The organism is Bacteroides fragilis (genome assembly GCF_019583405.1).
GTDB lineage: Bacteria > Bacteroidota > Bacteroidia > Bacteroidales > Bacteroidaceae > Bacteroides > Bacteroides fragilis_B.
In genome coordinates this window covers 115,344-173,014 of sequence record NZ_SZUU01000003.1, presented here as the reverse complement: position 1 = coordinate 173,014, position 57,671 = coordinate 115,344, and the positions used below count along the sequence as shown (strand labels likewise).

At 43.3% G+C, this 57,671-nt stretch carries 49 protein-coding genes and 1 pseudogene (2 of these 50 cut by a window edge); 33 read left to right on the top strand and 17 right to left on the bottom strand.

The features are described from left to right. The 3 genes in view from FDF36_RS08020 to FDF36_RS08010 are tightly spaced (at most 27 nt apart) and all read left to right on the top strand, a layout consistent with a single transcriptional unit that may run on beyond the window. On the top strand, nucleotides 1-11 hold the end of the coding sequence (locus FDF36_RS08020) for a DUF5063 domain-containing protein (RefSeq protein WP_220390980.1). It extends 625 nt beyond the left edge of the window; only the last 11 of its 636 coding nucleotides appear in the window; the start codon falls outside the window, past its left edge; the stop codon is at nucleotides 9-11. Nucleotides 12-17: 6 nt separating this feature from the next. Beyond that, nucleotides 18-665, top strand: coding sequence for a 3'-5' exonuclease (locus FDF36_RS08015; protein ID WP_220390979.1), 648 nt, complete (start codon nucleotides 18-20; stop codon nucleotides 663-665). Nucleotides 666-692: 27 nt separating this feature from the next. Further along, the gene (locus FDF36_RS08010) at nucleotides 693-1,871 is read left to right on the top strand and encodes a class I SAM-dependent rRNA methyltransferase (RefSeq protein ID WP_220390978.1); all 1,179 of its coding nucleotides are present in this window, start codon (nucleotides 693-695) and stop codon (nucleotides 1,869-1,871) included. Nucleotides 1,872-2,260: 389 nt separating this feature from the next. On the opposite strand, the pseudogene FDF36_RS08005 reads toward FDF36_RS08010, so the two are convergent. Continuing rightward, nucleotides 2,261-3,418 (bottom strand): annotated as a pseudogene (locus tag FDF36_RS08005) (6-bladed beta-propeller). A gap of 1,272 nt (nucleotides 3,419-4,690) precedes the next feature. Here FDF36_RS08005 and FDF36_RS08000 point away from each other — a divergent pair. From FDF36_RS08000 to FDF36_RS07910, 19 genes are all read left to right on the top strand, one after another. After that, a complete protein-coding gene (locus tag FDF36_RS08000) occupies nucleotides 4,691-5,950 on the top strand; it encodes a nucleoside permease (protein ID WP_220390977.1) in 1,260 nt (419 codons plus the stop codon). A gap of 2 nt (nucleotides 5,951-5,952) precedes the next feature. Then, nucleotides 5,953-6,522 carry a bifunctional nuclease family protein gene (locus tag FDF36_RS07995; protein ID WP_005785364.1) on the top strand — a complete coding sequence of 190 codons (570 nt, stop codon included), beginning with the start codon at nucleotides 5,953-5,955 and terminating at the stop codon, nucleotides 6,520-6,522. A gap of 5 nt (nucleotides 6,523-6,527) precedes the next feature. Continuing rightward, entirely contained in the window at nucleotides 6,528-7,217 is a 690-nt protein-coding gene (locus FDF36_RS07990; RefSeq protein ID WP_220390976.1) for a 16S rRNA (uracil(1498)-N(3))-methyltransferase, read from the top strand. A gap of 27 nt (nucleotides 7,218-7,244) precedes the next feature. Then, the gene (locus tag FDF36_RS07985) at nucleotides 7,245-8,798 is read left to right on the top strand and encodes a DUF4836 family protein (protein WP_220390975.1); all 1,554 of its coding nucleotides are present in this window, start codon (nucleotides 7,245-7,247) and stop codon (nucleotides 8,796-8,798) included. A gap of 12 nt (nucleotides 8,799-8,810) precedes the next feature. Beyond that, nucleotides 8,811-9,455 carry an ATP-binding cassette domain-containing protein gene (locus FDF36_RS07980; RefSeq protein ID WP_220390974.1) on the top strand — a complete coding sequence of 215 codons (645 nt, stop codon included), beginning with the start codon at nucleotides 8,811-8,813 and terminating at the stop codon, nucleotides 9,453-9,455. Next, nucleotides 9,452-10,657 carry an ABC transporter permease gene (locus tag FDF36_RS07975; RefSeq protein ID WP_220390973.1) on the top strand — a complete coding sequence of 402 codons (1,206 nt, stop codon included), beginning with the start codon at nucleotides 9,452-9,454 and terminating at the stop codon, nucleotides 10,655-10,657. The genes FDF36_RS07980 and FDF36_RS07975 overlap by 4 nt, the downstream gene beginning before the upstream one ends. 219 nt (nucleotides 10,658-10,876) lie before the next feature. Further along, complete coding sequence (gene miaA, locus FDF36_RS07970; protein WP_220391247.1) at nucleotides 10,877-11,797, top strand: tRNA (adenosine(37)-N6)-dimethylallyltransferase MiaA; 921 nt, start codon at nucleotides 10,877-10,879, stop codon at nucleotides 11,795-11,797. A gap of 290 nt (nucleotides 11,798-12,087) precedes the next feature. Next, nucleotides 12,088-13,014 (top strand): diacylglycerol/lipid kinase family protein, encoded by a 927-nt coding sequence (locus FDF36_RS07965; RefSeq protein ID WP_005785352.1) that lies wholly within the window; start codon nucleotides 12,088-12,090, stop codon nucleotides 13,012-13,014. 15 nt (nucleotides 13,015-13,029) lie between these two features. Beyond that, complete coding sequence (gene kdsA / locus FDF36_RS07960; RefSeq protein WP_220390972.1) at nucleotides 13,030-13,833, top strand: 3-deoxy-8-phosphooctulonate synthase; 804 nt, start codon at nucleotides 13,030-13,032, stop codon at nucleotides 13,831-13,833. A 148-nt stretch (nucleotides 13,834-13,981) separates the two neighbouring features. Beyond that, on the top strand, nucleotides 13,982-16,801 hold the full coding sequence (locus tag FDF36_RS07955; RefSeq protein WP_220390971.1) for a M16 family metallopeptidase: 2,820 nt from the start codon (nucleotides 13,982-13,984) through the stop codon (nucleotides 16,799-16,801). A gap of 158 nt (nucleotides 16,802-16,959) precedes the next feature. Then, nucleotides 16,960-18,441, top strand: coding sequence for a DUF5687 family protein (locus FDF36_RS07950; RefSeq protein ID WP_220390970.1), 1,482 nt, complete (start codon nucleotides 16,960-16,962; stop codon nucleotides 18,439-18,441). A gap of 30 nt (nucleotides 18,442-18,471) precedes the next feature. After that, the gene (locus FDF36_RS07945) at nucleotides 18,472-19,176 is read left to right on the top strand and encodes an ABC transporter ATP-binding protein (RefSeq protein WP_005775753.1); all 705 of its coding nucleotides are present in this window, start codon (nucleotides 18,472-18,474) and stop codon (nucleotides 19,174-19,176) included. Nucleotides 19,177-19,183: 7 nt separating this feature from the next. Next, nucleotides 19,184-19,699, top strand: a complete 516-nt coding sequence (locus tag FDF36_RS07940) for a C40 family peptidase (protein WP_005810046.1) — start codon at nucleotides 19,184-19,186, stop codon at nucleotides 19,697-19,699. 46 nt (nucleotides 19,700-19,745) lie between these two features. Beyond that, nucleotides 19,746-20,414, top strand: a complete 669-nt coding sequence (locus tag FDF36_RS07935) for an HAD family hydrolase (protein WP_220390969.1) — start codon at nucleotides 19,746-19,748, stop codon at nucleotides 20,412-20,414. Nucleotides 20,415-21,216: 802 nt separating this feature from the next. After that, nucleotides 21,217-21,534, top strand: a complete 318-nt coding sequence (gene rplU / locus FDF36_RS07930; RefSeq protein ID WP_005775748.1) for a 50S ribosomal protein L21 — start codon at nucleotides 21,217-21,219, stop codon at nucleotides 21,532-21,534. Between the two features lie 23 nt (nucleotides 21,535-21,557). Further along, nucleotides 21,558-21,827: a 50S ribosomal protein L27 gene (gene rpmA / locus FDF36_RS07925; RefSeq protein ID WP_005775747.1), complete on the top strand. Its 270-nt coding sequence runs from the start codon at nucleotides 21,558-21,560 to the stop codon at nucleotides 21,825-21,827. 156 nt (nucleotides 21,828-21,983) lie between these two features. Further along, a complete protein-coding gene (gene serS, locus FDF36_RS07920; RefSeq protein ID WP_005775744.1) occupies nucleotides 21,984-23,258 on the top strand; it encodes a serine--tRNA ligase in 1,275 nt (424 codons plus the stop codon). A 92-nt stretch (nucleotides 23,259-23,350) separates the two neighbouring features. Beyond that, nucleotides 23,351-24,562 carry a glucose/galactose MFS transporter gene (gene gluP, locus FDF36_RS07915; RefSeq protein WP_005775743.1) on the top strand — a complete coding sequence of 404 codons (1,212 nt, stop codon included), beginning with the start codon at nucleotides 23,351-23,353 and terminating at the stop codon, nucleotides 24,560-24,562. Nucleotides 24,563-24,703: 141 nt separating this feature from the next. Next, a complete protein-coding gene (locus tag FDF36_RS07910; RefSeq protein ID WP_022012386.1) occupies nucleotides 24,704-26,992 on the top strand; it encodes a bifunctional dihydroorotate dehydrogenase B NAD binding subunit/NADPH-dependent glutamate synthase in 2,289 nt (762 codons plus the stop codon). Between the two features lie 183 nt (nucleotides 26,993-27,175). On the opposite strand, the gene panD is transcribed toward FDF36_RS07910, so the two are convergent. Both panD and panC read right to left on the bottom strand, forming a co-directional pair. Beyond that, nucleotides 27,176-27,529, bottom strand: coding sequence for an aspartate 1-decarboxylase (gene panD, locus FDF36_RS07905; protein WP_005775741.1), 354 nt, complete (start codon nucleotides 27,527-27,529; stop codon nucleotides 27,176-27,178). A 21-nt stretch (nucleotides 27,530-27,550) separates the two neighbouring features. Beyond that, nucleotides 27,551-28,399: a pantoate--beta-alanine ligase gene (gene panC / locus FDF36_RS07900; protein ID WP_220390968.1), complete on the bottom strand. Its 849-nt coding sequence runs from the start codon at nucleotides 28,397-28,399 to the stop codon at nucleotides 27,551-27,553. 246 nt (nucleotides 28,400-28,645) lie between these two features. Here panC and FDF36_RS07895 point away from each other — a divergent pair, with 246 nt between their 5' ends. Continuing rightward, nucleotides 28,646-29,470, top strand: a complete 825-nt coding sequence (locus FDF36_RS07895) for a glycogen/starch synthase (protein WP_220390967.1) — start codon at nucleotides 28,646-28,648, stop codon at nucleotides 29,468-29,470. Nucleotides 29,471-29,492: 22 nt separating this feature from the next. Continuing rightward, nucleotides 29,493-31,010 (top strand): BamH family beta-barrel-assembly machinery protein, encoded by a 1,518-nt coding sequence (bamH, locus tag FDF36_RS07890; RefSeq protein ID WP_220390966.1) that lies wholly within the window; start codon nucleotides 29,493-29,495, stop codon nucleotides 31,008-31,010. Nucleotides 31,011-31,391: 381 nt separating this feature from the next. On the opposite strand, the gene FDF36_RS07885 is transcribed toward bamH, so the two are convergent. Genes FDF36_RS07885 through FDF36_RS07875 form a run of 3 tightly spaced genes read right to left on the bottom strand, consistent with a single transcriptional unit; the run spans nucleotide 31,392 to nucleotide 36,022 of the window. Next, nucleotides 31,392-32,780: a glycoside hydrolase family 57 protein gene (locus FDF36_RS07885; protein WP_220390965.1), complete on the bottom strand. Its 1,389-nt coding sequence runs from the start codon at nucleotides 32,778-32,780 to the stop codon at nucleotides 31,392-31,394. Between the two features lie 12 nt (nucleotides 32,781-32,792). After that, nucleotides 32,793-34,067: a glycosyltransferase family 4 protein gene (locus FDF36_RS07880; protein WP_005775735.1), complete on the bottom strand. Its 1,275-nt coding sequence runs from the start codon at nucleotides 34,065-34,067 to the stop codon at nucleotides 32,793-32,795. Between the two features lie 14 nt (nucleotides 34,068-34,081). Continuing rightward, the gene (locus tag FDF36_RS07875; protein ID WP_220390964.1) at nucleotides 34,082-36,022 is read right to left on the bottom strand and encodes a glycogen debranching enzyme N-terminal domain-containing protein; all 1,941 of its coding nucleotides are present in this window, start codon (nucleotides 36,020-36,022) and stop codon (nucleotides 34,082-34,084) included. 170 nt (nucleotides 36,023-36,192) lie between these two features. On the opposite strand from FDF36_RS07875, the gene FDF36_RS07870 reads away from it, so the two are divergent. Then, nucleotides 36,193-36,864 (top strand): rhomboid family intramembrane serine protease, encoded by a 672-nt coding sequence (locus tag FDF36_RS07870; RefSeq protein ID WP_220390963.1) that lies wholly within the window; start codon nucleotides 36,193-36,195, stop codon nucleotides 36,862-36,864. Nucleotides 36,865-36,905: 41 nt separating this feature from the next. On the opposite strand, the gene FDF36_RS07865 is transcribed toward FDF36_RS07870, so the two are convergent. After that, the gene (locus FDF36_RS07865; RefSeq protein WP_005775732.1) at nucleotides 36,906-37,502 is read right to left on the bottom strand and encodes a MarC family protein; all 597 of its coding nucleotides are present in this window, start codon (nucleotides 37,500-37,502) and stop codon (nucleotides 36,906-36,908) included. Nucleotides 37,503-37,617: 115 nt separating this feature from the next. Between FDF36_RS07865 and FDF36_RS07860 the strand changes: the two genes are divergently transcribed. Further along, nucleotides 37,618-38,361, top strand: a complete 744-nt coding sequence (locus tag FDF36_RS07860; RefSeq protein ID WP_220390962.1) for a Crp/Fnr family transcriptional regulator — start codon at nucleotides 37,618-37,620, stop codon at nucleotides 38,359-38,361. Between the two features lie 22 nt (nucleotides 38,362-38,383). Here FDF36_RS07860 and FDF36_RS07855 read toward each other — a convergent pair whose 3' ends face one another. The 5 genes from FDF36_RS07855 to FDF36_RS07835 form a co-directional block, all read right to left on the bottom strand. Continuing rightward, the gene (locus FDF36_RS07855) at nucleotides 38,384-38,827 is read right to left on the bottom strand and encodes an STN domain-containing protein (RefSeq protein WP_220390961.1); all 444 of its coding nucleotides are present in this window, start codon (nucleotides 38,825-38,827) and stop codon (nucleotides 38,384-38,386) included. Nucleotides 38,828-39,017: 190 nt separating this feature from the next. After that, nucleotides 39,018-40,124 (bottom strand): FecR family protein, encoded by a 1,107-nt coding sequence (locus FDF36_RS07850; protein WP_220390960.1) that lies wholly within the window; start codon nucleotides 40,122-40,124, stop codon nucleotides 39,018-39,020. A 109-nt stretch (nucleotides 40,125-40,233) separates the two neighbouring features. Beyond that, nucleotides 40,234-40,818 carry an RNA polymerase sigma factor gene (locus tag FDF36_RS07845; RefSeq protein ID WP_005810078.1) on the bottom strand — a complete coding sequence of 195 codons (585 nt, stop codon included), beginning with the start codon at nucleotides 40,816-40,818 and terminating at the stop codon, nucleotides 40,234-40,236. Between the two features lie 25 nt (nucleotides 40,819-40,843). Beyond that, a complete protein-coding gene (locus FDF36_RS07840) occupies nucleotides 40,844-42,079 on the bottom strand; it encodes a PLP-dependent transferase (protein ID WP_220390959.1) in 1,236 nt (411 codons plus the stop codon). A gap of 31 nt (nucleotides 42,080-42,110) precedes the next feature. Continuing rightward, nucleotides 42,111-43,295: a MalY/PatB family protein gene (locus FDF36_RS07835; RefSeq protein ID WP_122130479.1), complete on the bottom strand. Its 1,185-nt coding sequence runs from the start codon at nucleotides 43,293-43,295 to the stop codon at nucleotides 42,111-42,113. Between the two features lie 170 nt (nucleotides 43,296-43,465). On the opposite strand from FDF36_RS07835, the gene FDF36_RS07830 reads away from it, so the two are divergent. The 5 genes from FDF36_RS07830 to FDF36_RS07810 all read left to right on the top strand — a co-directional run bounded on the left by FDF36_RS07830 (nucleotide 43,466) and on the right by FDF36_RS07810 (nucleotide 50,110). Then, entirely contained in the window at nucleotides 43,466-44,251 is a 786-nt protein-coding gene (locus tag FDF36_RS07830; RefSeq protein ID WP_220390958.1) for a Cof-type HAD-IIB family hydrolase, read from the top strand. 1 nt (nucleotide 44,252) lies between these two features. Then, a complete protein-coding gene (locus FDF36_RS07825; protein ID WP_005775724.1) occupies nucleotides 44,253-46,253 on the top strand; it encodes an AAA family ATPase in 2,001 nt (666 codons plus the stop codon). A 229-nt stretch (nucleotides 46,254-46,482) separates the two neighbouring features. After that, the gene (locus FDF36_RS07820) at nucleotides 46,483-48,996 is read left to right on the top strand and encodes an AsmA family protein (RefSeq protein ID WP_220390957.1); all 2,514 of its coding nucleotides are present in this window, start codon (nucleotides 46,483-46,485) and stop codon (nucleotides 48,994-48,996) included. Nucleotides 48,997-49,005: 9 nt separating this feature from the next. Continuing rightward, on the top strand, nucleotides 49,006-49,620 hold the full coding sequence (locus FDF36_RS07815; RefSeq protein WP_005775721.1) for an L-threonylcarbamoyladenylate synthase: 615 nt from the start codon (nucleotides 49,006-49,008) through the stop codon (nucleotides 49,618-49,620). Nucleotides 49,621-49,684: 64 nt separating this feature from the next. Continuing rightward, nucleotides 49,685-50,110: a DUF6565 domain-containing protein gene (locus FDF36_RS07810; protein WP_005775720.1), complete on the top strand. Its 426-nt coding sequence runs from the start codon at nucleotides 49,685-49,687 to the stop codon at nucleotides 50,108-50,110. 99 nt (nucleotides 50,111-50,209) lie between these two features. On the opposite strand, the gene nagB is transcribed toward FDF36_RS07810, so the two are convergent. From nagB to mnmL, 3 genes are all read right to left on the bottom strand, one after another. Continuing rightward, a complete protein-coding gene (nagB, locus tag FDF36_RS07805; RefSeq protein WP_005775719.1) occupies nucleotides 50,210-51,022 on the bottom strand; it encodes a glucosamine-6-phosphate deaminase in 813 nt (270 codons plus the stop codon). 39 nt (nucleotides 51,023-51,061) lie between these two features. Beyond that, complete coding sequence (locus FDF36_RS07800; RefSeq protein WP_032535652.1) at nucleotides 51,062-52,261, bottom strand: FprA family A-type flavoprotein; 1,200 nt, start codon at nucleotides 52,259-52,261, stop codon at nucleotides 51,062-51,064. A 113-nt stretch (nucleotides 52,262-52,374) separates the two neighbouring features. Further along, nucleotides 52,375-53,310, bottom strand: coding sequence for a tRNA modification radical SAM protein MnmL/YtqA (gene mnmL, locus FDF36_RS07795; RefSeq protein ID WP_220390956.1), 936 nt, complete (start codon nucleotides 53,308-53,310; stop codon nucleotides 52,375-52,377). A gap of 109 nt (nucleotides 53,311-53,419) precedes the next feature. Between mnmL and FDF36_RS21580 the strand changes: the two genes are divergently transcribed. After that, nucleotides 53,420-53,968 carry a signal peptidase II gene (locus tag FDF36_RS21580; protein ID WP_475647108.1) on the top strand — a complete coding sequence of 183 codons (549 nt, stop codon included), beginning with the start codon at nucleotides 53,420-53,422 and terminating at the stop codon, nucleotides 53,966-53,968. A gap of 137 nt (nucleotides 53,969-54,105) precedes the next feature. On the opposite strand, the gene FDF36_RS07790 is transcribed toward FDF36_RS21580, so the two are convergent. Together FDF36_RS07790 and FDF36_RS07785 are read right to left on the bottom strand one after the other, a co-directional pair. After that, the gene (locus FDF36_RS07790; RefSeq protein WP_005810096.1) at nucleotides 54,106-54,948 is read right to left on the bottom strand and encodes a LytR/AlgR family response regulator transcription factor; all 843 of its coding nucleotides are present in this window, start codon (nucleotides 54,946-54,948) and stop codon (nucleotides 54,106-54,108) included. A gap of 9 nt (nucleotides 54,949-54,957) precedes the next feature. After that, on the bottom strand, nucleotides 54,958-55,686 hold the full coding sequence (locus FDF36_RS07785) for a LiaF transmembrane domain-containing protein (protein ID WP_220390955.1): 729 nt from the start codon (nucleotides 55,684-55,686) through the stop codon (nucleotides 54,958-54,960). A 527-nt stretch (nucleotides 55,687-56,213) separates the two neighbouring features. Between FDF36_RS07785 and FDF36_RS07780 the strand changes: the two genes are divergently transcribed. Next, nucleotides 56,214-57,671, top strand: the 5' portion of a protein-coding gene (locus FDF36_RS07780) for a S9 family peptidase (RefSeq protein ID WP_220390954.1). It continues 753 nt past the right edge of the window; the window shows 1,458 of its 2,211 coding nt (coding positions 1-1,458); the start codon lies at nucleotides 56,214-56,216; its stop codon lies beyond the right edge, outside the window.

The following is a 57,671-nucleotide window of genomic DNA, read 5'->3' as shown; positions in this document are numbered from 1 at the left end:
ATGATGAATAAAAAAATATGATTTTAAAAAGAACCATAAGCAAAGAAGAAGTGAAGGAGATGCCCAAAGCAGCATTTCCCGGACGGATTCATGTAATACAGACTGAAAGTGAGGCGCAAAAAGCGGTGGCTTATCTGCAATCCCAAGCCATCTTGGGAATCGACAGCGAGACACGTCCCTCATTCACCAAGGGACATTCTCATAAAGTAGCATTACTTCAGATTTCATCTGACGAGTGTTGCTTTCTGTTTCGCCTGAACATGACCGGCCTAACCCAACCCATCATAGAACTACTTGAAAATCCGAAAGTAATCAAAGTGGGTCTTTCACTGAAAGACGACTTCATGATGTTACACAAACGGGCCCCTTTCAATCAACAGGCATGCATTGAGTTGCAAGAGTATGTCCGTCCCTTCGGCATTCAGGATAAGAGCTTGCAAAAGATATACGGTATCTTGTTTAGAGAGAAAATCTCAAAATCACAACGCCTTTCTAATTGGGAAGCAGATGTACTGACGGATGCACAAAAGCAATACGCAGCTACAGACGCTTGGGCCTGCCTCAACATATATCACTTATTGGAGGAACTGAAACGAACAGGAAACTACGAATTGGCCCCGGAAGAGGAAACCGCAGAGACGGTAAAAGTAGGTTCAGATCAATGATAAAAGTAAAAACAACATAATAAATTTATGCATAAAGTATATCTTAAACCCGGCAAAGAAGACTCATTGAAACGGTTCCACCCCTGGATTTTTTCTGGTGCCATCGCCCACTTCGACGGTGAACCCGAGGAAGGTGAAGTAGTGGAAGTGTACACCTCAAAAAAAGAATTTATTGCCAAAGGGCATTTCCAGATTGGAAGTATTGCTGTACGTGTACTTTCGTTCAAACAAGAAGAGATTAACCACGATTTCTGGAAACACAAATTGGAAGTGGCCTACGACATGCGATGCAGTATTGGCATTGCCACCAATCCGACCAACAATACCTATCGTCTGGTACATGGAGAAGGAGATAATCTGCCCGGACTCGTTATTGATGTTTATGCCCGGACTGCTGTGATGCAGGCACATTCTGCAGGAATGCATGTAGACCGCATGGCCATTGCCGAAGCTTTGTCCGAAGTTATGGGCGATCAGATTGAAAATATCTATTATAAATCAGAAACGACCCTCCCATTTAAAGCAGACCTTTTCCCGGAGAACGGTTTCCTTAAAGGAGGAAGCAGCGACAATATCGCTCAGGAATATGGACTGAAATTCCATGTAGACTGGCTGAAGGGACAAAAAACAGGATTTTTTGTAGACCAGCGTGAAAATCGCGCTCTACTGGAGCGTTATGCCAAGGGGCGGTCGGTATTAAATATGTTCTGTTATACCGGAGGCTTTTCCTTTTACGCCATGCGCGGAGGTGCCAAACAGGTGCACTCGGTAGACAGTTCTGCAAAAGCCATCGATCTGACTAATAAAAATGTAGAATTAAACTTCCCGGGAGATACCCGTCATGCAGCCTTTGCTGAAGACGCTTTCAAATATCTCGACCGCATGGGTGACCAGTACGACTTGATCATTCTTGATCCTCCGGCATTTGCCAAACATAAAGACGCACTGCGCAATGCCCTTCAAGGCTACCGCAAACTCAATGCCAAAGCATTTGAGAAAATCAAACCGGGTGGTATCTTATTCACTTTCTCATGTTCGCAAGTAGTGACCAAAGATAATTTTCGTACCGCTGTATTTACTGCTGCCGCCATGTCGGGCAGAAGTGTACGTATACTACATCAGTTGACCCAGCCCGCAGACCATCCGGTGAACATCTATCATCCGGAAGGGGAATATCTCAAAGGATTGGTGCTCTATGTAGAATAATCACTCCATAAGCATAAAAACAGAAGCCTCAAAGTTAATTAGAGTTAACAAAAAGAAGATTTTCATCAAATCATTATGTTATATAACATAAAGTCCTTTATCTTTGCACTGTGTTTTTCATGGTATTAGATTTAAGGTTAATAAAGATTGGCTGTCCGTGATGGATAGCCTTTTTTTTATCTGTATATTATGAAGAGAGAACAGATTACTGCGGGATCAATGAATAAACTTGGAAATAAAGATAGATATTCAGCCCTTCCCCCCAATTTATTCATTGACTTTATCCGGTAAACAACCCTTCTAATAATGTAAAAGAACCGTCCTGCAGCAGGTGGGGGATGACCTGCTGCTTTAATTAAATAGGCAGTTACCTCTACCTTTTTAAACCACTATTTCTTTTGTTTTACCAACATAATCACCGGATTATCTTCTTCATTCAACCTAGAGGCGATTTCTTTCAATTTACCATCTTTCAGTTGGTCTTTCTTGTAAATTTCAACAAGTCGGGCTGCATTTAGACTTGTGACGTCTTCAATTTCACTATTAATTGGTTTTGCTGTCATAGCCACTGTTTTTTTGTCCACATAGTCATCATTGTATACGGTAACTTGAAATACGGCCTTTTCTTCTTTGTCATACACCAGTTCATCAGCATAGAATCCGTTGCCCTTTTCAAAGTTAAATACATTTTTAACGGCTTCCATAAAGTAATAACGGTCGGTGTGGATACCCATATAAAGAAAAACTTCCGGTTCCATGGTATGTGCAGAAGGAGTTCTTACAACAAAAGGACTTAATGTACCATCCGACGCATAGTTATACAATGTATCAGCTGATGTATCCATAAGTGTACATTTCCCGTTACTCAGGCGTATCTGATAAGAATAATTTGCTATAAACCTATCTCCATCACGCACAATTGGTATGTCAATTGTTTTAAAAGGAATAAAAATATCACGGATGATACTTCCATCCTGTTTTGATAGGATAATATGGTATGATCTGGTTCTATCCTCTCCTTTACTGTGATAATCTGACATATCATAGCAAATCAAATTATCTTTGTCATAATCGAAAATAGATGAAACTTCCCGATCAAGACTCAAACACCGTTTGAACTTTCCATAAAAATCGTATACTAAGATTTTATTTCCCGGTGACTTTACGAATATTTCACCATTATTTTCATCAAGAATAATCTCATTAATCCTCACATATTCTTCTGCTCCTTGCCCCCGACGATTTATCTTCCTTACTCCCTTACCGGTTTTTCTGTCAAAAATAAAAATATCCCCATCATTATTCCTATTTGTCGCCAATATGTATTCTTTTCCCACATCCTGCACCAGACCTTATGTAAGAAACTCGTCAGTGGTCTCCAACGCAACATATTCCACATCCATAAAGTCCTGAAGAATCAATTCTTTTTTAGGATAATTTTTCGAAACGTCAACGATGACTTAATCGTTGTTTGACTGTTTATTTCCTCCACACCCTGCTAATACCACCAACAGAATGATTGCTAAAGTCGTTTTTGTTTGTTTCATTTCAGTTATTGTTTATTTGATAAAGAAGAACCTGTTTGGAGCCTGCTAAAAAAATGGCTGAAATCTTTTTAATCTAAAGTTTCCGTATCAGCCGGATAGTTTCTTTCTTTGAAGTGACCAAACTTTAAAAAAGATGCATCAGACTGATTTTACGGAAAGAGAGTGGCAATATATAACAAAAGTATTGAACCTGCAAGAAAGAAAGCGAAAATAAGATTTACAAATGATTTGGAATGCTATTTTTTATTTAGTGAAAGCCGGCTGCCAATGGCGTATGCTTCCTCTTGACCTCCCTAAGTGACAGTTGGTTTATTACTACTATCGGAAATGGGCGGCTTTGTTGAATTTTGACTTGCTATTAAAGAAATTTCCTAAAGACCTTTTTCCCTGTGCAAACAAAGAAGAAAACAAGTTGATTTTCACCATATCATAAACCTTTATAAACAAGACTATTATCATTCTTCGTGCGATCTTTATTCCGGCCCGCATACCCGGGCTTATGGGCCCGCATACCTGGGCTCATCAGCCCACGTACCCGGGCCCATAAGCCCGGGTATGCGGGCCCGGATAAGATTCAGACCATTTTCGCTAAAGATACGAAGGAAAACAAAATGCTTTTATAGGCATAAACAGATAAGATAATAGATACATCACGCTATATGTCAAACCGTTACGTTTACTTTCTCTACTAAAACGAAGGGTGGAAGATGGAAGATAGGGGTGGAAGATAAACACCCATAAAAACAGCATCTTCCACCAGTTAACTATCTGACAATCAGAACCAACATCCTTAAAAGGTGGAAGATGGAAGATCGAAATGCATTTTTCGTATGAGAAGCGTACAAAAGGCTTTAGAGTCCGCTGAAATCGCCCCCTCAAATACCGGACGACGTTCGGTTGCCACACCTTCGTTATCGAAATAAGGAGCTCTAAGATTATTATTGAGGAAAATTTAAACTGGTTCTTAGATTAAATAATATATCAGGTAGCAACGGATTATATATACCCACATTATAAAAACTGATTATTAATCGTACTTTTGCAGGCTTATTTCTGACATTTAGTCATTTATACAATAGAAGTAAGCCATTTGGAATAGACCGCTTTCTTTTTTATAGACCTTTCATTCTCCGTTTTTCCGATTTTCTTTTGCCATTTTCCTTTTCTCATTTCCTTTTATTCCATGCTTTTTCCACTCTGTCAACTAAAAATATTATATTTGCACCTGATCTGCCATAGACAGGCACGACGGGAAACACATCAATAAAAGTTATGAATATAAAAAATCGTTTGATTATTATGAACTTCCTGCAATTCTTTGTATGGGGGTCGTGGTTAATTTCATTAGGTGGCTATATGGAAAGAGGCCTCCATTTTGAGGGTGGGCAAATCGGAGCCATTTTCGCAACAATGGGAATCGCATCCATTATCATGCCGGGAATAACAGGCATTATAGCCGACAAATGGTTCAATGCCGAACGCCTTTATGGTATTTGCCACTTGTTGGGAGCCGGCTGCTTGTTCTACGCTTCTACCGCCACCGACTACAATCAAATGTATTGGGCCATGTTACTCAATCTAATGGTTTACATGCCTACTCTTTCGCTCGCCAATACAGTTTCATACAATGCACTCGAACAATATAAATGTGATTTAGTAAAAGACTTCCCGCCTATCCGTGTATGGGGAACTATCGGTTTCATTTGTGCTATGTGGGCAGTGGACCTTACCGGATTCAAAAACTCCAGCGCTCAGCTTTATGTCGGAGCAAGCTCGGCATTACTTCTCGGATTATATTCTTTCACACTGCCCCCCTGCCCCCCTGCAAAAAATCAGAGTAAAACCCTATTGTCTTCTTTCGGTTTAGATGCCCTCAGCCTATTCAAAAGAAAAAAGATGGCTATCTTTTTCTTTTTCTCAATGTTACTGGGTGCAGCCTTGCAAATCACAAATACATATGGTGATGCATTTTTGGGTAGTTTCGCCAAAGTACCCGAATTTGCCGACTCTTTCGGTGTCAAGCACTCGGTGATCTTGCTGTCCATCTCACAAATGTCCGAGACACTGTTTATCCTGGCCATTCCTTTCTTCCTGAAACACTTCGGAATCAAGCGTGTCATGCTCATCAGTATGTTTGCCTGGGTATTCCGATTCGGACTGTTTGGCTTTGGTGATCCGGGATCAGGCATCTGGATGCTGATTTTATCAATGATAGTATACGGTATGGCATTTGATTTCTTCAACATTTCCGGTTCTTTATTTGTTGAATTGGAAACCAAACCTGAGACAAGGGCCAGTGCACAAGGTTTGTTCTTCATCATGACAAACGGATTGGGCGCAGTCATTGGAGGATATGCCAGTGGAGCCGTAGTGGATGCATTCTCCGTATATGAAAATGGAATGTTGGCAAGTCGCAACTGGCCGGCTATCTGGTTCATATTTGCAGCATACGCACTGGCTATCGGTATTTTGTTTGCAATTGTTTTCAGATACAAACATCAACCGGGAGAACTTAAGAAAGTGAACAATTAACAATGGATAAGAAAGTAGAATTACAGGTATTGAACATTTCTAACAGCCAAGCACAGGTAGGCGCCTATGCAATGGTATTGGGAGAAGTAGATGGCGAACGGCAACTGCCTATTATAATAGGGCCTGCCGAAGCACAAGCCACAGCCATTTGCCTGAAAGGAATAAAGGCCCCACGCCCGCTGACACACGATTTATTCTATTCGTGTCTGAATGTTTTAGGAGCAACTTTGCTTCGGGTACTGATATATAAAGCCAAAGAAGGCGTTTTCTATTCGTATATCTACTTTAAAAAAGACGAAGAAATTATTCGGATAGATGCCCGTACCTCGGATGCAGTGGCACTGGCCGTCAGGGCAGATTGTCCTATCTTTATATACGAATCTATTCTTGAACGCGAGTGTATTCGGTTGACAGACGGAGACGAACGTCCCGATACTCCGGAAGAAGATGAAAACTCACGTACGGAGCCAGTCAGCATTATTTCTCTTGAAGAAGCATTGAACAAAGCCATTCAAGAAGAGAATTATGAACTGGCAGCCCGACTTCGTGACGAAATTAACCGACATAAATAAAAGATATGCACGTATTTTATACTCCTGATATACAAACCAGCACAGAACTTCCAGAAGAGGAAGCACAGCACTGTGTACGTGTGCTCCGCCTGACGGCCGGAGATGAAATTAGTCTCACTGACGGAAAGGGAAACTTCTATCGGGCAGAGATCAGCGTGGCAACCAATAAACGTTGCCTGGTGAATATTAAAGAGACAATTTACCAAGAGCCTTTGTGGGACGGACATCTGCACATTGCCATGGCACCCACAAAAAATATGGATCGCAATGAATGGTTTGCTGAAAAAGCAACTGAAATAGGGTTCGACGAATTAACATTCCTGAACTGCCGCTTCTCCGAGCGGAAAGTAATTAAAACAGAACGCATTGAAAAGATATTGGTGTCTGCCATCAAGCAATCGTTAAAAGCACGTTTACCGCGTCTGAACGAAATGACCGATTTCAGCACATTTATCGAAAAAGACTTTAAAGGGCAAAAGTTCATTGCCCACTGCTACGAAGGAGAAAAACCTTTATTGAAAGATGCCTTGACAAAAGGAGAAGATGCCCTCGTATTGATCGGACCGGAAGGCGACTTCAGCGAAGAGGAAGTAAAGAAAGCAATCGAGAAAGGATTTGTCCCCATCAGTTTAGGCAAATCGCGACTGCGCACAGAAACAGCAGCATTGGTGGCTTGCCACACAATGAATATGTAATTTACAGAAATAAAAAAGATAGTAATTATGGTAAAACGAATGATTTCCCGACTTTCGGTACTGGCAGTACTGATCGTTTTCATGGCAGCCTGCTCCAAGAAAGCGGAATATATCCATGTGATTCCGGCCGACGCTTCGGCTGTTGCTTCCGTTAATCTGAATTCTCTTGCCGACAAAGCCGGCCTGAATGATAAAGAGAATGAAGGGATGAAACAAAAAATGATGGAAGCCCTGAAAAGCGGAATGAATGCAGCTGCTTTCCAGCAACTGGAAAAAATAATGAAGAATCCTTCTCAATCGGGGATTGATGTCAAAGCTCCTGTATTCGTATTTACTTCCAAGACTTTCATCAGCCCCGCTATAGTTGCCAAAGTCAGCAATATCGACGACTTGCGTGCTTCGCTCGACTTAATGGCCAAAGAAGGAATCTGCCAGCCTGTAGCAGAAGAAGAGGGATACAGTTTCACATCCCTGCAGAAGAACAATCTATTGGTCTTCAATGAAAATGCAGCAGTTTTGACAGAAGCCTATGGAACTTCTCAAATGGATGTTGCCAAACAAACCATCTCCACACTACTCAAACAGACTGAAGAGAACAGTATCGCCTCGAACGGCAGTTTCCGGAAGATGCAGAATCAAAAAGGAGACATAAACTTTTTTGCTTCAATGGATGCGGTTCCCCAAATGTATACTCAACAAATCAGTCTGGGGCTCTCTTCACAAATCGACTTGAGCGAAGTAAAAGCTGTGGGTAACCTCAACTTTGAAAAAGGAAAAATCGCTCTGCAGATCGAAACCTACTCGGATAATGCAGAAACGGATGCGTTACTGAAGAAACAGGCTCAAGCTGTTAAAAAGTTAAATACAACTTTCCTCCAGAACTTCCCCGAATCGACTCTCGCATTCCTAAATATAGGAGTCAATGGAGCAGCATTCTACGATTTACTGTTCAATAATGAAGAATTCCGTAGAAACGTGTCTCTTGCGAAAGCCGATGAAGTAAAAAGCTTATTCGCCTCTTTCGATGGAGATATTTCCATCGGACTGATTAATGTAACCTTGAACAGTGTTCCTACTTTTGCAGCTTATGCAGATGCAAAGAACGGAAATGCCCTGAAAGCATTGTACGACAATAAGAAACAATTAAAATTAGGTAAAAACGAAGATATTATCCAATTGGGCGAAAACGAATATGTTTATAAATCAAGAGCAACCAACGTATTCTTTGGCATCCGCAACAAGCAGATGTACGCCACTAATGATGAACTTCTGTACAAGAGTATCAGCAAACCGGTAGAGAAATCGATTAAAGATGCCGGATATGCATCGGATATGAAAGGCAAAAATGTATTTTTTGTTATCAATATGGATGCTATTCTCGATCTCCCTGTTGTGAAAATGATGGCCGGATTCGGTGGCGAAGAATATCAGACTTATTATAAACTCGCTTCAAAAATTTCGTATATCGAAGCATTCAGTGACAGTGAAGGTAAGACCGAAACAGCCATTCTTCTGAAAAACAAAGACGACAACGCTTTAAAACAGATAGTAGACTTTGCCAAACAGTTCGCCGGCATGTAATCTTCAACGTGTATGGACAGCATTCACTTACAGCAAACACTTCCCCAAGTGTTTGCTGACCGTAATTCGATAACTTCGGATGTATGGCATCAGAATCTTGTTTTCCATAAAGGAAAATCTTACCTGATCGAGGCTGCCTCCGGTACCGGTAAATCATCGTTGTGCAGCTATGTTTACGGCTACCGAAACGACTATCAGGGAATTATCAACTTCGATAAAACCAATATCAAAGCATACCTGGTGAAGCAATGGGTGGAAATCCGGAAACATTCACTGAGTATGCTTTTTCAGGACTTACGTATTTTTACGGAGTTGACCGCCATCGAAAACATCCGACTAAAAAATAATCTGACCGGATATAAAACCCGAAAAGAAATACTTTCACTGTTCGAAGCATTGGGACTCTCGGACAAACTGAACGTGAAGGCAGGAAAACTCTCTTTCGGACAACAACAGCGAGTGGCGTTCATCCGATCGCTTTGTCAACCTTTCGACTTCATTTTCCTGGACGAGCCCATCAGTCATTTGGACGATGAAAATGCACGTATTATGGGAGAACTGGTGACGGAAGAAGCCGGAAGACAAGGAGCGGGAATCATCGTAACGTCCATCGGCAAGCATATCGAGTTAACGTATGACAGAATATTGAAATTATGAATAACTTAGTCTGGAAGCTGCTCCGTCAGCATATCAGCATCGGTCAGTTGACCGGTTTCTTCTTTGCCAACTTCTTCGGAATGGTTATTGTGTTACTCAGCGCACAATTCTACAAAGATGTAGTTCCCATCTTTACCGAAGGGGATAGCTTTATGAAGAAAGATTATATGATAGCTACTAAGAAAATCAGTACGCTGGGATCTTTTGCGGGCAAGAGTAACACTTTTTCGTCTGAGGAAATAGAGGAACTGAAGAAACAACCGTTCACCCGGAGCGTAGGTGCTTTCACTCCTTCGCAATTTAAAGTCTCCGCAGGATTGGGAATGCAGGAAGCAGGAATTCACCTTTCTACCGAAATGTTCTTTGAGGCCGTTCCTGATAAGTTTGTAGACATCAACCTTGATAAATGGCATTTTGATGCAAACACGCACACCATCCCTATCATCATTCCGCGCAATTATCTGAATTTATATAACTTCGGATTTGCCCAGAGCCGAAGCCTGCCTAAGCTATCGGAAGGGTTGATGAGCCTGATCCAAATGGATATTCTAATGCGGGGCAACGGACGGGTTGAGCAATATAAAGGAAACATCGTCGGCTTTTCCAACCGGTTGAATACTATTTTGGTTCCACAATCTTTTATGAATTGGGCTAACCAAAACTTTGCACCGGATAGCCAGCCGGACCCTTCACGGCTGATTATCGAAGTAGACAATCCCGCTGATGCCTCCATTGCAACGTATTTCCAACAAAAGGGTTATGAGACAGAAGATGGAAAACTGGACGCCGGGAAAACCACTTATTTTCTGCGTCTGATTGTGGGTATTGTCCTTGCAGTAGGACTATTTATCAGCATACTCTCTTTCTACATTCTGATGCTCAGCATTTTTCTGCTTTTACAAAAAAACACCGTGAAACTGGAAAGTTTACTTCTGATAGGTTACAGCCCTTCAAGAGTAGCACTCCCCTATCAGATTCTTACATTAGGACTCAATGTTGTGGTACTGTTACTATCCGTCGGCATTGTTTCGTGGGCACGCACCTCTTATCTTACGACACTGAACCTACTGTTTCCACAAATGTCTGTCGGATCTCTTTGGCCAACTTTCGCCATAGGTATATTTTTATTCTTATTGGTGTCGGCCATCAACGTTATTATACTGAAAAAGAAGATGTTGTCAATATGGATACACAAAGCATAGGAGACATTAGGACATAAAAAAAGGAGCAACGCCTTGCTCCAACCTTTGTTAACCTTAAATCTAATACTATGAAAAACACATTGCAAAGATACGTACTCTTTGGTTATCTGCAAATAATACAAGAAAAAAAGGATGTTTTATAACACTATTTAAGAGTTTAACACCTGCTTTTCACTTCCTTTTTCATATCTTTGTAACGTTATTAATAAAGATATGACCATGCCGGACTATGATCTGATTGCCATTCTTGGCCCTACCGCTTCGGGTAAAACCCCTTTTGCTGCCGCATTGGCCGCAGAGTTAAATACTGAAATTATCAGTGCCGATTCACGCCAAATCTATCGGGGAATGGATCTTGGTACAGGCAAAGACCTGGAAGACTACACTATTAACGGCAGACAAATCCCTTACCACCTGATAGATATTGCCGATCCGGGCTATAAATACAATGTATTTGAGTATCAACGTGATTTCCTGACAGCTTACGAGACTATTAAACAAAAAGGACATCTCCCCGTTCTATGTGGAGGGACAGGCTTGTATCTGGAGTCGGTACTAAAAGGCTATCGCCTAGTTCCAGTTCCCGAAAACCAAGAGTTGCGTGTACGCCTGGCCGAAAAATCATTGGAAGAACTGACTGCTATTTTAAGCGGTTATAAGACACTTCACAATTCGACAGACGTGGATACTGTCAAACGGGCAATCCGTGCTATCGAAATAGAAGAGTATTATGCAAAGACACCAATAGAAGAACGGGAATTCCCACAACTGAACAGCCTGATTATCGGAGTGGACATCGACCGTGAATTGCGACGAGGGAAAATCACCCGCCGCCTTAAACAAAGACTGGACGACGGGATGGTTGAAGAGGTACGTCGTCTTCTGGCAGAGGGGATTCATCCGGATGACTTGATTTATTATGGATTGGAATACAAATACCTGACCTTGTACGCCATTGGTAAAATGACATACGATGAAATGTTCACCGGTCTGGAAACTGCCATCCACCAGTTTGCCAAACGGCAAATGACCTGGTTTCGGGGAATGGAACGAAGAGGCTTCACCATTCATTGGGTAGATGCATCACTCCCAATGGAGGAAAAGATTAACTTTGTAAAGCAGAAACTCAAAGAGTTTTAGTAACTTTGGCGAAGCTCTTAACCGCTTTTGTTTCATTCATCAGTTCGTCCCGCAAGTGCGGGTCCATGCGTCCGGCTACCCAAGCCCATAAGTCCGGGAACGGAGGCAGATGAGCCCTCAAGCGCGGGACCAGTTAATGAACAAAGATAAAGGTAATAAATAACCTATAATAATCGGTTAGGTTAAGCCAAGTCTCTTGTTAATATACGAATGATCGATCGTTTAACAAAAAGAACGGTCACCATACAGAGAAGTATAAATAAAAGTACGAAATAATAAATATAATATCCATGAGCGTAGAACCTGGAAAATGGGGCGTAATCTACAACCCCAAAGCAGGCACACGAAAGGTGCAGAAACGGTGGAAAGAAATAAAAGAGTACATGGACTCTAAGGGAGTATCATACGACTATGTGCAGTCCGAGGGTTTCGGATCGGTAGAACGGCTCGCCGGTATTCTGGCCAACAACGGCTATCGCACCATCGTAGTGGTGGGCGGAGACGGTGCATTGAATGATGCCATTAACGGCATTATGAGTTCGAACGCAGAGAAAAAAGAAGAGATAGCCATCGGTATCATCCCCAACGGAATAGGAAACGACTTTGCCAGATACTGGGAATTGAATCTGGAATACAAACAGGCAGTAGACTGGATTATCAATAACCGCCGGAAGAAAATAGACGTGGGTTACTGCAACTTTTACGATGGCGAAAAACACCAACGACGTTACTTCCTCAATGCAGTCAATATAGGATTAGGTGCGCGTATCGTAAAAATCACGGACCAGACCAAACGTTTCTGGGGAGTAAAGTTTCTCTCCTATCTGGCAGCTCTCTTCCTGCTGATATTCGAACGTAAGCTTTATCGTTCACATCTCAAGATTAACGACGAACACATCCGCGGGCGGATTATGACAGTCTGTGTGGGAAGTGCCACCGGATACGGACAAACCCCAAGTGCCGTACCCTATAATGGCTGGCTGGATGTATCGGTCATCTACCGTCCCGAGTTCCTGCAAATCTTGTCCGGACTGTGGATGCTTATTCAAGGACGTATATTGAACCACAAAGTGGTGAAATCCTACCGTACCCGAAAAGTAAAAGTACTACGTGCCCAGAATGCCGCTGTCGACCTTGACGGACGCTTGTTGCCACGTCATTTCCCGATTGAAATAGGAATTATACCGGAAGCAACCACATTGATTATACCCAATTGATAAAACATAAATGTTATGATAGAACAACTGAAGAATAATAAAACAGGAAATTTTTTCCTGTTAGCCGGTCCTTGCGTCATCGAAGGCGAAGAGATGGCTCTGCGAATCGCAGAAAGAATAGTGAATATCACCGATAAACTGGGCATCCCCTACGTATTCAAAGGATCGTACCGCAAAGCCAACCGCTCCCGCTTAGATTCGTTCATGGGAATTGGTGACGAAAAGGCGTTGAAAGTTCTCGAGAAAGTACACAACACTTTCGGAGTACCTACCGTAACCGACATTCACGCAGCCGATGAAGCAGCCATGGCGGCCGATTATGTAGACATCCTGCAGATACCCGCTTTCCTCTGCCGACAAACAGACCTACTGGTCGCTGCTGCCAAAACCGGAAAAACGATCAATATCAAAAAAGGACAATTCCTCTCTCCGCTTGCCATGCAATTTGCAGCAGATAAGGTGATAGAGGCCGGCAACAAGAACGTTATGCTGACTGAACGCGGGACAACTTTCGGTTATCAAGATTTGATTATTGACTATCGGGGAATACCCGAAATGCAATCTTTCGGTTATCCAGTCATTCTGGATGTCACGCACTCTTTACAGCAACCCAACCAAACAAGCGGGGTAACAGGCGGTATGCCTCAGTTAATCGAAACGGTAGCCAAAGCCGGTATTGCTGTCGGAGCCGACGGCCTCTTTATTGAAACACACGAAAATCCGGCAGTAGCCAAAAGCGATGGTGCCAATATGCTGAAGCTTGACCTATTGGAAGGATTATTGACTAAATTAGTGAAAATAAGAGAAGCGATTATGTGATTTACTTTCCGGCAATGCGACTGATAGAAAAACAGTAATAAGGTAATTCATCTCAGGAGATACTGAAAGCCCAGATTCTCAACCCGTAAAATAGGATCTATGTGCTCTATAACTTTTGTAGTGAGTGGAACTTAAAAACAGTATAACAATGAAACATTTATTCCGTGGTTTACTTTTGGTTGCAGTCATTTTATGCTGCAACTTCCAGCAGGCCTTTGCACAGCAAATGCCGTCTATCCCTATTGACAAGAATGTACGTATTGGAAAGTTGAACAATGGTCTGACCTACTACATCCGTAAGAACAATCTGCCCGCCAACCGAGCTGACTTTTACATTGCCCAGAAAGTGGGTTCTATTCAAGAAGAAGAAAATCAACGCGGATTAGCACATTTTCTGGAACACATGTGTTTCAATGGGACAACCCACTTCCCGGGTGATGCCTTGAAGCAATATCTGGAGCGTATCGGTGTTAAATTCGGGGAAAACCTGAATGCATACACTTCTATTGACGAAACGGTTTACAATATCTCCAATGTACCGGTCAACACTCCCGGAGCAGTAGATTCTTGTTTACTGATCCTCCACGACTGGAGCAATGACCTGACCCTCGATCCGAAGGAAATTGATAAAGAACGGGGTGTTATCAATGAGGAATGGCGTACCCGTATGAGTGCCATGATGCGTATGCAAGAGAAACTTCTACCGATGATGTATCCGGGCGACAAATATGCCAACAGTTTCCCCATTGGCACCATGGACGTAGTGATGAACTTCAAACCACAAACACTGAGAGACTACTATGAAAAGTGGTATCGTCCGGACCTACAGGGAATCGTCATTGTCGGTGATATCGACGTAGATGCTGTAGAAGCCAAGATCAAAACAATGTTCGCCGATATTCCGGCACAGCCGAATGCCGCCGAACGCATCTATTATCCGGTTGCCGATAATAAAGAACCGATCATCTGTATCCTGAAAGATAAGGAACAACCTCATGTACAGGTTCTTCTTTTCAATAAGCACGAAGCAATTCCTGATAATCAGAAAGGCAATGTGGACTACCTGATACAGCAATATGCCAAGGATCTGATCAGTAGTATGCTGAACGCACGTTTGAATGAATTGGCACAAACAGCCAATCCGCCCTATATCTATGCCGGAACGCAAGACGGCAACTTTTTCGTAGCCAAAACCAAGGATGCCTTTCTCGGAGTTGTAGTATGCAAAGAAGACAGTATTGATAACGGCATCGCTACCTTGTTGCGCGAAATAGAACGTGCCCGTCAGTTCGGCTTTACCGAAACGGAATACAACCGTGCCCGTGCGGAATACCTACGCCAATTGGAATCGGCCTACAACGAACGGGATAAGCAGAAAAATGATAAATATGTAAACGAATATGTCCGTCATTTCCTTGATAACGAACCAATACCGGGTATTGAAAACGAATATACTTTTATCAATCAGATAGCTCCGAATATTCCGGTGGCAGCAATCAACCAATTGATGAAAGGGCTTATTACGGACAATAATCAGGTAGTAGCTCTTTTCGCTCCTGAAAAAGATGGTCTGAAACTGCCTTCCGAAGCGACCATAAACAAACTGCTGAAAGATGCAAAAGCAGAGAAACTGACTGCTTATGTAGACAAGGTATCAGACGAACCTTTGATGGCCGAAGCTCCGAAAGGGGGGAAAATTGTTTCCGAAACGAAAGATGATATCTTTGGAACAACTACTCTGACTCTATCTAACGGAGTAAAGGTAATTATAAAAAAGACCGATTTCAAAGCAGACGAAATCCGTATGAAAGGTGTCAGTCTGGGAGGCAGTTCTTTATTCCCCGATTCGGAAATCATTAATATAAGCGGTCTGGATGCTGTCGGCGCTGGTGGCTTAGGTAACTTCAGTGCGGTAGATCTTGAGAAAGTGCTTGCCGGAAAAAAAGCATCGGTCAATTACAACATCTCACTCACGACCGAAAACGTTTCAGGAAGTTGCTCTCCCAAGGATTTTGAAACGATGATGCAGCTCACTTACCTCACATTCACCGCCCCGCGCAGAGACAACGATGCATTTGCATCTTATAAAAGTCGTAGTAAAGCAGCGTTAAAAAATCAGGAACTGAACCCGAATGTGGCATTCAACGACTCCATTCAGGCCGGTGTTTATATGAATCATCCGAGAGCCAAACGCATAAAAGCCGATATGGTGGATCAGATGGATTACAATAAGATTCTGTCTATGTATCAGGATCGTTTTAAAGATGCAAGCGACTTCACATTCATCTTTGTCGGCAATGTAGATGTAGAAAAGATGAAACCGGTCATCGCAGAATACCTGGGTGCACTCCCTGCCATCAATCGTCAGGAGACTTTCAAAGATAACAAAATAGAAGTGCGTCAGGGCATTTACAAGAACGAATTCACCAAGAAACAGGAAACGCCCAAAGCTTCGGTATTCGTTTTCTATAGCGGAGACTGCAAATATGATCTGAGAAACAACCTTCTACTCGGCATGACAAGCCAGATACTCGATCTGGTTTACACAGAAAAAGTACGTGAAGACGAGGGAGGTACCTATGGAGTATACGTAGGTGGAAGGTTACAAAAATATCCCAAAGAAAAAATATTTTTGCAGATCATCTTCGATACAGCTCCCGATAAGAAAGAGAAATTGATGAAAATCATCTTTGACGAGATAACCAACATAGCGAAAACCGGTCCGTCAGAAACCAACTTGAATAAGGTGAAAGAGTACATGCTGAAAAAGCATACCGAAGACCTGAAAGAGAATAGCTACTGGTTGGGAAGTATCGACGAATACCTATATACCGGCGTCAACCGTGTGAATGACTACGAAAAGATAGTCAACAGCATTACGGTAAATGATATCCGGAAATTCGCAGACGACCTGTTCAAACAAAAGAACGAGGTGGAAGTGACAATGGTCAGTGCGGAAAATAAATAATCAATCCTAAAAGCAAAGAGCATCAAAAATCTTTTCCACCACAGATTTCACAGATTAAAATCACAGTCATTCAAAATCCGAGAATGAAACTCAGACAATGAAAACCGGTGTAATCTGTGGTGGTTTTGCTCTCCCCCCTCCTTAAACTATAACGAACTATGCTATTCAACGAATTGCGTCGACACGGCAAACTTGCTGCCAAACGGCATCCGATGTACGAAAAGAATAAAATCGGCAAATACATTATGTATGCCTCCTTTATTTTCTGGGGTGCTTACTTTATATTTATTGGCATCGGTCTGGCAAAAGCCATCAGCACAGAAGTTCCCAATATGGAAGCCTATCATATTTTGAACAGTGGACTGATATTTGCGCTTGCCCTGGACTTTGTAATACGTTTCCCCTTCCAAAAAACTCCTACACAAGAAGTAAAACCTTACCTGCTACTTCCCGTAAAACGAAGCCGTATACTCGACTTTCTGCTTCTCCGCCACGGGCTCAGCTCTTTCAATCTTATCTGGCTGTTCCTGTTCGTGCCGTTCGCAGCACTCACAGTCTTTCCTTTTTATGGAATATCAGGAGTTCTCACTTACAGTATCGGCATTTGGTTACTGATGGTTTTCAACGGATATTGGTATCTGCTTTGCCGTACGCTGATTAACGAACATATTTGGTGGGTGTTACTTCCCATCGTTATCTACAGTGGAATTGCCATCGCTATTTTTATTCCCAAAACGGGATTTATAAGCGACTTTTTCATGAACTTAGGAGAAGGTTATATCGAAGGAAATCTACTTGCTTACCTGGGTACATTGGCAGCCACTGTTCTGATATGGTGTATCAACCGCAAAGTGATGAGCGGTTTAGTATACAACGAAATCAATAAAGTAGAAGACACAAAGGTAAAAACCGTATCCGAATACCGTTTCCTGGAACGTTACGGAGAGGTGGGCGAATACATGCGCCTGGAGTTGAAAATGCTCCTACGTAACAAACGCTGTAAGGCTTCACTCCGATCGGTAGCAATGCTCGTAATCATCTTCTCCATCATACTGAGTTTCAGCAGTACGTATGACCACATGAAGAGTTTTGTCCTGGTATACTCCTTCCTTGGATTCGGTATGGTGATTCTGATACAACTTATGGGATTTGAAGGAAACTATATCGACGGACTGATGACTCGCAAAGAATCTATCAAAAGCCTGTTGACAGCCAAATATTATATCTATAGCTTGGCGGAAATCATTCCGCTGATCCTGCTGATACCGGCTTTTGTGATGGGAAAAGCCAGCCTGCTGGGTGCTGTCGCACTAATCTTTCTGACAACAGGTCCTGTCTATTGCATCTTGTTCCAACTGGCGGTATACAACCATAAAACCGTACCACTCAATGAAAGCATCACAGGCAAACAAAGCATGAATACCGGAATGCAGATGTTAATCAGTTTCGGACTTTTCATCGTACCAACCACACTCTATGGTACGCTCCCCATGCTGCTGGGACAAACATGGGCCTACATTGTCATATTAATCATCGGATTAGGCTTCACCCTGACCTCCCCTATGTGGATAAACAATGTATATGTCCGTTTCATGCAACGCCGCTACGAAAATATGGAAGGATTCAGAGATAGTAAATAACGATTCAATATTTATCAAACAAAAAAGAATATGATTACCATACATAACCTCCGAAAAAATTTCGGTACCCAAACAGCCATCGATATCGACGGCTACACAATCAATCAAGGAGAAATGATTGGCCTGGTAGGTAACAACGGAGCCGGAAAAACAACTTTATTCCGTTTAATGTTAGATTTGCTGAAAGCCGACTCCGGAGAGGTCATTATTAATGACATCCATGTGAATCAAAGTGAAGACTGGAAAAGTTTCACCGGTGCATTTATCGATGATGGCTTTCTGATTGGCTACCTGACTCCGGAGGAGTATTTCTATTTCATCGGCAAAATGTATGGACTGAAAAAAGAGGAGGTGGATGAACGTTTGATCCCTTTCGAACGTTTTATGAACGGAGAAGTACTGGGGCAAAAGAAGTTTATCCGTAATTTTTCCGCGGGAAATAAGCAAAAAATAGGAATCATATCGGCCATGTTGCATTATCCCAAATTGATAATTTTGGATGAACCATTCAACTTTCTCGATCCGAGTTCGCAATCCGTAATCAAGCACCTGCTGAAAAAGTATAATGAAGAACATAATGCCACAGTCATCATTTCGAGCCATAATCTGAACCACACGGTAGATGTTTGTCCCCGCATCGCAGTACTTGAACACGGAATTATCATCCGTGACATTGTGAACGAGAATAATTCGGCTGAAAAAGAACTGGAAGATTACTTTAATGTAGAAGAATAAAAAACGTATGAAGAGACATCTTTTTAATCTGTTGCTCCTTACTGCTTTGGTTGTCAGCCTGAGTGCTTGCCGCACTTCTGTCCCCAGACTTGATTATAAGGCACTCGCCCGCGCCTCTGTACGCCTGGGTGTGGATATCGGAATGGAAGATAATCACAAACTTTATCTGGAGGCGGCCCAGTGGATAGGCACCCCTTACCGGGGAGGTGGGGAGACGAAACGTGGTACTGACTGTTCGGGAATGACTTGCCAGATTTATAAAAAGGTGTATCACATCAAACTGCAACGAAGTACAGACGGCCAGAAGAAAGAGAGCAGCAAAGTTGCCCGGCGGAATCTTCGGGAAGGTGATCTGGTATTTTTCAGCAGCCGGAAATCGCGCAGAAAAGTGGCCCACGTGGGCATCTATCTCAAGGATGGAAAGTTTGTTCATGCCAGCACCAGCCAAGGGGTAATTGTCAGCAGCCTCAACGAGCCCTATTACCGGACCCATTGGATATCGGGAGGCAGAGTGCGCAAATAAGCTTTATTGAAATAAAAAATCACTATCTTTGCCGAAAATTCCGCAAATGAAATACACGGTTTATTTATTCGACTTTGACTATACGTTAGCAGACTCTTCACGCGGTATCGTAACCTGCTTCAGAAGCGTACTCGAGAGACACGGCTACACCGGTGTCACCGATGATACCATAAAACGTACCATTGGGAAAACGCTTGAAGAATCATTCAGCATCCTTACAGGAATTACTGATGCCAGTCAACTGGAAGCATTCAGACAAGAGTATTCAAAAGAGGCAGATGTATATATGAATGCAAACACCATCCTTTTCCCGGATACTCTCCCCACGCTTACGTACCTGAAAAAACAAGGGGCCCGTATCGGAATCATTTCAACCAAATACCGGTTCCGGATACTGAGTTTCCTGAAAAATCACATGCCGGATGATTGGTTTGACATTATTATCGGAGGTGAAGATGTGACACATCATAAACCCGATCCTGAAGGTTTGTTACTTGCCATCGGCCGATTGAAGGCATGCCCCGAAGAAGTATTATACATCGGTGACAGTACAGTGGATGCAGGAACGGCCGCTGCTGCCGGAGTTTCTTTTGCCGGCGTTACCAGCGGTATGACCACTGCCGAAGAGTTTCAGGCTTATCCCTACGACAGAATCATCAGTTCTCTTGGTCAGCTAATTTCCGTTCCGGACGACAAAGCCGACTGTTCGCTCTGAGCAATTAACCGGATGTTATCCATTCGCCGAATAACGGTGCAAAAAGAAAGCAAACATCTGTTTTTTATAACAGAGTCCTTGTCCGTTTCCAATGCTCTGAGAGAAGAAAAAAGCCCAACGGAGGCTTAAGGGGCCGGAGAGCCGGGCTTCCGAGGTTGAAAAGCCGGGCTTTTTGCGAAAAGAAGCAGGCATTTTAGCAGAAAGAAGTAAGCATTTACCCGGAAAGAAGTAAGCATTTACCAAAAATGTCCTTGTGTTTTGAAAATATCTCCTATTGTTTTCTCCAATATCTCCTATTGTTATTCAAAATCCGGCTTGAAAGGAACACTCCATCTTCCGGTTGGCACCCGCAGGCAGAGCTTTCTGGAATGACAGAATAACCGGGATACGATCCCATCCGCAACACTTTCACCGCCGTCAAGACATTTTTTCTTTCCTCATGTATACAATCAATCAAAAATCCAAAGAAATATGTCATCAGGAAAAAACTGTAGAATGCGTTTTTTCATTTGGGCAAGCGTCCCCGTCCGAAATAAACGATTCTGAGGAGTTCCGATTATCAAAGTGACAGAATGAATAAAGTCATATTCCATTTAGTAATCAACCTTCTAACTGCCCTTGCCTGAAAGAAGAAAAAGAGTAAAATAACATACTGAACAACAAAAAAGAAAAAGAAAAACTTGTCCGAAACAAATAAAAGCAGTAATTTTGTGCCCTGATTATTCCGCACCGGGTTTGAGCAAGTGTTTTTTAAGTGATTAAAGACCACCCGACGGAGCTAACTTACATTTATTTATATAAGATGTACGCAATTGTAGAAATCAACGGTCAGCAATTTAAAGCTGAAGCTGGCCAGAAATTGTTCGTTCACCACATTCAGAATGCAGAGAATGGTGCAACTGTAGAATTTGACAAAGTTCTTTTGGTAGACAAAGACGGAAACGTTACTGTAGGTGCTCCTACTGTAGACGGTGCAAAAGTAGTTTGCCAGATTGTTTCAAGCCTGGTTAAAGGTGACAAAGTACTTGTTTTCCACAAGAAAAGAAGAAAAGGTCACAGAAAGTTGAACGGTCACCGTCAGCAGTTCACAGAGTTAACAATTACAGAAGTAGTAGCTTAATCAATTTTTAAAAGTAAGAAGAAATGGCACATAAGAAAGGTGTCGGTAGTTCTAAGAACGGCCGCGAATCACAGAGCAAAAGATTAGGCGTTAAGATATTTGGTGGCGAAGCTTGCAAAGCAGGTAACATCATCGTTCGTCAAAGAGGTACTGAATTCCACCCGGGTGAAAACATCGGTATGGGTAAGGACCACACTCTTTTCGCTTTAGTAGACGGAACTGTAAGTTTCAAAGTAGGTAGAGAAGACAGAAGATATGTTTCTATCATCCCTGCTGAAGCAACAGAAGCATAAATTTCCGGAGTTTAAAGGAAATTGTAAGAAATTGAAGAAAGAGATGCAATCGGTTGATTGCGTCTCTTTTCTTTTTTATACAAGACGTATCCTCTTATCTTATTTTTATATATCTTTGTAAACTCAAAGAAGAAAGTTCATAAATAAAGTATAGATATGCTTACCATTAAACAAATTACAGAAAACACAGATGCGGTAATCCGCGGTCTGGAAAAGAAACACTTCAAAGGGGCCAAAGAAACAATTGCCCAAGTGATTGAAGTGAATGACAAAAGACGTAATACACAAAACCAATTAGATAAAAACCTGGCAGAGGTAAATTCGCTCTCGAAAACCATCGGCCAGCTAATGAAAGAAGGAAAAAAGGAAGAAGCCGAAGCTGCGAAAACCCGTGTAGCCGAAATAAAGGAGACCAACAAAACACTACAGGCTGACATGGATCAGGCGGCCAACGACATGCTGAATCTGCTGTATACTATTCCCAATATTCCTTATGACAGCGTACCCGAGGGTGTTGGCGCCGAGGATAATGTTGTAGAAAAAATGGGAGGCATGGAAACTCAACTCCCAACAGATGCACTTCCTCACTGGGAGCTGGCTAAGAAATACGACCTGATCGATTTCGACCTGGGTGTAAAAATCACCGGTGCAGGTTTTCCGGTATACAAAGGTAAAGGTGCTCAATTGCAGCGTGCACTGATTAACTTTTTCCTGGATGAAGCACGTAAATCGGGATATACTGAAATCATGCCCCCAACGGTTGTCAATGCAGCTTCCGGTTACGGAACGGGACAACTTCCGGACAAAGAAGGACAAATGTACCACTGCGAAGTAGACGATCTTTATTTGATCCCGACAGCCGAAGTTCCGGTAACCAACATCTACCGTGACGTGATTCTGGATGAAAAACAACTTCCTATTAAAAACTGTGCTTACACACAGTGCTTCCGCCGTGAAGCCGGTTCCTACGGTAAAGATGTACGCGGCCTGAACCGTCTCCACGAATTTTCTAAAGTAGAATTGGTACGTATAGATAAGCCTGAGCACTCCCGCCAGTCACATCAGGAAATGCTGGATCACGTTGAAGGTTTGCTCCAGAAGTTAGAACTTCCTTACCGCATTCTCCGTCTTTGTGGCGGTGATATGAGTTTTACCGCCGCTCTCTGCTTTGATTTCGAAGTATACTCCGAAGCACAGAAACGCTGGCTGGAAGTCAGCTCCGTATCCAACTTCGATACTTACCAGGCTAACCGGTTGAAATGCCGTTATCGCAGCGGAGAAAAAAAGACCGAGCTTTGCCATACACTGAACGGATCAGCGCTGGCGTTACCCCGTATCGTAGCAGCCCTGCTGGAAAATCATCAGACCCCGGAGGGCATTCGGATCCCGAAAGCATTGGTTCCTTACTGCGGATTTGACATTATCGACTAAAAACAAAACAAGATAAAAGAGCAACTCCGATACAGGGGTTGCTCTTTTTTTACCTTAAAACACATTTTTACTAACCTCAAAACTCCTATTTTATGAGCTCTACTCAAAAAAACTTTGCTCTGCCGTTAGCATTTATCGGCATCATGTTCTTTGCCATCGGATTCGCATTAGGAATTAACTCCGTTCTGATTCCGGTTTTACAAGGTTCTTTAGGCATCACTTCCGCTGAATCTTATCTTATTATCGCAGCTACTTTCGTACCTTTTCTTATTTTTGGTTATCCGGCTTCGATGACTATCAAAGCTATCGGGTACAAACGTACCATGGCACTCTCATTCGCCATGTTTGCCATTGCTTTCGGTTTGTACATTCCGTCTGCCAGTCAAGAAAGTTTTGCACTTTTCCTGGTAGCATCTTTCGTTAGCGGTACGGCAAATGCATTCTTACAAGCATCTGTCAATCCGTATATCACTATCCTCGGCCCATTGGACAGTGCTGCCAAACGTATCAGTATCATGGGTATCTGTAACAAGTTAGCATGGCCGATTCCTCCATTGTTCCTGGCCTTCCTGATCGGTAAGGAAGTCAGCGACATTACCGTATCAGACTTATTTACTCCGTTTTATGTAATCATCGCCGCCTTCATCTTATTAGGAATCATTTCGCTGATGGCTCCACTGCCGGAAGTAAAAGCAGCCGGCGAAGACGACAGCGAAGGTGGTGCAGAGGCTTGTCCGTATGCAGCCGGCAAAACGTCTGTATGGCAATTCCCGCATCTGCTGTTGGGATGTCTTGCACTCTTCCTCTACGTAGGTGTAGAAACGGTTTCATTAGGTACTCTTGTTGACTACGCCAACAGCTTGCATCTGGAAAACGCAGCAGCTTATGCCTGGATTGCTCCAATCGGAATTGTAATCGGATATATCTGCGGCATCATTTTCATACCTAAATACCTCAATCAGGCTACAGCATTGAAAATCTGTTCCATTCTTGCCATTGCAGGTTCTATCCTGGTAGTATTGACTCCGGCTGATATCTCGATCTACTTCATAGCATTCATAGCATTGGGATGTTCACTGATGTGGCCTGCACTTTGGCCGCTCGCCATGGCAGACTTAGGCAAATTCACCAAGGCCGGTTCTTCTTTGTTGATAATGGCTATGGCCGGTGGTGCTGTCATTCCTACCCTGTTCGGATATATCAAAGACATAGCAGGAGCACAAAATGCTTACTGGATCTGCCTCCCCTGCTTCCTCTTTATCCTCTATTATGGAATGGCGGGGTATAAAATCAGAACAAAATAAACAAATATACTCACCTTGAGGACAAAGCCATCCCTTCAAAAGGATGGCTTTTCTTTTGTTATTTACAAATTAGCAGTATCTTTGCACACTAAGAACATTCTGATAGCAATTACGTAATAAATCCAACAAATTAATTAGATAATGAACAAAATCATTAGCAAAGAACATTTCTCGGAGAAAGTATTCAAACTTGTAATTGAAGCTCCGTTGATAGCAAAATCACGCAAGGCTGGTCATTTCGTGATTGTGCGTGTCGGTGAAAAGGGAGAACGTATGCCACTGACCATTGCAGCCGCCGACCCGAAGGCAGGAACCATCACACTGGTTGTTCAGGAGGTAGGGCTCTCTTCTACCCGCCTTTGCGAACTAAACGAAGGAGACTATATCACTGACGTAGTAGGCCCGCTGGGACAGGCTACGCACATTGAAAACTTCGGAACCGTTGTATGTGCCGGAGGAGGTGTGGGAGTTGCTCCGATGCTACCGATCGTACAAGCGCTTAAAGCAGCCGGCAACCGTGTGATCACTGTATTGGCCGGACGCAGCAAAGAACTGATTATTCTTGAAAAAGAGATGCGCGAAAGTTCGGATGAAGTGATCATTATGACCGATGACGGATCATATGGTCGTAAAGGTCTGGTTACAGAAGGAGTAGAGGAAGTGATCAAGCGGGAGAAAGTGGACAAATGTTTTGCTATCGGCCCGGCTATCATGATGAAATTTGTTTGTTTGCTGACGAAAAAATACGAAATTCCGACCGAAGTATCGTTGAACACAATTATGGTGGACGGTACCGGAATGTGTGGTGCTTGCCGAATCACCATCGGAGGAAAAACCAAATTCGTATGTGTAGACGGTCCGGAGTTTGACGGTCATCAGGTGGATTTCGACGAAATGTTGAAACGCATGGGCGCTTTTAAAGCCATTGAACGCGAAGAACTGCACAAACTCGACGAATGTGAAGCAACTAAAACCATAGACGAAAACGGACGTACCGCTCCTTGGCGCGAAGAACTCCGTAAAGCAATAAAAGCGAAAGACCGTGCAAACATCGAACGCTGCAAAATGAATGAACTTGATCCGGAGTATCGTTCACACAGCCGCAAAGAGGAAGTTAACCAGGGATTAACTAAAGAACAGGCAGTCACAGAAGCACAACGTTGTCTGGATTGTGCCAATCCAGGTTGTATGACCGGTTGTCCGGTAGGTATCGATATTCCCCGTTTCATCAAAAACATCGAACGTGGAGAAATTCTTGAAGCGGCTAAGACACTGAAAGAAACCAGTGCCCTGCCTGCCGTATGTGGCCGTGTATGTCCACAAGAAAAACAATGTGAGTCAAAGTGTATCCATTTGAAAATGGGTAAAGAAGCTGTAGCCATCGGTCATCTCGAACGGTTTGCCGCCGACTACGAACGCGAAAGCGGACAAATCTCTGTTCCGGAAATTGGTGAGAAGAACGGTATCAAAGTAGCTGTCATCGGCTCAGGTCCTGCCGGACTGTCATTTGCCGGGGATATGGCCAAATACGGATATGATGTAACTGTATTCGAAGCGCTGCACGAAATCGGCGGTGTACTTAAATACGGTATTCCTGAATTCCGTCTGCCCAACAAGATTGTAGACGTTGAAATTGAGAATCTTGCCAAAATGGGGGTTACTTTCATCAAGGATTGCATCGTAGGAAAAACAATCGGTGTGGAACAATTGGAGGAAGAAGGCTTCAAAGGCATTTTTGTGGCTTCCGGTGCCGGACTCCCTAACTTCATGAATATACCGGGAGAAAATTCTATCAATATTATGTCTTCCAACGAATATCTGACTCGCGTAAACCTGATGGATGCGGCCAGTCCCGATTCCGATACTCCGGTAGCTTTCGGTAAAAACGTTGCTGTAATTGGAGGTGGCAACACCGCTATGGACTCTGTCCGTACAGCCAAACGCCTGGGAGCGGAACGTGCCATGATTATCTACCGTCGTTCGGAAGAAGAAATGCCGGCACGTCTGGAAGAGGTGAAGCATGCTAAAGAAGAAGGGATAGAATTCCTGACCCTGCACAACCCGATCGAATATCTGGCTGATGAGCAAGGACGTGTGAAACAAGTGGTTTTACAGAAAATGGAACTGGGCGAACCGGATGCTTCAGGGCGACGCAGTCCGGTACCCATTCAAGGAGCGACAGAAACCATCGATATCGATCTTGCCATTGTCAGTGTAGGCGTGTCACCCAATCCCATTGTTCCCAGCTCTATCAAAGGTCTGGAATTGGGACGTAAAGGTACGATTACCGTTAATGACCAGATGCAATCGTCTATCCCTACCATTTATGCAGGAGGAGACATTGTACGAGGAGGGGCTACCGTAATCCTTGCCATGGGAGACGGACGCCGTGCTGCAGCAGCGATGAACGAACAGTTAAGCTCTAAATAAAGAATCGGAAATCTGCGTTGGTAAGTAATCTACGGTTCGTGATCTCACAACCAATTGCTTACCGACCACAAATAGACTCTTTGGGCAGAAAGTAGCATCAACACGGATCTACCCAATAAAAAAATCCCTGCTAATATTCTGATATTAGCAGGGATTTTTTATATTCTTCGGTTGAATGGTTTCTTACTTCACCACACTGTTTGTAGTTGGATCCGGAAAAATCACCGTTGGTTTAAATGTCTTTGCTTCCTCAAAATCCATCAACGCATACGACATAATAATCACAATGTCGTCCGGTTGTACTTTCCGGGCAGCAGCACCATTTAAGCAGATTTTACCTGATCCGCGTTCACCTTTGATAATGTAGGTCTCAAAACGCTCACCGTTATTATTATCAGCGATGTATACTTTCTCACCGGCAATCATATTGGCTGCATCCAGCAAATCCTCATCAATCGTGATACTACCCATATAATTCAGATTGGCTTCCGTAACACGGGCACAATGAATTTTCGACTTCAACACTTCAATCATCATAAGGACTTCGTCTTTTTTAGTTTAAGATTCTTTGTATTTAATATTATCAATTAGTCTGACATCTCCACAGAATACTGTAATACAGCCTACTGCATAGGATGTTTGGTCCCAATTCCCAACCTTCTGCAAAGTGTTTCCATCTACTATCTCAAAATATTCCAGGCGTAATCCCGGTGCGGCAACAATAGCATCTTCCACAAACTTTTGCGTTTCGCTCACTGTGTGAGTGGCAGCAAAGGTACGACTTTTAAATAAGGTCTGAGATATTTTTAATGCATTTTCACGTTCTTCTGCCGACAGCCGCGCATTCCGGCTGCTCAAAGCCAGCCCGTCCTCTTCACGGACAATGGGACAACCTACAATTTCAAGATCGAACTGCATCTGGCGAACCATCTCACGGATGATAGCCAATTGCTGAAAATCTTTTTCACCAAAATATGCGCGATGTGGCTTCACTGCTTCAAACAGTTTACTTACGATCTGGCATACCCCGTTAAAGTGTCCCGGACGGAAAGCACCCTCCATCACAGTATCCAGAGGAGCATAACTGAATTGGCGGGTATCCGGTTCCGGATACATTTCTTCCACCGAAGGAGCAAAAGCATATGTCGCTCCGCAATCCTCGAGCAATTTACAATCGGCATCCAGTGTGCGAGGATACTTAACAAGGTCATTTTTATCATTAAACTGGGTAGGATTCACAAAAACACTTACCACCGTTACTTCATTCTCGTTTACACTACGCTTTACAAGAGATGCGTGCCCTGCATGCAAAGCACCCATAGTAGGTACCAACCCCACCTTTTTACCCTGGGCTTTCAAAACCGAAAGTTCAGCCTGCAAGTCCTTGATCGTATGTATTACTTTCATTTTAATTGGTTTATGATTCTTAGTCGTTTGAAAAACGGTGCAAAATAAACCATAATTTACCATATAAAGAAGAAATATCGTAAATTAATGCAAAAGAAGTCGAAGGAGAGTTCTAAGCAACAGGATAGTTTATCACTGAAAAACAAGCACTTAACAATTCATAAGGAATTATACCGGTTGAGAACTTGCTTTAATGCCCGTTTTTTTTTATATCTTTGCAGAATATTTACGAGAACGATTGTTATTATGACAAAGGCTAACAAGGTTTTATTTATTACACAAGAGATTACTCCTTACGTTTCAGAATCCGAGATGGCCAATATAGGCAGACATCTACCACAAGCTATCCAGGAAAAAGGCAGAGAAATCAGAACATTCATGCCCAAATGGGGAAATATCAACGAACGCAGAAATCAATTGCACGAAGTGATACGACTCTCCGGTATGAACCTGATTATCGATGACACCGACCATCCTCTTATCATCAAAGTAGCTTCCATCCAGTCAGCACGTATGCAGGTTTATTTTATCGACAACGATGATTACTTCCAGAACCGGCTACAAACAGCAGACGAAAACGGAGTAGAATACGATGATAACGACAGCCGGGCTATTTTTTATGCAAGAGGAGTGTTGGAAACGGTAAAGAAACTGCGTTGGTGTCCGGATGTGATTCACTGTCACGGCTGGATGACTGCTCTGGCTCCTTTATATATCAAAAAAGCGTATAAAGACGAACCTTCGTTCCGCGATGCAAAAGTAGTATTCTCCGTATATGAAGATGATTTCAAAGGTACATTCAACAATGACTTTGCAAGCAAACTGATGCTAAAGGGTATTAATAAAAAAGATGTAGCTACCCTAAAAGATCCGGTAGATTATGCTACACTTTGCAAATTAGCTGTCGATTACTCAGACGGAGTAGTACAGAATAGTGAACATGTAAATGAAGAGGTCATGAACTATGCTCGTCAATCGGGTAAATTGGTTCTTGACTATCAAGCTCCCGACACTCTTGCAGATGCTTGCAACAGTTTCTACGATCAGGTGTGGGAAGCTGAACAAAAATAATAAGAACCAAGATACGACGATCATGAAAGCAAAATATGTATGGGTAGCACTGCTTGCCTTGACTTTCTTCGGATGCGATGACAATACAGGTACTCTCGGACTGGGAATGCTTCCGGAAAGCGACCAAAATATCAACGGAAGATACACCACTTACGAAGTAAGTACAAATTCTATTTTATCAGGTCCTGTTTATGCAAAAACCAGCGTAGGATATGTCGGTAAATTCACCGATAAGGAATTCGGAGCTTATGAAGCCAGTTTCCTCGCACAGTTGAATAGTCCGAGCGGAATTTCCTTTCCTTCGGTTTACGATCCGGAAAAAAATCCCAAAGGTGTAATGGCCGGAGACTCTATTCACACCGCTGAATTGATTTTATACTATAAAAGTTATTTTGGGGATTCTATAAGCCCGTGTCGAATGACTGTATATAAACTCAATGCTCCTTTACCCCAGTTACCTCAGACTTATTATACAAACATTAAACCGGAACTGTATTATTCTTCCGATAGCCTATTGGCTCAAAAAGCCTACACAGCCGTTGACCAATCACTAAGTGATTCCATCAGAAACTCAGATAACTTTTATCCTAATGTTCGTTTAACTTCTAAAGAAATCACAAAGTTAGGTAAGCGAATTTATCGCTTAAATAGAGATCATCCTGAATATTTCAAAAGTTCGGAAGCATTTATCGAGAATGTATTCAAAGGTATTTACGCTAAAAATGACTATGGTAACGGAACGATTCTTTATGTTGACCAAATCAACTTGAATGTCGTGATTCGATGCCACGAAAAAGACAGCTTAGGGAATAATCTGAAGAAAAAAAATGGCACCGACTCTCTGTACTACACAACCCGTACTTTTGCTACAACTAAGGAAGTTATTCAAGCTAATAGTTTCAATACTTCTCAAGAAGAATTACAAGGGTTTATTGACAAGCATCCAGAATGTACTTATCTGAAATCTCCGGCCGGCATCTTCACACAAGCTACATTGCCGATAGATGATATTTATAAAGAATTAAGTAATGACACCATCAATGCTGTGAAGTTGACTTTCAATAGCTACAACCAACCAGACAATGGACAATTTAGCATGAAAGCACCTACATATGTATTACTCTTACGTGAGAAAGAACGGCAAAGTTTCTTCGAAGAGAACAAACTAACAGATAATATCACTTCTTATCTGGCCGTACACAATGCTATTATTTCCAATAAGCCTACAACCAATCAGTATGTGTTTACCAACTTGACTCGCCTGATTAATACATGTGTCAACGAAAAGCAGGAAGCCAAGAAAAAAGCTGGGTCCAGCTGGAATGAAACAGCTTGGGAAGCAAAAAATCCGGATTGGAACAAAGTAGTACTCATTCCGGTACTTGTACAGTATGACAGTTCTTCCAACAAGAACATGATCAGTATTCAACACGATTTACAACCGGGATATGTAAAACTGGAAGGTGGGCCTGGCATAAATAATGATGGCACAAAACTGAAGTTAGAAGTAACATACACCAACTTCAACGGTAAACAGTAACCAAACATTTTCAGTATATAAAACAATTAAGACGGTGTAAATGATTCTTCATTTACACCGTCTTAATTGTTTTATAAGTCTTATTCTTCTTATGTTTCATGTAAAGAATAAAAGATGTAGCAAATTAAAGCAGAAACACCTTTCTCTCCATAAAAAAGTAAGGGTGTCCCCAAAGTCAGCTCCTTACTTTTCAATTTACTATTTATAAATCTACAAAGCAATACCATTTAATAAACTTGGACTATTACTCTTCTTATCAAGAGATAAGGGTCATTTCACGTCTTTTACTTTTAAACTGTAAAATAACAGTAAGAGGCCATCCAATATTTTTGGACAGCCCCCTTTCCACTAGTTTGCACTAAAGCATGTTCTTGAACTATATTAATCCTCTTTCTTTGCAGCTGTCTTCTTCGTAGCAGGTTTCTTTGCTGCTGCCTTTTTAGAAGCAGTAACTTTGGGTTCCGCTTTTGCTTTGGTAGCTTTTGCTGCCTTTGCTTCCAGTTTATCAACCTCCTTATGCAACTCGGCAATTTCTTCTCCCTGATTCTTGATCGTTGTCAACAATGAATTCAACTCTTCATTGTCAATATCTTCAGGATAGAGAGAATTTACACGCTTAATGAAGTCACCCAAAATATTCATATAGTTGGTAAACGCATCATAAGGAGAATCATAAATACCCCGATTCAGCCCTACGCCGGTATTCTTGGTAGTCATAAAGTGGAAGTTATTGCTGGCCTGCAGATAATCCCAGTCTTGCTTGATACGACGATCATCACAGAGATGTACGCGCTCGGCTACACTATATAGCTTATTGAATGCTTCACGCTGCAGGACATTGCCCAACCAACTGCTGGTATCTCTTTCTTCGTCTACCCATGACATCGGATAGGGTACGTCCAATTGAGAGACTGATTTCAATTTTGAAATAATCTCCGACGGAGTAGAAAAAGTGATTCCTTTTTCTTTCGCACAATACGGAAGAGCTTTCAGGAACTCCAAGATATTGGATGATAACGGCTGAGCCATCCCCAGTGCCTTCAGTTCCATAAAGATATTGATTACTTGTTCTTCTTGTGGCAAAGCATCGATCCAACCCATATATTTATCAGCGAATAACGGATACTCACTCCAATCGGAATTAGAGAAACGCAGACCGATATCATCGGACAACTTAAAGTCTCTCAACAATAACTTCAGGCTGGGAGCCTGATTGCAATGGTATACATAATGCGGACTCTTCCAACCCAATATGTGTTTAGCGCCTTCAGTCAACATACCTTTGAAACCCATGCTTGCTACCGTAGCTCCTATTTCATCCGAATAGATCAGACTGGAGTTGCGGAATACTTTCGGTGCTTTACCAAACATCTGTTTCATCTTGTCGCTCTGGCGCATCACTTCTTCACGGAAACAGTCTTCATTGGCCAATGATGACAAGCCGTGAGAATATGGCTCGGCCAAAAATTCGCAGCAGCCTGTATCGTTTAATACATGCAACAAGTCAATTACAGCAGGTGCATGAATTTCGAGTTGTTCCAATGCTACTCCCGAAATAGAAAGAGCCACTTTAAAGCCCCCCCCGGAGTTCTTCACCATTTCAATCAATGCATTGAGAGCCGGAATATAAGAACGTTCGGCAACCTCATTAATACCTGTCTCATTGGCATAATCATCATAATAGTAATGATCGGCACCAATGTCGAAGAAGCGGTAACGTTTCAGATGAATAATTTGATGTATCTCAAAATAAAGACAGATTGTTCTCATATCTATATTGTTTTATTGTTTTCCATAATTTTTTATAACCTCATCGTAGATGCCGCGAACTTTATAGCCTACATTCTCCCACTTAATTTCATCCACCTCTTTCTTACCTTCATCACGGAGATACTCGTACATAGCCGGATAGGTACAGATAGAATAGATAGCATCCGCCATAGCATGTATATCCCAATAATCGGTCTTAATACACTTTTCCAGAATCTCGGCACAACCGGACTGTTTGGAAATGATGCTTGGGACACTACACTGCATAGCCTCTAACGGAGAGATACCAAAAGGTTCGGATACCGAAGGCATAATGTATACATCACTGGCTTTTAGTACCTCGTATACTTGTTTTCCTTTCATAAATCCCGGGAAGTGGAAACGGTCCGCAATCCCCCTTTCAGCAGCCAGACGAATCATCTGATCCATCATATCACCGCTACCGGCCATCACAAAACGTACATTCCGCGTACGCTTCAACACCATTGCAGCTGCCTCCACAAAATATTCCGGTCCTTTCTGCATCGTAATACGTCCCAGAAAAGTAACAACCTTTTCTTTAGGATTTTTATTGGGTACAATATCCTGTATTTCTTGTGATAAAGGAGAGACTGCATTGTGTACTGTCGACACTTTCTTCGGATCCTGGAAGTATTTATGAATCACTGTCTGACGAGTCAGTTCACTTACACACATAATATGATCGGCATGATCCATACCATTTTTTTCAATGGCATATACAGTTGGATTCACATTACCACGGCTACGGTCGAAATCGGTAGCATGTACATGAATCACCAATGGTTTACCCGATACTTGTTTTGCATGTATTCCTGCCGGATAAGTCAACCAGTCATGTGAGTGGATGATTTCAAACTCCTGCTGCCGTGCTATGACTCCTGCCACAATCGAGTAATTATTGATTTCTTCATGCAGGTTATCCGGATAACGCCCAGAGAATTCAATACATCCCAGATCGTTTGCATTCAGATAATTGAAATCAGCATAAATATGATCGCGCAGGTCAAAATATAACTGGGGATCCATGTACGAACCGACACGCCCTTTCACATAATCCCAATCTACATTCCTCCACACAATCGGTGTGCTATTCATACCGATTATTCTCAGGAAACTTTGGTCTTCATCCCCCCAAGGTTTGGGAATACAGAACGTAATCTCCATATCCTCTTGTTGAGACATCCCTTTCGTCAAACCATAGCTGGCAGTTCCTAAACCTCCTAAGATATGCGGGGGGAACTCCCATCCAAACATTAAAACTTTCATCTTCGTCCCTCCTCCTATAAATTATATTTAGACAACAGCTTCAAGATACGCAAAATCTCTGCCACATTCATTGCAAACGATACCGCTCCTCTACCTTTAAAAGGAGGGTTTCCATCAAACAATTCAGGCAATGAACCAACGCAATGGCTGGTCATCTCGTCTTCAAGGCCGATTAACTGGCGTTCTACAAACGAGATACCGCTCATCTTATAGATTCGCAGATAAGCCTCCATGTAGAATCCCATCAACCACGGCCAAGCCGTACCTTGATGATAAGCATAGTCTCTCTGGATCTGAGGACCCACATAATTCGGATTATATCCGCCGCTCTTCGGACTCAATGTTCGGAGTCCCTTCGGAGTAAGTAATTCCTTCGTCACAATATCGAGTACTTGCTTCTTTTGCACCCGGTCAAGAGGAGAATAATCGAAGGCAACCGTAAATATCATGTTGGGACGTACGCTCCAATCCATCATATTTCCGTCTACATAATCCAACAGATAACCATATTCATTGCGGAATACTTCCACAAATGATTTTCCGGTTACTTCAGCCTGTGCATCCAGCGAATCGGCCAACAATCCGTTACCACCCTCGCGAACTAAATCGGCAATAAATCGCAAAGCATTATACCACAAAGCATTTATCTCTACAATATAACCCGTGCGTGGAATAACCGGACGTCCGTTAACCGTGGAGTTCATCCATGTGATCGCCCTATCTGCACCATTGGCATAAAGTAACCCGTTTTCGTGCAGGAACAAATTATCATGTTTACGCTGACGAATAAAATCAATGATTTCTTCTAACAAAGAACCATATTTGGCACGACATTGTTCACGACTCGTCTCCTTTGCATACTGCTGCAAGGCCCATACAGCCCACAACAATACATCCGGATCATCCATCTCGTATATCTTACAGCCAATCGGTTCGCTTTTAATATAGTTACCAATCGCTTTACGGGCTGTCTCCATCACATCTTCAAATTCATCTGTCTCGTCCACGGCAAGCGTCAATCCCGGCAAGGCCACGAACATATCGCGGGCACGGCATTTAAACCAGGGATATCCGGCCAGAATATAATGATCTTCTTCCTGCTTATTATGGAATTGATGGGCAGAATTCTTCAGGCAGTGATAGAAGCTATCCCGCGGCGTACGGTCGGCCACTTCCGCATCAAAAGTTTGCTTTAGCCGACGTGGAGAAATTTCTGAAATACCGGCAGAGAAAATAATGCTCTCTCCTTTCTTTATATCAACTTCGAAATATCCGGGAACATAAAGGTCTTCATTGAAGTCATATCCTCTCTCTTGTTCTTTCGGATATTCAATTCCTCTATACCAGTTCGGATCAAAGTGGAATTCATTCTTCTTATTCAATTGCATGAATAATTCCGGATATCCGGGATACATACAAGTTTTAATACCGTTCTCTACCAATTGATAGTCACGGCTCGCCTGCGAATTCTCGTGTGTATATTCGCGTACACTACGGAAAGCGAGGAACGGGCGGAAGCGAAGAGTAGTAGCAGAGTGTGCATCGACCAAGGTGTAACGGATCAGAATCCGGTTCTCATGATGTACAAAGATTTTTTCTTTACGAAGTATGACTCCTCCCACACGGTAAGTTGTTGCCGGAATATGTTCGCAGTCAAACTCACGGATATACTTATGTCCATTCGGACTAAAGTGATTTCCTTGATACTTATGCAATCCCAGGTTAAACTCCGCACCGTGTTGAATTACCGTTTCATCCAGAGAAGACAGCAGCACATGATTTTCATCGTCCAGATTGGGTACGGGAATCACCAGCAATCCATGATATTTGCGTGTGTTACAATCTACAATCGTTGTACAATGATAAGCTCCTGATTTATTCGTCCGGAGAATCTCCCTTGGTAAAGATTCCTCAAGATTTATCATCAGAGTCTTGTCAAAATGTAAATAACTCATAGTTGTGCATTATTTAAAGGTTAATTATTTCGGTTATCATAGTATATAATATAAGTATGATGCCCAAAAATACGAATTAAAGGTAAAAAACAAAATAAAAAGGGAGTTTATTTTTTATTTTCAAGGCAAATATTCGTAGCATTGTATAAAATTTAAAGAAATATGCCAATATGAAGCCAGATGTTCGACGAATCCTGATAGCAATGGTGCTTCCTCTGTTCCTAATTTTTATCCTTTATACAATAAAAGTTTTAGAGGTAGGCATGGGCTGGGACTTTACCAGATTAGGAGTATATCCATTGTCAAAAAAAGGGATGTTTGGTATTTTCGCGCATCCTCTTATACACAGTGGCTTCAGGCATTTACTTACCAACACTTTACCGTTATTCTTCCTTTCATGGTGTCTTTTTTACTTTTATAGGAGCATTGCACCTCTGATTTTTTTTATCATCTGGATAGGATGCGGAACCATCACATTCCTTATCGGCAAGCCCGGATGGCATATCGGAGCCAGTGGCATTATTTACGGCTTGGCTTTTTTTCTTTTCTTTAGCGGGCTCTTACGAAAATATGTTCCCCTGATTGCCATCTCTCTCTTAGTAACCTTCCTCTATGGAGGCTTAGTATGGAATATGCTTCCTTATTTCACACCATCGGGTACTTCGTGGGAGGGACATCTGAGTGGAGCTGTCACCGGTACCATCTGTGCCTTTGCTTTTATGAACTATGGTCCACAAAAGCCTGAGCCATTCGCAAATGAAGAGGAAGAGGAGGATGCTAATGAAGCAAATGAAACCGATGACGACGAAACGGAAAAAGAGCCTGAGTGTGAAAAAGAATAGTTTTTCATCCCAGTTTCTACAATAGTTAACGAGAATACCGATTACTTCTGTAATGCAGCAATCAATAATGTAATATTAGCGGTAAATAATCTAACAGAAATAGCCAACAGAATAATACCAAAGAATTTACGAATAATATAGATGCCTCCCTTGCCCAAAAAACGTTCCACACGTCCTGTCATACTGACAACGAAATACACCCACAACATATTCAGAATCAAAGCGATCACAATATTGATACTGGCATATTCGGCCCGTAAAGAAAGCAATGTAGTAAATGCACCGGCACCTGCCAGCAGAGGGAATACCAAAGGTACAAGCGTAGCCTCTTTTATCGGTCCCTGGTTCTTGAAGATTTCCACATCCAGAATCATCTCCAAAGACATCAGGAAAATAACAAACGCACCCGCCACGGCAAAGGATTCAATATCAACATGAAACAGTTTCAACATAAAGTCACCGGCATAAAAAAAGCCAATCATTAATGCAAACGAAATAACGGTTGCTTTCGTAGCATTCACATCTTTTCCCTTCTCCTTCAGATTGATGATAATAGGAATAGAACCAATAATATCAATCACAGCAAAAAGCACGATAAACGCGCTAACCATCTGTTGAAAATTAAAGTTTGCAAACATGACATCCTCCTTTTTCCTGCAAATATACTTCATTTTTATGCATCTCGCAAGAGATTGTTTTAGGTAATCACTACCATCTTTAAGAAATAATAAAAAAAACAAAAAGAAGAAGAAGATGGTTTCAGCCAACCCCTATTATCGTTACATTTGCTTTCAAATTAGAAGATTACGATATATGGAAACCATGTTCGACACCTTGTTACAACTCCCCCTGTTTCAGGGACTTTGTCATGAGGATTTTACAAATATATTAGAAAAAGTAAAACTTCATTTCACCCGTCATAAGACAGGAGAACCGTTGATAAAAAGCGGTGAAGTATGTGACCAGTTACTTTTTTTGCTAAAAGGCAAGCTCTCTTCCGTCACCGTATCGGAAGACGAGACACTGACTGTCATAGAGTATTTCGAAGCTCCTGCCGTATTGGAACCTTACTCCATGTTTGGAATGAACACCCGGTATATATCTACCTATATTTCTCATAATGAAGAAGCACAAATGGTAAGTATCAGCAAATCATTCGTCATGGGTGAACTGTTCAAATACGATATTTTCCGCCTCAATTATATGAATATCGTCAGCAACCGTGCACAGAACCTTTACACTCGTTTGTGGGATAAAGCTCCCAAGGACATTGAAGATAAAATAATCCGTTTTATATTGGGGCATATCGAAAGAATGACAGGCGAAAAACTGTTTAAAGTGAAAATGGATGATTTGGCACGCATGCTGGATGATACTCGCCTGAACGTATCAAAAGCTCTCAACGGATTGCAGGAATTAAATCTGCTGGAACTCCACCGGAAAGAAATCCGCATACCCGATTTAGCACTCCTGACAGAGTGGAACGAAAAACGATAAAGAGTCGGTGCCAATCCCTCTTTCAGTCGTTTGGTCCCACCTTTGTCATTATCCTCACACTATCCTTGCGAACAGTTGCTCTACAGGCATTGTGCTCCAATAAACGATAAACCACGATTTGCCTGTCGAGTCTCTGAAAAACGAGTCCCGATCCTTCTAAAACCTTCTCCATCACTCTTTGGATAGGTTCTTCTGAAACACAAATACTTATTTCCTTATGAATCTCAGTGTCTATATCGCAAGCCCACGCAAAGACAAAATCACTCTTTTGCTCGATTTCATCAAAAACCCGGATAATCGGTACACGTTTCAGATTAAAAGAAAATTTCCAGTCCGGCATCTTACCATCCTCTGATGATAAAACTGCTCCATTACAGCACATAATGAAAATAAAGCCAAACAATACTCTATATTTTATTCTCTGTTTATCAATGTTTTCAGTTCTTACTATACGTTCTCTTTTCATGCTTTGTTCCAGTTGTTATAATACTAAATTCAGGCCATTGCATCCCTTCCCGGAGGGCATAACCATGCTTCCCGGCTCTGATATGTAGTCGTGTGTGTAAGTTAGAGGAAGGATATCACTCTATCCTTTTCGTGGGGGTTGTGTGTGTGCGTGTCATAGTGTTCAGTGTCATTCCATAGGCTCTACCATTTTATGGGTTCTCAGATATAAAAATAGTCCGCTCTTCTTTCCTGTAATCAGTAGAATACAGTAATGATATAGTCGTCAATACATTATCAATATTATCGGATAAATAGATCTTTCCCGAACATCTCTTACCGGTCAGTTGCTTCTTATCACCGAAGTTAAACGATAGATTATAATATCGTCCTATCCGATTCAGTACATCCACCATATTGGCATCATCCAATTCCAGATAACCTTCCTTCCAGCAAGTATATCTGGAGGCACTAACTTTTCTTTTTTCACATTGCTTCCCATCATAGAACACTTTTTCGTTTGCTTTCATGCGTATCTCAGGACCGGACTCCGGACGAAATCCGACTATACCTTCCACAAGTACGCACGAAGGAAACGCCTCATCTTCATAAGCTGATACATTAAAGCGGGTACCATATACCTGCACATCGAAATGTGCCGTATGCACTATGAAGGGTTTCTTCCTATCTGCGGCTACTTCGGCATACATTTCGCCTTTCAGGCTCACTTCCCTCTTCTCTCCCGAGAAATGGGTAGGAAACTTAAGAACAGAACCGGAATTCAACCAGATTTCTGTTCCATCTTCCAGTTTCACCTTCGACCGTTTACCGTAAGGAACCACCAACTCATTGACCTCATTCTGTTCCATCCTGATCTTTTCTTGTCCGCTGTTGGGATGGTAGACCATAGCCGATCCATCCTTAGTTAAGAGCAGGTGTACATTCTGCCGAAACGAAGTTATACTATCGCCACTTACCAAACGGATATCTTCTGATTTCAAAGGTTGCCAGACAATCTCCGCTTTTTGTTCAGTAACAGGCGTTACCGGTTCCACCCTCTCATAACGATTCAAATAAGAAATGATTCCTAATGCAATAACGATGCACACGGATATACCATAATAGGCGCCCCTCCTGATGGTCCGTTTTCGCCGCAACATGCGCAGAGAAGCATGGATCCGCTGACGAAGACGCTCATGATCATCTTTCGAGAGGCGCTCCCTATTCATCCGAACGCTCTTGAATTTTAACCACTGGAAGAATTTCTCTTCATCTTTCAAAGGATCAATATGTCTGCTATCCCGCTTCGTTTTTTCCATTCAGAATAGGTGCTTAAAGAGTTTAATAACACTATTGTCTGCATAGAACACGAACGGGCACAGGTTTCATACCCACTTTTCCCGAATAAAATTTAAATTGGTGCCTTATTTAACCAACATTAATAGAAAGTAAGAGATAGAAGAGCACTAACGTATTATTGTGCTTCAGTTTAAGTAAGGTCCGATAGAGCAGTTTACGACAAGCAGGAACACTGATTTGCATGATCTCCGCAATTTCCTCATAGGAACATTCCTGCATGTAGCGTAAATAAATAATCTCGCGTTGGCGTTCGGTCAGCACACTCAGAATTTCATCGACTTTCTGTGACACTTCCGCCTGTTCTTCCGCCGCGATCATTTCATCCTCCACGGTGATTTTGATTCTGTATGGAAGTTCATCGGTAATCTCACCGGTAAGAACCTCCGAATAGTTCCGTTTAAGTTTATAGGTGTCAATCAATTGGTTTCGCAGGGCACGCAACAAGTAAAATTTAGGATTCTGTATCTCCTGAACATCCTTCTCACGAATACATACCCTGCAAAACACGTCATGAATGGCATCCATCGCTGCCTGTTTATCAAACCCGAATCCTAAAGCATACGAAAACAAGTCGTCGACATAGTCCTTATACAGACTATCAACCGTATGTTTCGTTCTCTCTTTTTCTTCCAGGTTTTCTTTTTTTGGCAGCATTGTATAAAGTTTGTAAATGATAAATTTAGCTTTTCAGAGCCTGTATGATATCTTCCAGCAGGTCATCAGCCCGTTCCAGCCCTACCGAAAGGCGAATGGTTTTCTGACTGATGTCCATATCCCGGCGCTGCTTCTCGGTAAACGAACCGTAGATTGTGCTTGCCGGATGGATAGCTAACGTTTTATTATCAAATAAGTTCGTGGCCCTACGTATGATTCTCAACCGATTTATGAAACGAAAACATATTTCACGCGATGGAAGGTCGAACGTCAACATCGCGCCCGGAAGAGAACCAAACTGCCGGGTACTTAATTCATAAAACGGATTGGTCTCCAAGCCGGTATAATTCACCGACTCAACCTCCGGCAGTTCTTGCAAACACCGTGCCAGTTTCAAACATGTTTCCGCCTGCCGGGCAAACCGGACTTCCATTGTTTCAAGCCCGAGTGTCTGCATATAAGCTACCTGGGGAGTCATGTATGCTCCGAGATTACGATGAATCTCCCTACGGAGTTTGGCGGTAAAAGCCTCCTTCCCAGTCTCTGTACTCAAAGCTTCCAACTTACCGGAATGGCCCCAATCAAAGGTGCCATAGTCAATTATCAGTCCTCCAATGCAGGTAGCTCCTCCCGAAATATATTTCGTACTGGACACAATCTCAATATCGACTCCGAAATCCGCGGCACGAAACACATGGAAAGGAACCGCCGTTGTATCTGCCAGCAATGGTACTCCGGCGCTATGGACAATACCGGCAAGGGCTTTCAAATCGACCACTTCCAGCTGCGGATTGGTAATAACCTCCAGAAAAAGCGCACAAGTATTTTCATCGATCTGCCTCTCCACTTCTTCAAGACATGTCAGGTCACAGAAACGTACTTCTACCCCAAAAGCTCCTAAAGTACTTTTCAGGAATGAATAGGTATTGCCGAATAAATGCGCCGAAGTCACGATATTAGCTCCTGTACTTGCCAAAGTGATCAGAGCATTGCTGATGGCAGCCATTCCGGAATTCAATGCCGTCACGCTCAACGCACCGGTCACAGCCTGTATGCGTTGCTCGAAGTACTGCACTGTAGGGTTTGTAATTCGTGAATAAGCATGTCCGGCTGTCCGTCCACAGAAAGCAGCTTCCATCTCTTCAGCAGTTTCAAATTCATAAGCAGCAGTATGATATACCGGCATGGAAAGAGAATGATATGCATCCTCTTTCTCAAAAGGAGTATGCAGTATTTGTGTCTCGAAACTATTTTTTTTCATCCTGAAAGTCTTTTTATATAAATTCCACAAATTATGCTATTGTGTCATGCTTCTTCCCGTATGCCTGCTTTATCTGATCCAGTGCCTGCTTCAGCACACTTCGCGGACAAGCCACGTTAAGACGCATAAATCCTTCTCCCTCTTTGCCAAACATTGCACCATCGTTCAGTGCCAGATGTGCATCATCAACAAAGAAACTTACTAATTCTTTCTGCGACAGTCCCAGTTCGCGACAGTCCAGGAAAATCAAGTAAGAAGCCTGGGGACGAATCATCCGTATTACGGGGATATTCGCTTTCAGATATTCGTCCGTAAAATCAATATTTCCCTGAATGTATTCCAACACCTGATCCAACCACTCCGTTCCATTACTATAAGCAGCGGCCACTCCAAGATAAGCAAACAAATGTCCTTCACTGAACTCACTGGCCTCCATATACGCCTGGAAACGACGACGAATGTCTTCATCCTCTATAATACAGTACGAACTGGCAAGTCCCGGCATGTTGAAAGCTTTACTGGGCGACATAAACACGAGTGAATTCCGACGGGCTTTCTCCGATACCAACGCAAAAGTGGGATGCGTATATCCGGGCAATGTCAGGTCGGCATGGATTTCGTCCGAAATGACCAAAACCTGATTCTCATAACAGATTTCCGCAATCTCAGCCAACTCTTCCCGGGTCCATACACGTCCTCCCGGATTATGCGGATTACTAAGGATCAGTATTTTGCATCCTTTCACATCGGTACGGAAACGTTCGAAATCGATCTGATACTGTCCATCTTCCAAGACCAACGGACTATAGACCACTTCCCGATGATTATGTTCCGTTACCAGAAAAAACGGATGGTAGACAGGAGGCATCACCATCACCCGATCGCCCGGAACAGTGAAACATTGCAAAGCAAAAGCCAGTCCACGCACAATTCCCGGAGTAAATGTCAGCATCTCCCGGGTAATATTCCACCCATGGCGTTCTTTCTGCCAGTTGATAATGGATGTATACCAGGCTTCGCAGGCAAAAGTATATCCCAACACTTCATGATCCAACCGGCGACGGATGGCTTCTATCACAAAAGGTGGAGTACGGAAATCCATGTCGGCCACCCACATCGGAAGCAGGTCATTTCGTCCCCAACGTTCCGGCACTGCGTCATACTTCACCGAGTCTGTCCCCCGGCGTTCTATCACTTCATCAAAGTTATATTTCATAAGGGTTCTCTTTTTAAGTTCAGCCTGCAAATGTACAATTCATCTGTTTCATAATGAAACCAAATGAGCTATTTTAGCAGACAGCAGTTAAAATTTACCATCATTGTGGTATTCAGTTACTCTATATCAGGCTTTTTCAGTACATTTGTGCTCCATTAAAGAAAAGACGTATGATAAAAGCCCTGTTTTTTGATATAGACGGGACGTTGGTTAGTTTCAACACGCACGAAATTCCTTCGTCTGCCCTCTCGGCCATAACCGAAGCCAAAGCTAAAGGAATTAAGATTTTCATTGCTACCGGACGTCCGAAAGCGATTATTAACAACCTGTCGGCTCTCCAGAAACAAAGTTTGATAGACGGTTACATCACCATGAACGGAGGATACTGCTTTGTAGGAGATGAAGTGATTTACAAACATTCCATCCCGGCAGAAGATGTCAAGACACTTGCTGCCCTTTCGGACGAGAAAGGTTTTCCCTGCATCTTTGTCGCCGAACATACCGTAGCCGTCTGCAACCCCAACGAACTGGTAAACCAAATTTTCCACGAGTTCCTGCATGTAGACATCCTGCCCGTCCAGACTACTGCCGAAGCTACCCAAACCGAGATCTTCCAGATGACCCCGTTCATCACCACCGAAAACGAAAAAAACATATTGCCTTTACTCCCGCACTGCGAGTCCGGACGTTGGTTTCCGGCATTCACAGATGTTGTGGCAAAAGGTATCCGTAAGCAAAAAGGGATAGACGAAATCATCCGCCATTTCGGCATCCGCCTGGAAGAGACAATGGCATTCGGTGACGGAGGCAACGACATCAGCATGCTGCGCCATGCAGCCATTGGAGTGGCCATGGGCAACGCAAACGACGAAGTCAAAGAGGCAGCCGATTATGTGACTGCATCGGTGGACGAAGACGGCATACAAAAAGCATTAAAACATTTCGGTATCATCTGACGTGGAATTTACTATAGACACCGGCAATAAAGAATTTCAGGATGCACTGAACCTGATTCAGTACACCCGGCAATCGGTTTTCCTCACCGGAAAAGCGGGGACGGGTAAATCAACTTTCCTGAAGTATATCTGCAAGAACACCAAGAAAAAGCATATCGTACTGGCCCCCACCGGCATCGCCGCCATTAATGCCGGTGGCAGTACTTTACACAGTTTCTTCAAGCTCCCCTTCCATCCATTGCTGCCCGACGACCCCAACCTAAGCCTGCAACGAGGACGTATCCACGAATTCTTCAAGTATACCAAGCCCCATCGGAAACTGTTGGAACAGGTAGAGTTGGTCATTATCGACGAGATATCGATGGTGCGGGCAGATATGATTGATGCCGTAGACCGTATCCTGCGAGTATACAGCCGCAACCTGCGTGACCCATTCGGCGGGAAACAGGTTTTACTGGTGGGCGATGTATTCCAGCTGGAACCGGTGATCAAAGGAGATGAACGAGAAATCATCAACCGTTTCTATCCCACTCCTTACTTTTTTTCGGCACGGGTTTTCAACGAAATAGAGTTGGTATCCATCGAATTGCAAAAGGTATACCGGCAGTCGGACGCGGTTTTTGTCAGCGTACTCGATCACATTCGCAGCGGAGCTGCCGGAGCCGCAGACCTTCAGTTGCTCAATACCCGCTATGGCGCTCCCATCGATGCCTCGGAAGAGGATATGTACATCACCCTTGCCACCCGTCGCGATACGGTGGAAACCATCAATGACCGACGACTTGCCGAACTCCCCGGAGATCCGGTAGTATTCGAAGGCGAAATCAACGGAGATTTTCCCGAAAGCAGCCTGCCGACATCCAAGGACCTGACTTTGAAACCCGGAGCACAAATCATCTTTATCAAGAACGATTTTGAACGCCGCTGGGTGAACGGGACCATCGGTGTAGTAAGCGGAATCGATAACGACGGTATCATCTATGTCATCACCGATGACGGTAAAGAGTGCGATGTCCACCGTGAATCGTGGCGAAACATTCGCTATAAGTACAATGAAGAAAAAAAAGAGATCGAAGAAGAAGAATTAGGCACCTTCACTCAATATCCCATTCGGCTGGCATGGGCCATCACCGTACACAAAAGCCAGGGATTGACCTTCAGTCGCGTAGTTATCGACTTCACCGGTGGAGTGTTCGCCGGAGGACAAGCATACGTAGCTCTCAGCCGTTGCACCTCGCTCGAGGGCATTCAATTAAAAAAGCCTGTCAGCCGTGCCGACATCTTTGTCCGTCCCGAAATCGTAAGTTTTTCCGGAAGATTCAACAACCGGCAAGCTATCGACAAAGCTCTGAAACAGGCACAAGCCGATGTGCAATATGCCGCAGCTGCCCGTGCTTTCGATAAAGGAGATTTCGAAGCGTGTCTTGAACAGTTCTTCTTGGCCATCCACTCCCGTTATGACATAGAGAAGCCTACCGCCCGAAGACTGATCCGCCGGAAACTGGGTGTCATCAACCTGTTGCGTGAACAGAAAAGGAAGTTACAGGAACAAATGGCCGCACAGCAAAAAAGTCTGCAAAAGTACGCACGGGAATATCTGCTGATGGGCAACGAATGCATCACCCAGGCACATGATACCCGGGCTGCACTGGCCAATTACGACAAAGCAATCGAACTATATCCCGAATACACCGATGCATGGATACGGAAAGGAATCACACTTTTCAACGAGAAAGAGTTCTTTGATGCCGAGAGTTGCCTGAACCGGGCAGTCAGTCTTCGTCCGACAGATTTCAAGGCACTCTACAACCGGGGCAAACTCCGTCTGAAAACAGAGAATACGGAAGGCGCCTTGGCCGATCTTGACAAAGCAACCACCTTGAAACCGGAACATCCAGGTGCACACGAACTTTTTGGAGATGCACTGCTGAAGGTGGGGAAAGAGACAGAAGCGGCCATACAATGGCGAATCGCAGAGGAATTACGAAAAAAGAAGAAATAAGATAAGTTCATTTCTTCAATGGTCTTGAAGTCGATTCACCACAGAGTAACACGGAACTTCACAGAGTTTTAATCTTTTATTATAGGTACTTAAAATTTCTGTGAGACTCCGTGTTACTCTGTGGTGAGCTTAACTTGCTCCTATCCAAACATAATCCATCATCACCTTGGACTTCTCGTCTTTTATTATTAACTTTGTTACCACTATCAACCTAACAACCAGTGCAATTATGAAAAAAGGACTCAAAATTACAACAATCGTCATCGGTGTCATCCTGATACTGATGTTTCTCCTTCCTTTTGCCTTCCGTGGCAAAATTGAAGGTATCGTAAAAGCCGAAGGAAACAAAATGCTGAACGCCCGGTTCGATTTCAGCAGCCTCGACATCAGTCTGTTCCGTAATTTCCCGAAAGCTTCCGTTACCCTAAACGATTTTTGGCTGAAAGGAACAGGAGCGTTTGAAAACGACACGCTGGTGAAAGCCGGTGAAGTTACTGCCGCCATTAACCTGTTTTCGCTCTTCGGAGACAGCGGATACGATGTTTCCAAAGTATCTGTCACAGATACCTGGCTACATGCCATCGTACTTCCTGACGGCAAAGCCAACTGGGATATCATGAAACCCGATTCAGCCACCGTCAGCGAGACATCGGAGAGCAGCGAATCTTCTCCCTTCCGGGTTAAACTTCAGCGCTTTGTTATCAAGAACATGAATGTGGTGTATGACGACCGGCAGTCCGCCATGTATGCCGACATACACAATTTCAATGCGCTTTGCTCGGGCGACCTGGGCAGCGACCAGACTTTGCTCAATTTAGAAGCAGAGACCGAAGCCCTGACTTATAAGATGAATGGTATTCCCTTCCTCTCACAAGCCAACATCTATGCCAAAATGGACGTGGACGCTGACCTCGTACATCACAAATTCACACTGAAAAAGAATGAATTTCGCCTCAACGCCATTAAGGCAGGCATCGACGGATGGGTAGAACTGAAAGATCCTGCCATCGACATGGACCTGAAGCTCAATACCAGCGAAGTGGGCTTTAAGGAAATTCTGTCCCTGATACCAGCCATCTACTCCAAAGAATTCAAGAATCTGAAAACAGACGGAACCGCTACCCTCGAAGCCACGGCAAAAGGAGTATTGCAAGGTGATACCGTCCCCCGGTTCGATGTGCAATTATCAGTAAAGAATGCCATGTTCCGTTATCCGTCCCTGCCGGCAGGAGTCGACCAGATCAACATTGACGCACAAGTACGTAACCCGGGAGGTAATATCGACCTGACAGAAATCAACATTCGTCCTTTCAGCTTCCGTCTGGCAAACAACCCGTTTAGCCTGACTGCCGATATAAAGACACCGGTCAGCGATCCGGACTTTACAGCCGAAGCAAAGGGAGTGCTTAATTTAGGAATGATCAAGCAAGTATACCCGTTGGACGACATGGAACTGAATGGCACCATTCGTGCAGATATGAAGATGGGCGGACGCCTTTCGTACATCGAAAAAGAGCAATATGACCGTTTCTCCGCATCGGGTACCATCGCCCTTAGCGACATGAAACTAAAAATGAAAGAGATACCTGATGTAGAAATCAGACAATCCCTGTTCACTTTCACTCCGAAATATCTGCAACTCAGCGAGACCACAGTAGCTATTGGCAAGAACGACCTTACTACCGACAGCCGATTTGAAAATTACATGGGTTATGCTCTGAAAGGCACTACATTGAAAGGTACCTTGAATGTCCGGTCGAACCATCTCAATCTGAACGACTTTATGACAGTCTCAACCGACAGTACCACCCAAACGGCACAGGCAGCTTCGCCCGATGAAGCAGCCAGCCTGATAGAGGTTCCACGCAATATCGATTTCCAGATGGATGCCAACCTGAAAGAGGTATTGTTCGACAAGATGGCCTTTACGAATATGAATGGAAAACTGGTTGTAAAAGACGGAAAAGTGGATATGAAAAACCTGTCGATGAACACCATGGGAGGCAAGGCTATTATGAACGGATATTATTCTACCGCCGACTTAAAAAAACCGGAGATGAATGCGGGGTTCCGCCTGGAGGGACTCAGCTTTGCACAAGCCTACAAAGAATTGAATATGGTACAGCAAATGGCTCCTATTTTCGAGAATCTGAAAGGAAACTTCTCCGGCAACATGCATGTGCAGACTTTGCTCGACAACCGGATGGAGCCCGTCATGGATACGATGCAAGGCAATGGCAGCCTTTCGACCAAAGACCTTAGCCTCAGCGGTGTAAAGGTTATCGACCAGATAGCCGATGCCGTGAAGAAGCCTGAACTCAAAGATATGAAAGTGAAGGACATGACGCTGGACTTCACCATCAAAGAGGGAAGGGTGTCTACCGAACCGTTCGACATTAAGTTAGGAGACTATGTGATGAACCTTTCAGGAAGTACGGGACTTGACCAGAGCATCGACTACTCGGGAAAAATCAAGCTGCCGGCATCAGCGGGTGATATTGCCAAACTGACTACACTCGACCTGAAAATAGGGGGCACTTTCTCTTCGCCCAAAGTTTCACTGGATACGAAAAGCATGACCAACCAGGCAGTGGAAGCAGTCACAGATAAGGCAATAAGCGAAATAGGGAAAAAACTGGGACTGGATTCGGCAACTACGGCCAATAAAGATTCCGTGAAGGAAAAAGTAAAGGAAAAAGCCGTAGAAAAAGCACTTGATTTCTTAAAAAAGAAGATTAAATAACGAACAATTATGATACTCAAACTTTACGAGAAAAACAATAATCCCCAGGACCTGCAACGGATTGTAGACCTGCTGAATGACGGGGGACTGATTATCTATCCCACGGATACCATGTATGCCATCGGTTGCCACGGCCTGAAGGAACGTGCCATCGAGCGCATCTGCCGGATTAAGGAAATAGACCCAAAGAAAAACAATCTCTCTATCATCTGCTACGACCTGAGCAGTATCAGCGAATATGCCAAGGTAGACAATAACATCTTCAAACTGATGAAACGCAACCTGCCCGGTCCCTTCACCTTTATTCTGAACGGAACGAACCGGTTACCTAAAATCTTCCGTAACCGGAAGGAAGTGGGCATCCGTATGCCGGACAACCACATCATCCGGGAGATCGCGCGTCTGCTGGATGCTCCGATCATGACCACTACCCTGCCTCATGACGAACACGAAGACATAGAGTATATCACTGACCCGGAACTGATAGACGAGAAGTTCGGTGACCAGGTAGATCTTGTGATCGACGGAGGAATCGGCGGAATCGAACCTTCGACCATCGTAAACTGTACTGACGGAGAGGTAACCATCGTCCGGCAAGGCAAAGGGGAACTGGAAGAAGCCTGACCCCAGCAAACAATTTTCAAATACACGGTGTTAATATATAAAACCTAAACAATAGTATTTGATTATGAAGAAAGTATTATTCCTTGCATTAGTACTGGCCATTGCCACCGCATGCAGCCAAACAAAGGAGTCGTATCTGGACGGCTTCAAGCTTTTTGTCGAAAGCGTACAGAAAAACGCCCAGGACTATACAAAAGCCGACTGGGAAAAAGCTGACGAGCAATTTACGAAGCTAAAAGACAGTTATAACAAATTCAGTGAGCAAATGACCTCGAACGAAAAGGACGAGATAGTAAAACTGGAATCCACTTATGCCGCCCTGAAGCTGAAGAAAATAGGCAATGACTTGAAAGAGGGTGCCAAAGACGCTTTTGAGAAAGCCAAAGACACAGCGAAGGATGCAGCAAAAGATGTGAAAGAAGGTACCCAAAAAGCTGTGAAGAAAGGCGAGAAAGCAATGGAAGGGATCAAAGACGGTCTGAAAGATTAGTCCCGCCCAACCGGACTTTATGTATCAGACCGATAAAAAGAAGAGGATAGGCCGAAAAAACGATTGACCTATCCTCTTCTTTATTTTTATGCTTATGTATTACTTCAGCAACGATTGCGGATCGAGATGATCTGCTTCGATATCCTTGAAATAACGGTAAGTACCTACTTTCAGTTCGGCAGTAGCAGCATCGTCACAAACGATGATACCTTTCTCGTGCATCTGTAACGCACTGATAGTCCACATCTGAGTAATAGCACCTTCTACGGCATGATACAATGCACGTGCTTTGTTGTGACCGTTTACGATAATCATCACCTCACGGGCAGAAAGCACAGTACCTACTCCGACTGTCAACGAAGTTTTGGGAACCTTGTTGATATCATTATCGAAGAAGCGGGAGTTAGCGATAATCGTATCCGTAGTCAGTGTCTTCTGACGAGTGCGAGAACTCAGTGAAGAACCCGGCTCGTTGAAAGCGATATGACCGTCGGGACCGATACCTCCCATAAACAGGTCGATACCACCATACGATTTGATCTTCTCTTCATAACGTGCACATTCAGCATCCAGATCGGCAGCATTCCCATTCAGAATGTTCGTGTTCTCCGGTTTGATGTCGATATGGCTGAAGAAGTTGTTCCACATAAAAGAATAGTAGCTTTCCGGATGTTCCTTCGGCAGTCCCACATATTCGTCCATGTTGAAAGTAACAACATTCTGGAACGATACGATTCCTTTTTTATTCAGGTCGATCAGTGCCTTATACATACCCAGAGGAGATGATCCGGTGGGGCAACCCAATACGAAAGGTTTTTCCGGAGTAGGATTGGCAGCTTTGATCTTAGCAGCAACATAATGTGCTGCCCATTGAGAAACGGACTGATAGTCCGGCTGAATGATTAGTCTCATGTTCGATTGTTTTTATCAGGTTAATAAATTAGGGGTAACTTATACTCTGTCTTTTTTTAAACGGTCGGCCATGGCACGCGCCAGATTCTCACACTGTTGATAGGTGATATCATTCATGGCCTGTTTCATCTCTACAGGGTCGCCGACCAGTTCGAATTTACTTTTTTCGGCAAACTCGGCCATGCGTTTCACGGCGGCACCGGCCCATGTGAACGAACCGAAATAGCCCAGATAACGTCCTTTCAACTCACGTACCAGTATTTTGGACAGAAGCGACTCTATTTCCGGGAAAATCTGGTTACTGTAAGTCGGGCTACCGACAATCAACCCTTTGTAACGGAAGATATCGGCAAGGATATAAGAAGGATTGCTCTTGCTGACGTTGTGCATCACAATGTTTTTAATTCCCTGGGCCGACAGTTCGGCAGCAATGGCCTCCGCCATCTGTTCGGTATTGCCATACATGCTTCCGTAAGCAATCACCACACCTTCGTCTGCATCGTAGCGGCTCAGTTTATCGTAAATGCCTACCACCTTAGTGATATTTTCGGTCCATACCGGACCGTGTGTAGAGCAAATGGTCGAAATGGGAAGTCCTCCCAGTTTTTGCAAAGCTTTCTGTACGGGCGAACCGTATTTTCCGACGATATTGGAGTAATAACGTACCATTTCGCCCCAATAGTGATCGATATTCATGCGTGTATCCACAAATCCGCCATCCAGCGTACCGAAACAGCCGAACCCATCACCAGAAAAGAGTACACCATCCGTTTCGTCGAATGTCATCATCGTTTCCGGCCAATGCACCATCGGAGTAAGGTAAAAACGCAGTTTATGACGTCCGAGAGCAAGGAAATCACCATCTTTTATCAGATATTGCTCGCCTGTCACACCATAGAAACCTTCGATCATTCCAAAAGTCTGCTTATTGCCAACGATTACAATATCAGGATAGTGCTGTTTAATCAATCGGATAGAACCTGAATGGTCCGGTTCCATGTGATTTATAATCAAATAGTTGATAGGACGGTCGCCTATGATACTTCTGATTTTACGAAGATATACTTCGAAATAGCAAATATCCACTGTATCGATCAGTGCCACCATTTCATCATCAATCAGATAAGAGTTATACGAAACTCCATAGGGCAAAGGCCACATTCCCTCAAAGAGGTGCTTGTTACGGTCGTTAACTCCCACATAATGAACGTTTCCTTTAATTCTTGTTTTCTGTTCCATTCTTTATTTTAGTTTAATTAATTACGGGGCACGAGTAACAACGCCCAACGGCACTCTAAACTTGCAACTCGTAACTCGCAACTCATTCGCTTCGCAAAAATAGTTCTTTTTTTCTAAACCGAGTATGCCTTTCCCTGATAAGCACCTCTTTCTTTCATTCTTTTTTGCACGCGGGCTGTAAATTCATAATTCTTCAATCCCCAGTCGGGTGCAATCAAGAGTTCTTTAGGTGATTGTGAAACGAACCGTTCGAGTATCAGGTCGGGACGCAGATGTTCCACATAGTCGATTACCAGATCGATATACTCGTCGACACTAAAGAGATGAAAATCTTCGGGATGGAGTTCAAACTCACGTGCCATTTTCGTGCCACGTATCAGCTGCAACTGATGCATTTTGAGAGTGGTCAGGGGCAAACGTGACAACTCTGCCGCCTGGGCTATGATCTCTTCGCGGCTCTCTCCCGGAAGACCGAGAATGACGTGCCCCCCGGTTAAAATACCACAAGCTGCGGTCCGTTGAACGGCTTCTACCGTATCGGCATAGGTATGCCCCCGGTTAATACGTTTGAGTGTAGCATCCCGGGTGGTTTCAATGCCATACTCCACCAAAAGGAAAGAGCGTTTATTCAACTCTTCCAGATAATGCAGCAGAGGATCCGGCATGCAATCGGGACGTGTACCGATGACCAATCCCACTACACCATCTACGCTCAGAGCTTCTTCGTATTTCCGTTTCAGTCCTTCAAGTTCGGCATAAGTATTGGTATAAGCCTGAAAATAAGCCAGATATTTCATATCCGGATATTTATGGGCAAAGAACTGCTTCCCCTCTTCAAGTTGCCGGATGACGGATTTCTCCGTTTTGCAGTATTCGGGATTGAATGTCTGGTTATTACAATATGTACAGCCTCCCAGCCCCTTCGTTCCGTCCCGGTTGGGACATGTAAAACCCGCATTAAGAGATATCTTCTGTACCTTGTAAGGAAAATATTTTTTCAGAAAGAAAGTAAACTCGTTGTATAAAGGCATCGGAGCCGATTCAGTCATAGAATATTATGCTTTTGTAAACAGTACAAATATACGAAAAAAGTTATAGGAAAGGGTTGTTATCCACTTTTTTCTGTATCTTCGCCTCCATACAACTCATTGAATTTATATGAAAACACGTAATATCATATTGTTAATCGTAGTATTGGTGTTAATTGATCAAGGTGTTAAGTTGATTATATATACCTCATTTATGAATACTAATTTTGAAATCATACCTAAAATATTAGACTTTCAACCTACTTTCAATAGTAAATATAGCTTTGTAAACGACTCTGTTTATAAGAATACGGGAATGGATGCAGGTTTATTATTCCACATTATACTATTTGCAATAATTTGGTTTATTCTATTTATGGGATATAAATTTTTCAAAAGTATAGATCCGCTTAACAAAACTCTCGATGTATCAATTAGCTTTTTTACGGCAGCAATAATTTGTGCATATTTAGGCATACTGGTATGGGGAAAAGGTATACTGGATTTTCTCCATTTCAAATTGTACTTCAATTTTGTTTTCGACTTAAAAGATGTTTATACTAATTGTTTTGTTCTGTTATTTCTTATAAGCACAATAGAGATAGAGAAGAAATATAATGTCCAATTAAAAGATCTGAGAAAGTATATAAAAAGATTATATAAGCAAAGAAAGTATTGATCATGCTACATGAAATGTCTCTTCTGACGAAAGGGTGTAGCCATCCGGAAGAAAGGGTGTAGCCCCGGGCACAAAAGGGTGTAGCCATCCGCTTCGTATGGCTACACCCTCTTCTGTTTATTACCTGACAGGAGTTGTTATAACTCCAACCGTTCTTTCAGCAGCTTATATCCGGAGTTACTCACTTTCAGCTTGACCCCATTTTTCAGTAAGAGTTGATAGTTCTCTTTCCCGAAGAGTTCCACTCGTGATATTTGTGTCACGTTTACTATCGTAGAGCGATGTACGCGCACAAATCCGGCCGACGGCAGATGGGCATCGAAGTACTTCATCGTCTGCTCTTTGACATATTGTCCCGAAGGGGTCACTAATGTGACGTAATCGCCACATGCCTGTATGTACAGCAATTCGTCGGTACAGATCAGATGAATATGCGTACCGTCTTTCACCGTGATGCGGTCAATGCATTCCGCCTCTTCCGGCGACGCTTTCTCTTCGCGGCATCCGGCCTGCTTCAGTTCTTCACGAAGGGCTTCTTCTCTTGAAACAGCCTCTTCTAATATCTCCTCCTGAACAGTGCTCAACGACTGCAAACGATACCACAACATCATCACTCCCCAAGCCAATGCTCCGAACAATATGCGGAAAGGGAGCGTCTCTCCGAAAGACGCATAGACTTGTCCCAGGTTCTGTTCCATCACATATTGCACGGCAAAGCCTCCCGCCAGCCAAAAAAGCAGCGCCAAGGCGGCTATCAGCAGATCTGTTTGCAATATAGAGACGAGGCCGATGACATACCATGCCAGATAGGCCAGGAGGCAAAGCAAACCGACCGATAAAAAGCCGTCTATTGCAGCCGGAAGCGTATCGGCTCCGGCATAGCCCCAAAGTAATGCTGTTTGTATCCCTGCTGCGGCAACGGCCAGTATCAATGCCGTCATCCACCGTCGGGAAGATTCTTGTATAGGATGTATATCCATGTTTTATTTTCAACTTTTTATTTCAACACCTCCGAATGTCAAGTCGCCCCGGATGACCAATATCCGGTTCTGGTCGATCACACCTCCACCAAAACGTTTGTCTTGACATCCGCCCAGGCAGGTGTTACACCGAAACACTACTTTCCAATCGGAAGACACATAAATTTCTATTCCACCAAATGTACAATCAATATCGAGAAACGTTTCGCCTTCGGGAAGGGTCGTGCGCCGCAGGTCAATAACCGTCCCGCCAAACGAGTTCTGTATCGTCCCGCCTTTAAAGAATTCATCGAGCACCACCTGCCTGATACCGCTGAAGGTATTCTCCGAGTGAAGCACTCCATCCGTAGAGTTATATTGGCTGCTGGCAAAGTTTCCCCTCCGCATCCGTTCGTGCCGGGCACGTTTCGACCTGAATAAAAAAGCGAGTCCAATAACGATCAATATAATCGGGAAAAGAGTGATATGAACTCCCGCCGGAAACCATCCCAGATACGGACTTATTAAATAGGCCCCGATGCCAACCAGAATCAATCCCCGCAGAATCTGACGACGCAACATCAGGTATACTCCTAAAAGAATCAGAAGCATTTGCCAGGACACCAATAGGTCAAACAGGGCATAAGTAATCCATCCCAGATTACGGACCAGTAGAAGCACTCCTGCCGTTATAAAAATAAAGGCAATAAAAAACTTACCGTATCTCCGAGCGGGAGATGAAAACTCTTTCTTTTCCATATATCATTTCATTGTTAATTATTTCATTTAATCTTCGTCCACAAAGATAGGTTATTTGCCACCACCCGGAAAGGCTTTTTCGTCAATAACGGTAGCAAAACCGATGAAAGGGGGATAACTCCCGACAAATCCGGAACCATTTCTCACCAATTGCGCACGATCTGAACTGATATATTTATATATCTTTTTTTGTTAGTATTTATTATATGGCCCACCAATCGATTTCAGTCAGTTTTTCAAACACGCTCAAACACCCATGAATAAAAGGATACAGCACTGTTTGAGAGGTGGCTCGGAGTCTGGCCCACTTCCCGTGTTTCCAACGTCCGGAACGGAGCCTCCGTTTCTGCTCTCCGGAAGCTCTGTTTGTTCCCGGAAGAGCCTCTGCCCGGAGCTAACAGAGGCTCTGTTTTTTTCGTTTCCGAACGCTATTTCACAGATATTTTAACCCTCTCGTTTTGAAGGCTCACCGTTTATCCTTACCTTTGCCGGCACTATAGAAACAACCTAAAAATCATCTAAAGCCAATGAAAAGAAAATTCATTTTTCTGTTTTTCTGTCTGTGCTGCCTTGCCGGCTTCGCACAAGAAGGCAAAGCGCTCGACCTGAAAGAGATCAACTCAGGCAAGTTCAGTCCCGAAAACATCTATGGTGTGGTTCCCATGCCGGACGGAGAACACTACACACAAAGAAATGCCGAAGGCACACAAATCGTGAAATATTCCTTCCGCACGGGTGAACCGGTGGAAGTGGTATTCGATGTGGCCAAAGCTCGCAAATGTCCTTTCAAGAAATTCGACAGCTATCAGTTTTCACCGGACGGATCAAAAATTCTGATTGCAACGGAAACAACCCCTATCTACCGTCACTCTTATACGGCAGTCCACTATCTGTATCCGGTGAAACGGAACGACAAAGGGGTTACTACCAACAATATCGTAGAAAAACTTTCGGACGGCGGCCCGCAACAAGCTCCGGTATTCTCACCGGACGGCAATCTGGTGGCATTTGTCCGCGACAATAACATCTTCCTGGTGAAGCTCCTGTATGGCAACAGTGAATCTCAGGTGACGGAAGACGGCAAACTGAACAGCGTGCTGAACGGTATTCCCGATTGGGTATATGAAGAAGAGTTCGGTTTCAACCGTGCCTTGGAGTTCAATGCCGACAATACCATGCTGGCTTATGTACGCTTCGACGAGTCGGAAGTGCCATCATACACTTTCCCGCTGTTTGCCGGCGAGGCTCCACGCAACAATGCGTTGCAGGACTACCCGGGCGAGTATACGTACAAATATCCCAAGGCAGGTTATCCCAACTCTAAGGTATCGGTACATACGTTCGACATCAAATCAAAAGTGACCCGTCAGGTAAAACTGCCGATAGACGCCGATGGTTATATCCCACGCATCCGTTTCACACAAGATCCGAACAAACTGGCCATTATGACGCTGAACCGTCATCAAAACCGCTTCGACATGTATTTTGCCGATCCCCGCAGTACAGTATGCAAGCTGGCTTTACGTGATGAATCTCCTTATTACATCAACGAGAACGTATTCGACAACATCCGGTTCTATCCGGACAATTTCAGTTTTGTAAGCGACAAGAGCGGATATCCGCACCTGTACTGGTATAGCATGAACGGCAACCTGATTAAGCAGGTGACCAGCGGCAATTATGAAGTAAAAAGCTTCATCGGATGGAATCCGGATACCAACGAGTTCTATTACACCAGCAACGAAGAGAGTCCGATGCGCCAGGCTGTATACAAGATAGACCGTAAAGGCAAGAAGGTGAAACTGAGCAATCAGCAAGGAACCAACAGCCCGATCTTCAGCAGTTCGATGAAATATTTTATGAACAAGTTTACCAGCCTCGATACTCCGATGCTGATTACACTGAATGACAATACGGGTAAAGTATTGAAAACTCTGGTGACCAATGATAAACTGAAAGAAAAGTTAGCTGGATATGCCATACCG

Excerpts from the sequence above, each read along its gene's own strand:
- FDF36_RS08015 (WP_220390979.1), top strand. The coding sequence starts at position 18 with ATGATTTTAAAAAGAACCATAAGCAAAGAAGAAGTGAAGGAGATGCCC.
- FDF36_RS08010 (WP_220390978.1), top strand. The coding sequence starts at position 693 with ATGCATAAAGTATATCTTAAACCCGGCAAAGAAGACTCATTGAAACGG.
- FDF36_RS08000 (WP_220390977.1), top strand. The coding sequence starts at position 4,691 with ATGAATATAAAAAATCGTTTGATTATTATGAACTTCCTGCAATTCTTT.
- FDF36_RS07995 (WP_005785364.1), top strand. The coding sequence starts at position 5,953 with ATGGATAAGAAAGTAGAATTACAGGTATTGAACATTTCTAACAGCCAA.
- FDF36_RS07990 (WP_220390976.1), top strand. The coding sequence starts at position 6,528 with ATGCACGTATTTTATACTCCTGATATACAAACCAGCACAGAACTTCCA.
- FDF36_RS07985 (WP_220390975.1), top strand. The coding sequence starts at position 7,245 with ATGGTAAAACGAATGATTTCCCGACTTTCGGTACTGGCAGTACTGATC.
- FDF36_RS07980 (WP_220390974.1), top strand. The coding sequence starts at position 8,811 with ATGGACAGCATTCACTTACAGCAAACACTTCCCCAAGTGTTTGCTGAC.
- FDF36_RS07975 (WP_220390973.1), top strand. The coding sequence starts at position 9,452 with ATGAATAACTTAGTCTGGAAGCTGCTCCGTCAGCATATCAGCATCGGT.
- miaA (WP_220391247.1), top strand. The coding sequence starts at position 10,877 with ATGCCGGACTATGATCTGATTGCCATTCTTGGCCCTACCGCTTCGGGT.
- FDF36_RS07965 (WP_005785352.1), top strand. The coding sequence starts at position 12,088 with ATGAGCGTAGAACCTGGAAAATGGGGCGTAATCTACAACCCCAAAGCA.
- kdsA (WP_220390972.1), top strand. The coding sequence starts at position 13,030 with ATGATAGAACAACTGAAGAATAATAAAACAGGAAATTTTTTCCTGTTA.
- FDF36_RS07955 (WP_220390971.1), top strand. The coding sequence starts at position 13,982 with ATGAAACATTTATTCCGTGGTTTACTTTTGGTTGCAGTCATTTTATGC.
- FDF36_RS07950 (WP_220390970.1), top strand. The coding sequence starts at position 16,960 with ATGCTATTCAACGAATTGCGTCGACACGGCAAACTTGCTGCCAAACGG.
- FDF36_RS07945 (WP_005775753.1), top strand. The coding sequence starts at position 18,472 with ATGATTACCATACATAACCTCCGAAAAAATTTCGGTACCCAAACAGCC.
- FDF36_RS07940 (WP_005810046.1), top strand. The coding sequence starts at position 19,184 with ATGAAGAGACATCTTTTTAATCTGTTGCTCCTTACTGCTTTGGTTGTC.
- FDF36_RS07935 (WP_220390969.1), top strand. The coding sequence starts at position 19,746 with ATGAAATACACGGTTTATTTATTCGACTTTGACTATACGTTAGCAGAC.
- rplU (WP_005775748.1), top strand. The coding sequence starts at position 21,217 with ATGTACGCAATTGTAGAAATCAACGGTCAGCAATTTAAAGCTGAAGCT.
- rpmA (WP_005775747.1), top strand. The coding sequence starts at position 21,558 with ATGGCACATAAGAAAGGTGTCGGTAGTTCTAAGAACGGCCGCGAATCA.
- serS (WP_005775744.1), top strand. The coding sequence starts at position 21,984 with ATGCTTACCATTAAACAAATTACAGAAAACACAGATGCGGTAATCCGC.
- gluP (WP_005775743.1), top strand. The coding sequence starts at position 23,351 with ATGAGCTCTACTCAAAAAAACTTTGCTCTGCCGTTAGCATTTATCGGC.
- FDF36_RS07910 (WP_022012386.1), top strand. The coding sequence starts at position 24,704 with ATGAACAAAATCATTAGCAAAGAACATTTCTCGGAGAAAGTATTCAAA.
- panD (WP_005775741.1), bottom strand. The coding sequence starts at position 27,529 with ATGATGATTGAAGTGTTGAAGTCGAAAATTCATTGTGCCCGTGTTACG.
- panC (WP_220390968.1), bottom strand. The coding sequence starts at position 28,399 with ATGAAAGTAATACATACGATCAAGGACTTGCAGGCTGAACTTTCGGTT.
- FDF36_RS07895 (WP_220390967.1), top strand. The coding sequence starts at position 28,646 with ATGACAAAGGCTAACAAGGTTTTATTTATTACACAAGAGATTACTCCT.
- bamH (WP_220390966.1), top strand. The coding sequence starts at position 29,493 with ATGAAAGCAAAATATGTATGGGTAGCACTGCTTGCCTTGACTTTCTTC.
- FDF36_RS07885 (WP_220390965.1), bottom strand. The coding sequence starts at position 32,780 with ATGAGAACAATCTGTCTTTATTTTGAGATACATCAAATTATTCATCTG.
- FDF36_RS07880 (WP_005775735.1), bottom strand. The coding sequence starts at position 34,067 with ATGAAAGTTTTAATGTTTGGATGGGAGTTCCCCCCGCATATCTTAGGA.
- FDF36_RS07875 (WP_220390964.1), bottom strand. The coding sequence starts at position 36,022 with ATGAGTTATTTACATTTTGACAAGACTCTGATGATAAATCTTGAGGAA.
- FDF36_RS07870 (WP_220390963.1), top strand. The coding sequence starts at position 36,193 with ATGAAGCCAGATGTTCGACGAATCCTGATAGCAATGGTGCTTCCTCTG.
- FDF36_RS07865 (WP_005775732.1), bottom strand. The coding sequence starts at position 37,502 with ATGTTTGCAAACTTTAATTTTCAACAGATGGTTAGCGCGTTTATCGTG.
- FDF36_RS07860 (WP_220390962.1), top strand. The coding sequence starts at position 37,618 with ATGGTTTCAGCCAACCCCTATTATCGTTACATTTGCTTTCAAATTAGA.
- FDF36_RS07855 (WP_220390961.1), bottom strand. The coding sequence starts at position 38,827 with ATGAAAAGAGAACGTATAGTAAGAACTGAAAACATTGATAAACAGAGA.
- FDF36_RS07850 (WP_220390960.1), bottom strand. The coding sequence starts at position 40,124 with ATGGAAAAAACGAAGCGGGATAGCAGACATATTGATCCTTTGAAAGAT.
- FDF36_RS07845 (WP_005810078.1), bottom strand. The coding sequence starts at position 40,818 with ATGCTGCCAAAAAAAGAAAACCTGGAAGAAAAAGAGAGAACGAAACAT.
- FDF36_RS07840 (WP_220390959.1), bottom strand. The coding sequence starts at position 42,079 with ATGAAAAAAAATAGTTTCGAGACACAAATACTGCATACTCCTTTTGAG.
- FDF36_RS07835 (WP_122130479.1), bottom strand. The coding sequence starts at position 43,295 with ATGAAATATAACTTTGATGAAGTGATAGAACGCCGGGGGACAGACTCG.
- FDF36_RS07830 (WP_220390958.1), top strand. The coding sequence starts at position 43,466 with ATGATAAAAGCCCTGTTTTTTGATATAGACGGGACGTTGGTTAGTTTC.
- FDF36_RS07820 (WP_220390957.1), top strand. The coding sequence starts at position 46,483 with ATGAAAAAAGGACTCAAAATTACAACAATCGTCATCGGTGTCATCCTG.
- FDF36_RS07815 (WP_005775721.1), top strand. The coding sequence starts at position 49,006 with ATGATACTCAAACTTTACGAGAAAAACAATAATCCCCAGGACCTGCAA.
- FDF36_RS07810 (WP_005775720.1), top strand. The coding sequence starts at position 49,685 with ATGAAGAAAGTATTATTCCTTGCATTAGTACTGGCCATTGCCACCGCA.
- nagB (WP_005775719.1), bottom strand. The coding sequence starts at position 51,022 with ATGAGACTAATCATTCAGCCGGACTATCAGTCCGTTTCTCAATGGGCA.
- FDF36_RS07800 (WP_032535652.1), bottom strand. The coding sequence starts at position 52,261 with ATGGAACAGAAAACAAGAATTAAAGGAAACGTTCATTATGTGGGAGTT.
- mnmL (WP_220390956.1), bottom strand. The coding sequence starts at position 53,310 with ATGACTGAATCGGCTCCGATGCCTTTATACAACGAGTTTACTTTCTTT.
- FDF36_RS21580 (WP_475647108.1), top strand. The coding sequence starts at position 53,420 with ATGAAAACACGTAATATCATATTGTTAATCGTAGTATTGGTGTTAATT.
- FDF36_RS07790 (WP_005810096.1), bottom strand. The coding sequence starts at position 54,948 with ATGGATATACATCCTATACAAGAATCTTCCCGACGGTGGATGACGGCA.
- FDF36_RS07785 (WP_220390955.1), bottom strand. The coding sequence starts at position 55,686 with ATGGAAAAGAAAGAGTTTTCATCTCCCGCTCGGAGATACGGTAAGTTT.